Annotated in this window: 48 protein-coding genes and 1 pseudogene (2 of these 49 cut by a window edge); 16 read left to right on the top strand and 33 right to left on the bottom strand. The window is 60.3% G+C overall.

Features of this window, described 5'->3' with window-relative positions; all coding sequences use genetic code 11:
- From ACM6JM_RS13430 to ACM6JM_RS13520, 19 genes and pseudogenes are all read right to left on the bottom strand, one after another.
- Positions 1–1,876: the 5' portion of a multidrug efflux RND transporter permease subunit gene (locus ACM6JM_RS13430; RefSeq protein ID WP_163976330.1), read on the bottom strand. It extends 1,154 nt beyond the left edge of the window; the window shows 1,876 of its 3,030 coding nt (coding positions 1–1,876); its start codon is at positions 1,874–1,876; its stop codon lies beyond the left edge, outside the window.
- Positions 1,877–1,889: 13 nt separating this feature from the next.
- Complete coding sequence (locus ACM6JM_RS13435; RefSeq protein ID WP_103387002.1) at positions 1,890–3,038, bottom strand: efflux RND transporter periplasmic adaptor subunit; 1,149 nt, start codon at positions 3,036–3,038, stop codon at positions 1,890–1,892.
- A 147-nt stretch (positions 3,039–3,185) separates the two neighbouring features.
- On the bottom strand, positions 3,186–4,286 hold the full coding sequence (locus ACM6JM_RS13440; RefSeq protein ID WP_414882045.1) for a DUF1513 domain-containing protein: 1,101 nt from the start codon (positions 4,284–4,286) through the stop codon (positions 3,186–3,188).
- A gap of 14 nt (positions 4,287–4,300) precedes the next feature.
- On the bottom strand, positions 4,301–5,365 hold the full coding sequence (locus ACM6JM_RS13445; RefSeq protein ID WP_414882046.1) for an imelysin family protein: 1,065 nt from the start codon (positions 5,363–5,365) through the stop codon (positions 4,301–4,303).
- A 26-nt stretch (positions 5,366–5,391) separates the two neighbouring features.
- The gene (locus tag ACM6JM_RS13450) at positions 5,392–6,819 is read right to left on the bottom strand and encodes a di-heme oxidoredictase family protein (RefSeq protein WP_414882047.1); all 1,428 of its coding nucleotides are present in this window, start codon (positions 6,817–6,819) and stop codon (positions 5,392–5,394) included.
- Positions 6,820–6,958: 139 nt separating this feature from the next.
- Positions 6,959–7,135: a contractile injection system protein, VgrG/Pvc8 family gene (locus tag ACM6JM_RS13455; RefSeq protein ID WP_414882048.1), complete on the bottom strand. Its 177-nt coding sequence runs from the start codon at positions 7,133–7,135 to the stop codon at positions 6,959–6,961.
- Between the two features lie 110 nt (positions 7,136–7,245).
- Positions 7,246–7,695: a hypothetical protein gene (locus ACM6JM_RS13460; RefSeq protein ID WP_414882049.1), complete on the bottom strand. Its 450-nt coding sequence runs from the start codon at positions 7,693–7,695 to the stop codon at positions 7,246–7,248.
- An 11-nt stretch (positions 7,696–7,706) separates the two neighbouring features.
- The gene (locus ACM6JM_RS13465; RefSeq protein ID WP_414882050.1) at positions 7,707–8,162 is read right to left on the bottom strand and encodes a hypothetical protein; all 456 of its coding nucleotides are present in this window, start codon (positions 8,160–8,162) and stop codon (positions 7,707–7,709) included.
- A gap of 219 nt (positions 8,163–8,381) precedes the next feature.
- A pseudogene (locus ACM6JM_RS13470) lies at positions 8,382–8,698 on the bottom strand (contractile injection system protein, VgrG/Pvc8 family); the annotation flags it as partial.
- 113 nt (positions 8,699–8,811) lie between these two features.
- Positions 8,812–9,477 (bottom strand): T6SS immunity protein Tdi1 domain-containing protein, encoded by a 666-nt coding sequence (locus ACM6JM_RS13475; RefSeq protein WP_414882051.1) that lies wholly within the window; start codon positions 9,475–9,477, stop codon positions 8,812–8,814.
- An 8-nt stretch (positions 9,478–9,485) separates the two neighbouring features.
- Complete coding sequence (locus ACM6JM_RS13480) at positions 9,486–10,706, bottom strand: polymorphic toxin type 15 domain-containing protein (protein WP_414882052.1); 1,221 nt, start codon at positions 10,704–10,706, stop codon at positions 9,486–9,488.
- A gap of 3 nt (positions 10,707–10,709) precedes the next feature.
- On the bottom strand, positions 10,710–11,066 hold the full coding sequence (locus tag ACM6JM_RS13485) for a DUF4150 domain-containing protein (protein WP_414882053.1): 357 nt from the start codon (positions 11,064–11,066) through the stop codon (positions 10,710–10,712).
- Position 11,067: 1 nt separating this feature from the next.
- Positions 11,068–12,417, bottom strand: coding sequence for a DUF2169 family type VI secretion system accessory protein (locus ACM6JM_RS13490; protein WP_414882054.1), 1,350 nt, complete (start codon positions 12,415–12,417; stop codon positions 11,068–11,070).
- 8 nt (positions 12,418–12,425) lie between these two features.
- Positions 12,426–14,438, bottom strand: coding sequence for a type VI secretion system Vgr family protein (locus tag ACM6JM_RS13495; RefSeq protein ID WP_414882055.1), 2,013 nt, complete (start codon positions 14,436–14,438; stop codon positions 12,426–12,428).
- 404 nt (positions 14,439–14,842) lie between these two features.
- The gene (locus ACM6JM_RS13500) at positions 14,843–16,189 is read right to left on the bottom strand and encodes an imelysin family protein (RefSeq protein ID WP_414882056.1); all 1,347 of its coding nucleotides are present in this window, start codon (positions 16,187–16,189) and stop codon (positions 14,843–14,845) included.
- A gap of 195 nt (positions 16,190–16,384) precedes the next feature.
- Positions 16,385–18,436, bottom strand: a complete 2,052-nt coding sequence (locus tag ACM6JM_RS13505) for a putative bifunctional diguanylate cyclase/phosphodiesterase (protein ID WP_039765890.1) — start codon at positions 18,434–18,436, stop codon at positions 16,385–16,387.
- 354 nt (positions 18,437–18,790) lie between these two features.
- Positions 18,791–19,387 carry a superoxide dismutase gene (locus tag ACM6JM_RS13510; RefSeq protein ID WP_003227660.1) on the bottom strand — a complete coding sequence of 199 codons (597 nt, stop codon included), beginning with the start codon at positions 19,385–19,387 and terminating at the stop codon, positions 18,791–18,793.
- Between the two features lie 176 nt (positions 19,388–19,563).
- Entirely contained in the window at positions 19,564–20,166 is a 603-nt protein-coding gene (locus ACM6JM_RS13515; RefSeq protein WP_103387414.1) for a LysE/ArgO family amino acid transporter, read from the bottom strand.
- 5 nt (positions 20,167–20,171) lie between these two features.
- A complete protein-coding gene (locus ACM6JM_RS13520; RefSeq protein ID WP_414882057.1) occupies positions 20,172–20,573 on the bottom strand; it encodes an ACT domain-containing protein in 402 nt (133 codons plus the stop codon).
- Between the two features lie 96 nt (positions 20,574–20,669).
- On the opposite strand from ACM6JM_RS13520, the gene ACM6JM_RS13525 reads away from it, so the two are divergent.
- From ACM6JM_RS13525 to ACM6JM_RS13540, 4 genes are all read left to right on the top strand, one after another.
- Positions 20,670–21,557 carry a LysR family transcriptional regulator ArgP gene (locus tag ACM6JM_RS13525; protein ID WP_414882058.1) on the top strand — a complete coding sequence of 296 codons (888 nt, stop codon included), beginning with the start codon at positions 20,670–20,672 and terminating at the stop codon, positions 21,555–21,557.
- A gap of 108 nt (positions 21,558–21,665) precedes the next feature.
- A complete protein-coding gene (locus tag ACM6JM_RS13530; protein ID WP_039765898.1) occupies positions 21,666–22,658 on the top strand; it encodes an NAD-dependent epimerase/dehydratase family protein in 993 nt (330 codons plus the stop codon).
- 116 nt (positions 22,659–22,774) lie between these two features.
- A complete protein-coding gene (locus tag ACM6JM_RS13535) occupies positions 22,775–23,650 on the top strand; it encodes an ATPase (RefSeq protein WP_414882059.1) in 876 nt (291 codons plus the stop codon).
- Between the two features lie 122 nt (positions 23,651–23,772).
- Complete coding sequence (locus ACM6JM_RS13540) at positions 23,773–24,621, top strand: cache domain-containing protein (protein ID WP_039765901.1); 849 nt, start codon at positions 23,773–23,775, stop codon at positions 24,619–24,621.
- A 44-nt stretch (positions 24,622–24,665) separates the two neighbouring features.
- Here ACM6JM_RS13540 and ACM6JM_RS13545 read toward each other — a convergent pair whose 3' ends face one another.
- Both ACM6JM_RS13545 and pobA read right to left on the bottom strand, forming a co-directional pair.
- The gene (locus tag ACM6JM_RS13545) at positions 24,666–26,183 is read right to left on the bottom strand and encodes an MDR family MFS transporter (RefSeq protein WP_414882060.1); all 1,518 of its coding nucleotides are present in this window, start codon (positions 26,181–26,183) and stop codon (positions 24,666–24,668) included.
- A 79-nt stretch (positions 26,184–26,262) separates the two neighbouring features.
- Positions 26,263–27,447: a 4-hydroxybenzoate 3-monooxygenase gene (gene pobA / locus ACM6JM_RS13550; protein ID WP_371857926.1), complete on the bottom strand. Its 1,185-nt coding sequence runs from the start codon at positions 27,445–27,447 to the stop codon at positions 26,263–26,265.
- Between the two features lie 187 nt (positions 27,448–27,634).
- Between pobA and ACM6JM_RS13555 the strand changes: the two genes are divergently transcribed.
- Positions 27,635–28,531 carry a helix-turn-helix domain-containing protein gene (locus ACM6JM_RS13555; RefSeq protein ID WP_039765907.1) on the top strand — a complete coding sequence of 299 codons (897 nt, stop codon included), beginning with the start codon at positions 27,635–27,637 and terminating at the stop codon, positions 28,529–28,531.
- Positions 28,532–28,539: 8 nt separating this feature from the next.
- Here ACM6JM_RS13555 and ACM6JM_RS13560 read toward each other — a convergent pair whose 3' ends face one another.
- The gene (locus ACM6JM_RS13560) at positions 28,540–28,716 is read right to left on the bottom strand and encodes a hypothetical protein (RefSeq protein ID WP_166225760.1); all 177 of its coding nucleotides are present in this window, start codon (positions 28,714–28,716) and stop codon (positions 28,540–28,542) included.
- Positions 28,717–28,888: 172 nt separating this feature from the next.
- Complete coding sequence (locus tag ACM6JM_RS13565) at positions 28,889–29,791, bottom strand: LysR family transcriptional regulator (protein WP_203546238.1); 903 nt, start codon at positions 29,789–29,791, stop codon at positions 28,889–28,891.
- A gap of 115 nt (positions 29,792–29,906) precedes the next feature.
- Here ACM6JM_RS13565 and ACM6JM_RS13570 point away from each other — a divergent pair, with 115 nt between their 5' ends.
- Together ACM6JM_RS13570 and ACM6JM_RS13575 are read left to right on the top strand one after the other, a co-directional pair.
- Entirely contained in the window at positions 29,907–30,785 is an 879-nt protein-coding gene (locus ACM6JM_RS13570) for an MBL fold metallo-hydrolase (RefSeq protein ID WP_102718057.1), read from the top strand.
- 46 nt (positions 30,786–30,831) lie between these two features.
- Positions 30,832–31,446, top strand: coding sequence for an NAD(P)-dependent oxidoreductase (locus ACM6JM_RS13575; RefSeq protein ID WP_414882061.1), 615 nt, complete (start codon positions 30,832–30,834; stop codon positions 31,444–31,446).
- Between the two features lie 174 nt (positions 31,447–31,620).
- Here ACM6JM_RS13575 and ACM6JM_RS13580 read toward each other — a convergent pair whose 3' ends face one another.
- A complete protein-coding gene (locus ACM6JM_RS13580) occupies positions 31,621–32,499 on the bottom strand; it encodes a LysR substrate-binding domain-containing protein (protein ID WP_074688417.1) in 879 nt (292 codons plus the stop codon).
- 139 nt (positions 32,500–32,638) lie between these two features.
- Between ACM6JM_RS13580 and ACM6JM_RS13585 the strand changes: the two genes are divergently transcribed.
- The 6 genes from ACM6JM_RS13585 (at position 32,639) to ACM6JM_RS13610 (ending at position 39,940) form a co-directional block, all read left to right on the top strand.
- On the top strand, positions 32,639–34,276 hold the full coding sequence (locus tag ACM6JM_RS13585; RefSeq protein WP_039765914.1) for a 5-guanidino-2-oxopentanoate decarboxylase: 1,638 nt from the start codon (positions 32,639–32,641) through the stop codon (positions 34,274–34,276).
- The gene (locus ACM6JM_RS13590) at positions 34,276–35,724 is read left to right on the top strand and encodes an aldehyde dehydrogenase family protein (protein ID WP_414882062.1); all 1,449 of its coding nucleotides are present in this window, start codon (positions 34,276–34,278) and stop codon (positions 35,722–35,724) included. The genes ACM6JM_RS13585 and ACM6JM_RS13590 overlap by 1 nt, the downstream gene beginning before the upstream one ends.
- Before the next feature lie 217 nt (positions 35,725–35,941).
- Entirely contained in the window at positions 35,942–37,045 is a 1,104-nt protein-coding gene (locus tag ACM6JM_RS13595) for an extracellular solute-binding protein (RefSeq protein WP_414882063.1), read from the top strand.
- Between the two features lie 71 nt (positions 37,046–37,116).
- Complete coding sequence (locus tag ACM6JM_RS13600; protein WP_039765919.1) at positions 37,117–38,025, top strand: ABC transporter permease; 909 nt, start codon at positions 37,117–37,119, stop codon at positions 38,023–38,025.
- Entirely contained in the window at positions 38,022–38,870 is an 849-nt protein-coding gene (locus ACM6JM_RS13605; RefSeq protein ID WP_007960165.1) for an ABC transporter permease, read from the top strand. Before ACM6JM_RS13600 ends, ACM6JM_RS13605 begins: the two co-directional genes overlap by 4 nt.
- Positions 38,871–38,884: 14 nt before the next feature.
- Positions 38,885–39,940, top strand: coding sequence for an ABC transporter ATP-binding protein (locus tag ACM6JM_RS13610; protein WP_108563115.1), 1,056 nt, complete (start codon positions 38,885–38,887; stop codon positions 39,938–39,940).
- Positions 39,941–40,156: 216 nt separating this feature from the next.
- Here the strand turns inward: ACM6JM_RS13610 and ACM6JM_RS13615 are convergent, their stop codons facing one another.
- Positions 40,157–41,086, bottom strand: a complete 930-nt coding sequence (locus ACM6JM_RS13615) for an AraC family transcriptional regulator (protein WP_039765922.1) — start codon at positions 41,084–41,086, stop codon at positions 40,157–40,159.
- Positions 41,087–41,422: 336 nt separating this feature from the next.
- On the opposite strand from ACM6JM_RS13615, the gene ACM6JM_RS13620 reads away from it, so the two are divergent.
- Positions 41,423–41,776 carry a putative quinol monooxygenase gene (locus ACM6JM_RS13620; RefSeq protein WP_039765923.1) on the top strand — a complete coding sequence of 118 codons (354 nt, stop codon included), beginning with the start codon at positions 41,423–41,425 and terminating at the stop codon, positions 41,774–41,776.
- A gap of 43 nt (positions 41,777–41,819) precedes the next feature.
- A complete protein-coding gene (locus ACM6JM_RS13625; RefSeq protein ID WP_007960172.1) occupies positions 41,820–42,062 on the top strand; it encodes a hypothetical protein in 243 nt (80 codons plus the stop codon).
- A gap of 4 nt (positions 42,063–42,066) precedes the next feature.
- Here ACM6JM_RS13625 and ACM6JM_RS13630 read toward each other — a convergent pair whose 3' ends face one another.
- Both ACM6JM_RS13630 and ACM6JM_RS13635 read right to left on the bottom strand, forming a co-directional pair.
- Positions 42,067–42,696 (bottom strand): flavin reductase family protein, encoded by a 630-nt coding sequence (locus ACM6JM_RS13630; RefSeq protein WP_414882064.1) that lies wholly within the window; start codon positions 42,694–42,696, stop codon positions 42,067–42,069.
- 128 nt (positions 42,697–42,824) lie between these two features.
- Entirely contained in the window at positions 42,825–43,100 is a 276-nt protein-coding gene (locus tag ACM6JM_RS13635; protein ID WP_074688408.1) for a hypothetical protein, read from the bottom strand.
- A gap of 348 nt (positions 43,101–43,448) precedes the next feature.
- On the opposite strand from ACM6JM_RS13635, the gene ACM6JM_RS13640 reads away from it, so the two are divergent.
- Entirely contained in the window at positions 43,449–44,204 is a 756-nt protein-coding gene (locus ACM6JM_RS13640; RefSeq protein ID WP_039765926.1) for a membrane protein, read from the top strand.
- 129 nt (positions 44,205–44,333) lie between these two features.
- Here the strand turns inward: ACM6JM_RS13640 and ACM6JM_RS13645 are convergent, their stop codons facing one another.
- From ACM6JM_RS13645 to ACM6JM_RS13670, 6 genes are all read right to left on the bottom strand, one after another.
- The gene (locus tag ACM6JM_RS13645; protein WP_039765927.1) at positions 44,334–45,653 is read right to left on the bottom strand and encodes an MFS transporter; all 1,320 of its coding nucleotides are present in this window, start codon (positions 45,651–45,653) and stop codon (positions 44,334–44,336) included.
- Between the two features lie 295 nt (positions 45,654–45,948).
- Positions 45,949–47,277 carry a sigma-54-dependent transcriptional regulator gene (locus tag ACM6JM_RS13650; protein WP_221533569.1) on the bottom strand — a complete coding sequence of 443 codons (1,329 nt, stop codon included), beginning with the start codon at positions 47,275–47,277 and terminating at the stop codon, positions 45,949–45,951.
- Positions 47,277–49,037 carry a sensor histidine kinase gene (locus ACM6JM_RS13655; RefSeq protein WP_039765929.1) on the bottom strand — a complete coding sequence of 587 codons (1,761 nt, stop codon included), beginning with the start codon at positions 49,035–49,037 and terminating at the stop codon, positions 47,277–47,279. The genes ACM6JM_RS13650 and ACM6JM_RS13655 overlap by 1 nt, the downstream gene beginning before the upstream one ends.
- Positions 49,038–49,116: 79 nt before the next feature.
- Complete coding sequence (locus ACM6JM_RS13660) at positions 49,117–51,879, bottom strand: RHS repeat domain-containing protein (protein WP_256587093.1); 2,763 nt, start codon at positions 51,877–51,879, stop codon at positions 49,117–49,119.
- A 55-nt stretch (positions 51,880–51,934) separates the two neighbouring features.
- Positions 51,935–54,718 carry an RHS repeat-associated core domain-containing protein gene (locus ACM6JM_RS13665; protein WP_414882065.1) on the bottom strand — a complete coding sequence of 928 codons (2,784 nt, stop codon included), beginning with the start codon at positions 54,716–54,718 and terminating at the stop codon, positions 51,935–51,937.
- Positions 54,715–57,671 carry the 3' portion of a SpvB/TcaC N-terminal domain-containing protein gene (locus tag ACM6JM_RS13670; protein ID WP_414882067.1) on the bottom strand. Its footprint extends 1,405 nt past the window's final position, so 2,957 of the gene's 4,362 nt are visible here — the last part of the coding sequence; its start codon lies beyond the right edge, outside the window; the stop codon is at positions 54,715–54,717. Before ACM6JM_RS13670 ends, ACM6JM_RS13665 begins: the two co-directional genes overlap by 4 nt.

The raw sequence follows: 57,671 nt of genomic DNA on the forward strand, positions 1-57,671 counted from the left end.
GGAGGATTTCCATTTGCGTGCGGCTGCGCTCGTTCCAGGGCTTGAGCAGGAAGCCGCCGATGCCGCTCTGCACGCCGTTATAGCCGTTGATCTGGAACGATGAGTAGTACTCCGGGAACTCCTTGAAGATCTTGATGAATTCGTCGGTGTAGGTGTTCAGGTAGTCGAGGTTGGTCGGCTGCGGGGCGTTGGCCATCATGAAGATGATGCCCTGATCCTCGTCCGGCGCCAGTTCCGACTTGGTGAACTTGAGCAGCACCGGAATCAGGCACAGCACGATCACCGCAAACACCAGCACCACCGGCCGGGTATTGAGCGTGCCGTGCAGCATGCTTTGATAGCGACGCTTGAGGCTGTCGAAAATCCGGTCGAGGCGGTGGGCCAGGCCCGTGGGGTTTTCGTCGTGGCGCAGCAGCACGGCGCACATCATCGGCGACAGGGTCAGGGCGACGACGCCGGAGATCACCACCGCCCCGGCCAGGGTCAACGCAAACTCCTTGAACAGCGCCCCCGTCAGCCCGGTCAGGAAGCCGATCGGTGCGTAGACCGCCGCCAGGGTGATGGTCATCGACACCACCGGCATGGCGATTTCCCGGGCGCCTTCGAGTGCGGCCTCCAGTGGTGTCTTGCCTTCTTCGATGTGCCGGTGAATGTTTTCCACCACCACAATCGCGTCGTCCACCACCAGCCCGATGGCCAGCACCATCGCCAGCAGGGTCAGCAGGTTGATCGAGTAGCCCATCATCTGCATGAAGAACATCACGCCGATCATCGACAGCGGAATGGTCACCACCGGAATCACTACCGAACGCAGGGCACCGAGGAACAGGAACACCACCACGATCACGATCAGCACCGCCTCGAACAGGGTTTTCACCACTTCGTCGATGGAGGCCTGGATGAACAGCGTGGCGTCGTAGGCGATTTCGCTCTTGAGGTTGGGCGGCAACTGGGCTTCCAGCTCCGGCATGATCTTGCGTACTTCCTTGATCACTTCCAGCGGGTTGGCGCCGGGCGTGGCCTTGATCCCGATATACACCGAGGGCGTGCCGCCGAACGAACTGATCGAGTTGTAGTTTTCCGCGCCCATCTCGACCCGTGCCACATCGCTGAGCAGCACCCGGCTGTCACCGCTGACCTTGAGCGGGATCTTGCCGAAGGCTTCGGCGGACTTCAGTTCGGTGTTGGCGTTGATGCTGGTGACCACGTACTCGCCTTTCACTTCGCCGGCGGCGGAGAGGAAGTTGTACTGGCGCACCGCGTTGGTCACGTCGCTGGCACTGAGGCCGAAACCGGCGAGTTTCACCGGGTCGATCCACAGGCGCATGGCGAACACCTGGTTGCCGAGAATCTCCGCCTCGGCCATGCCCGGCAGGGTCGCCAGTTTCGGCTGGATCACCCGCGACAGGTAGTCGGTGATCTGCGGGTTGTTAAGCTCCTTGCTGAAGAAGCTGATGTACATCAGCGCCGAGGCGTCGGCGGCTTCCTTGCTCAGCACCGGATCTTCGGCGTCCTGAGGCAGCTTGTTCTTCACCTCGTTGGCCTTGGCCAGCAATTCGGTGAACAAACGGTCGCTGTTGGAGCCGATGCGCGCGTAGATCGAAATCACCGAGAAGTTCTGGCGACTGACCGAGGTCATGTAGTCGATGCCCTCGGCGCTGGCCAGGCTCTGTTGCATCGGCTGGGTGATGTAGCCCTGAATGGTTTCGGCGTTGGCCCCGGGGTACGCGGTGGTCACCGTGATCAGGGCGTTTTCCATTTGCGGGTACTGGCGCAGCGGCAGCTTGCTCCAGGCCTGAAAGCCCAGCAGCACAATCAGCAGGCTGACCACGGTGGCGAGCACCGGGCGGCGGATGAACGGATCGGTAAAAGCCATGGGGTTTCCTTGATCAGTCGGCGCGGGGCGGACTGTTCTGCTCGCCGAGGGTCTTGTCGTCGCTGATGGCAATGTGGGCGCCGTTGTCCAGTTTGATCTGGCCGGCCGTCACCACCTGTTCGCCGCTCTGCACGCCCTTGTTGATCATCACCTGGCCATCGCGGCGTTCGCCGGTCTCGACGAACCGACGCTCGGCGATCAGCACCGGTTGGCCCTTGTCGTCTTTCTCGACGGTGCCGTCTTCGGCTTTCTTCTGGGTGACCACGTACGTCGAGTTGCCGTAGAGGGTGTAGGTGATCGCGCTTTCCGGGACCACGATGTGTTTCTGCGGATCCGGCAGCAGCACCTCGATGCTGGTGAACATGCCCGGCAGCAACTTGCCATCGGGGTTGGCCAGGGTGGCGCGCACGAGGATGTTACGGGTGGTGCTTTCGACGATCGGGTTGATGGCGCTGATGGCGCCGGTGAAATGCTGGCCGGGATACGCCGCGACCGTGATCTGTACCGGTTGACCGATAGCCAGTTTCGGCACCGATTGTTCGGGCACGTAGAAGTCGGCGTAGAGACTGCTCAGATCCTGCAGAGTGGCGATCTTGGTGCCGCTGGCGAGGTAGTCGCCGATGTCGACGAGGCGGATGCCGATGGTGCCGCTGAAGGGCGCGACGATGCGTTTTTTGGCCAGTGCCGCATTGAGTTGATTGACCGTGGCCTTGTTCTTTTGCAACTGCGCCGAGAGCCGGTCGAATTCGCCTTTGGAGATGGCGCTGCTGCCGACGAGCTGGCTGCCGCGACCGTAATCCAGCTGCGCGAGGCCGAGATCGGCCTTGGCGGTTTCGAGGAAGGCCGCTTCGACGGCGCTGTCCAGTTGCAGCAAGGGTTGGCCGGCCTTGACCTTCTGCCCCGATTCGAACTTCAGCTCGGTGACGGTGCCGGCGTTCTCCAGGCTCAGGTCGACGCCTTGCAATGCCTTCAGCGTGCCGACGGTGGGCAGACGCATCTGCCACGGGCGCTCGACGGCGGTGGCCACGGCGACGCTGATCGGCGGCTTCGGTTTGGAAAAGCCCTGGATCATCGTATAGATCGAGAAGGCCTTGTAACCGGCGAGAAGCAGAACGATCAGCAGTACAACACCCAACATGATCAGCATGCGGCGACGCAGCATATTTCCAGTTCCTTGGAGAAAATCAGGCGAGACAGGCGGGCACATTACCCCGAGTCCGGCAGGGATTCCAACTGCCAGTTTTTACCGGGTGTAAGGGAAGAAGGTGGAGAAAAGCGGGGCCGCCGACCCAACGGTCGGCGGCGAATTTCAGGCCATCAGATGAAGATGGTTGTCCCAGAGCCCTGCGGGCAAATCCAGCGGTTTGGCCAGCAGATCGTCCTGACGGCAATCGTAGTAGCGGCAACGTCCCTGACCGGAGGTCACGACAAACCCGTCCTTCACCGCACCGACACCGGCGCAGTCGGGTAACGGGGCGTCGAGGCGCACTTCACCGCTGTCCAGATCCCAGATGAAGAAGCGGTTGCCGCGCGGTGCGGTCAATGCCACCAGACGCAGGTCGCTGTGCACGGCGACGCTGGCGGTGTAATGACCCATCGACTGCAACTGATGGTCCGGCACCGGGAACGCTACGAATGGCTGACCGGGACGTTTGATCGCCAGCAGCTCCGAACGCTCGTGGGAAGGCCCCATGAATTGCTGGCCGGCAACGATGGTGCCGTCGCTGGCGATTCCCAGGTGGCGCACGCTGTTCATCTGCTGGGCGAGGGTTTCCTTGCTCAGCAGAGTGCCGTCCCGTTGCATCAGCACCAGACTCGGTTCCATGGCGTCGAGGTTCATGTCGACCCGGCTTTCGGCCTCGGTGCGGATCCCGCCGTTGGCCACCACCAGGGTTTCACCGTCGGGCATCCACGACACCTGATGCGGGCCGAGACCGTGGGTGGAAAGCTCGCCGCTGTGCACCAGCCGTTCGCCTTCGAATTTGTACACTCCGAGCAGGCCACGGCCCGGATCGGTGGTGTCGTTTTCGGTGGCGTACAGGTAATCGCCGCTGTGATGGATCACTGCGTGGCCATAGAAATGCCGGTTCGGCTGCGACGTCACGGTTTGCAGCAATGCACCGTTGCGCAGGTCGATCAGGTAGCTCTCGGTGCCCGGCCGGCGAGCGACGAACAGCGCGATCGGCAGCGTCGGGTGATTGATGATGTCGTGGCAACGCTGGCCGACTTCGGTGGCGAACACCTGGGTGCCGTCCAGCCGATAACCGACGGCGTAGTGCTTGCCGTCGGTGTTGTCCCGTGCCGACAGCAGCAGCGGGCTTTGGTCCTTGCGCTTGAACAGCGTCCAGCCGCCCAGTGTCACTGCTCCCAGCAGCAAACTACCTAAAGTCAGAGCCTGGCGTCGCAGCATGGCACGTGCCCTCATCAGTCACCGTCGTTGGCGTTGAAGCCCAGTTGGATGCCCAGCGCCTTGGCCAGCTCGCCTTCGTGCAGGCGGTGGACGACGTTGAGGCTGTCGTAGATATCGTTGAGCTGCTGGCGACCGGCGTCATCGTTGAGCATTTCGGTCAGCGAGCGCTGAGTGCTGCCGAACAGTTTGAGCGACGCCGCGTAGGCTGCATCGATCTTGTCCGCCAGCGGCTTTTGCTCAGCCGGCAGCAGGCCGCGCAGGCCTTTGTTGTCGACGCCTTCCCAGACGGTTTTGGCTGCCGCGAGGCTGGCTTCCAGCGACTCCATGGACGACTGGCTGCGCCATGCATCAGCCTGGAACGGTTGAGGTACGCCCTTGCTCTGACGACCCATCGGCGTGCCGAGTTTTTTCTTCAGGGTGTCGAGGGCGGTGACCTGTACCCGCAGCAGATCGGCGATGGCTTCGTGGGAGTCGGCGTAGCGCTGGTTCGGGAACTTGCTCATCTGCGCGAGCATGCCGTCGGTATTGTTCCAGCTGCTGAGGATCTCTTCGGCCAGTTGTTTCTGACGCTCGCCGATGGCCACCAGCAGTGGGCAGTATTTGGCTTTCTGCGCGTCGTTGGCGACGTCAGGCTTGGCGTCGAACAGGATGTACTCGTAAGCGGACAGGCCTTGAACCACGACGCTGGACTTGGCCAGTGCGGCGGCATCGATCTGCGGCTGCGCGGTGACCAGTTGCTCGACCTGACGGCCGACCAGGTTTTTCTTGTCCGGCCAGAACTGCACCTGCCAGGAACGGTTGCCCTCGGCCAGCGGGCCGATCAGCAGCGGTTGCAGCTCGGCCCAGGCTTTCTGCGCATGCAGGAAGTCGGCGCGGGCGGTCTCCAGCGACTCTTTGCCCTGGCAGTAGGCGAGGGCACTGACGGCCAGTTGCTTGTCGGCTTCGACCCAGCGGGTGTAGGTCGGCAGGATCACCGATTTGGCGATGGCCGCCGAGGTGACGGCTTGCGGATCCTGCGGCGAGCACGCGCCGAGGGCCAGTGCGGCAAGGCTGGTGAACAACAGCTTGGGACGGAACATGTCGGGCTCCCGATTCGTTCAAGTGTTTAAAGTGAGTTCAAGAACGCCAGCAGCGCGGCACGCTGCTCGGCGTTGAAAGACAAAACCTGTTGCTGCGCCGCTTTCGCTTCGCCGCCGTGCCAGAGCACGGCTTCGAGCAGGTTGCGGGCGCGGCCGTCATGCAGAAACTGAGTGTGGCCGCTGACCGCCTGCGTCAGGCCGATGCCCCACAGCGGCGGGGTGCGCCAGTCGCGGCCGGAGGCCTGGAATTCGGTACGGTTGTCCGCCAGGCCTTCGCCCATGTCATGGAGCAGCAGATCGCTGTACGGACGAATCACTTGATGGGCCAGTTCAGGTTCGGCTGCGTTGGCGGCGGTGGTGTATTTCGGCGTGTGACAGGACTGGCAACCCGCCTGGAAAAACAGATTCTTGCCGGCCAGCACTTGCGCATCGTTGACGCCACGGCGGGCGGGAACGGCGAGGTTGCGGCTGTAGAACAGCACCAGGCGCAGGATGTTGTCGCTGACTTCAGGTTCGCCGTCCGGGCCGTTGCCGTTCGGCGCCTGTTTGCAGGCGGTTTGCGCGTCAGTGCAGTCATCAAACGGTCTCAGGCTGGTCGTGAGGCCCATATCACCAGAAAACGCGTGAACATTTTGTTGATTGAGGTTCGGTTGGCCGGCTTTCCAGCCAAATCGGCCCATGACGGTCTTTTGCTGCTCATCGTCCCAGACCCGGTTTGGCCGGCCGTTGATGCCGTTGTTCTCTTTGGCCTGTGCGGCGGCGTTGGCGAGGATCGCTTCTTCCGGGATCGCTTCGAGCAGGCCGAGACCGATCATCTGCGGCGCAACGCGGGCCGAGAAACGTGTGTCCGGGTGCATCGGGCCGTAGCCGAGCTGGGTGATCTGCAGGACCGGTTTGCGCAACTCGACTTCGGTGCCGTCCTTGAAGCGCACCGGCACCGGCGTGTAATCGACCCGCACCTTGCCTTCCGGTACGACGCCGGGGACGGCCATGTCCTGGAACTGGCCGCCGTAGATCGGCTCGGGCACCACTCCGACCTGCTCGATCAATTTGGCGTACTGGGGCGCATCGGGAATCGACAGACGCACCAGCATCGACACCGCGTTGGCCGCATCCGGCATCGGCGGATGGCCGCGGCCGTCCTTGATGTGGCAGTTCTGGCAGGCGTTGGTGTTGAACAGCGGGCCGAGGCCATCGCGGGCGGTGGTGGTCGACGGCGCGATCACCCACGGGCTGCGAAAGAAGCTGTTGCCGACGCTGAAGTCCACCCGGCGCGATGGCGGCAGATTGGCCGACGGCAGGGAAAACGCGTTCTGATCGCTCTTGCGCACGGTCGCCGCGCCGCCGGAACGGGCTTCACCCGGCTCGGCCTTGGTGAAACGCGGGGCGTCATCGCAGGCACTCAGGCCCAGGGCCAGAAACAGTGCGGACAAGCGAAGAGGCAGCGGGGGCATCAGACTTCCTGCAAGAGGGGCGAATTTAAAGGCGCAAAGTCTAACAGGGCGAGGGGGTTTGAATAAGAGGAATTATCGTTTGCTTGATTTGCGACAGGGTTTTACTGGACCCCCAGCATAAGCAGCTCAGCATCCCGTCTTACATAAAAGGCACGAGGCGACAGCAACGCACGCTGGTGATGATGTCGGGCACGGTCTGGTCCTGGAGGATGCGCCAGTTGGAACGCAGGTCGAAACGCTTCAGGGGTGGTTCGACCACGGCGGTGTAGCGGGTGCGGCGAAAGCCTGTGTCGCCCAGCTGGAACAGGCTGACCAAGCGCTGAGAGTTATTCTCCGCGAGGGCAGTAGCCCTCTGTCTAGCGGAGTGGTTCAGAACTGGGAATAAGATGGTTCAGGGTATTATTTTTCCAAATAAAATCTGAGGGGCTAGGCCTTTGATTGCCACTTTAAGAAGCGATCTTCTAGTACGGTGCTTATTCTTTTGTAGTTAACATCTGTGTCAGTCACACTGTCTAAATCATCATACTCAGGGAAGACTCTTCCAAAGTCGGTTAGATAAAAATATTTCCAGCCTGGACGGTAGTAGTCTTGCGTAAATGCATTGCCTTCGAGGGTGAAGTGAGCTGGAAGTAGCTGAGCTCCAAGTGTTTTTCGAATGTCCTCGAGCTTTAGAGTTAATGTGTTTCTGCTGGCTGTGATTTTCGAGATTTCATCATTGCTCAATAATAAAAATTTGCTAGCTGCCCATCGCAGGTAAAAATATGGCAATATCCCGCTGGTCTCATCTTTTGTGTTTGTCAAAGGAAAAAAGTCAAATGGCTGTACCTCAAGATCTTTTTTTGCTTCAGTAAGAAATTGCTTTAGTATGTCTTCCATTAATATTACGCCTATGCGGAGTGGTAAATGCTTGACCAAGGCTCGTCATTGTTTAAATTCCAATAATTTATTTGATAGTCTACCTCTGCTTTAAGGGCTCCGGAAGGGTCTATCTTTTTCATCATGTCCACTATTTTTCTAATGTGTTGATGCTGCAATTCATAACCTGGATAGTTTAGCAGGCACAGCGCATTATTGGTGTCTTGGTAGAGGAGCTGAGGGAAGATTTTAAAATAGGAATCATAATATTTTTCGATACTAACCCCGCCGAGAATGGTTATGCATACCTGCATTACTGAGGATTCAAATGGCCTTAAAAAACTATTCATTAGTGTGTCAACTATTTCGCTGTCGGCATCTGGTGGTATTTCATATACTAGATTATGAAATTTTTCCTCGGCTTTCCTATTTCTAGGCCCATCTAAGAGATCTGTCATTTCAGTGATCCATTGAACCTTTGTCTTCATTGCTATATGTACTCCTTGCACTTGGCCCATGCGAGCATTTGAGCGATTGCTGCGTCATATTTGTCACCGAATTTTGATCGTATGTCATCAATGTCCATCATCATTGCTGCTCGATAGCCAGCTTTTCCTCCTTGTATGAGTTTTTCTTGTATTTTGCTGTACTGCTTTCCTTTGCTACCCCAACTGGCTGTAGCGTAGTGATCAGCCACATCGAGTTGCGGCGGCGAGGCGGGCGATGAAGTCGAGGTCGGTTTCACCGGCCTGCACGCAATATTCGCGGGATTGGTGGTCGAAGCAGATTTCGCTGCGGATGTCGGTCAGTTTCTGCTCGGCCAGCATGCTGGTGATGATGTCGGGCACGGTCTGGCCCAGTTGGAACGCAGGTCGAAACGCTTCAGGGTCGGCTCGACCACGGCGCTGTAGCGAGTACGGCGAAAGCCTGTGTTGCCCTGGGTGAACAGTCTGACCAGACCGTGGACGTAACGCACCGGAGTCTCGCCACGCCAGATGGTGAACACAGCGGCGAGATCGAGCATGCGGTAGAAGCCGATGGCGGGGTGATGGCTGAATTATTTAGTTAGCTCTTGTTGTCTCTCTTCATAGTAGTTTGTCTGGTCGAGTGAGTCAGTATTTTAATGGGCATATTAAGTCATATGAATGTTTTTATAGTTTCAGTGTTGCCAAGGCTATTTACGTTGACAAGTTCGAACGTAGTCGACTGCGCAACTATTGAAAAGTGCTCGGTGGCTTTAAGGCGCTTTATATTGCTTAGTGTGCGGGAACCGCCGAATGGCAAGATTGGGACAAAGCCGTAGCATTCGCCAATTTCTAAAGAGCCTTCTTTTTTTATTGTTCTTGATAGGAGTTTTCTTCCATTTTCGTCCAAGATGTCGAAGCTGTCATCGCTGAGGTCATATGGTAAAAAGGCAGTTTCATCAATGTTTGCACCATCACTAAACGGTGAAGTGTAGCCAGCACAAAATACCTGTCCGGAGAGGAGGTTTATGTATCCGCAGCCACAGGTTTCATGGAAAAAATAAATTATTCCAAATGCTGAATATACAAATGCGTGGCATTTTTCATGAAAGTCTGCATCCGAAATGAAGATATATTTTAGTACGGGTTGTAGGTCGAGCGGATGACATGTTTGAATTCGTCCGTGTCGTGTAATAAATCGCCCGTATATTCGATAAAGTTCAATAAGATGAGTCGGTAATTTGCCAGGTATTGTAAGAAGTTCCCTTTCTTGGAAAGGGATTGAAGGTTTCGGGTTTCCGTATTCGGTAAATATGTATTGATAAAATTCATCGATCATTTTTAGCCTCAGCATTTTTTGAGTTTTACATTCATTTTATTTTTTCCGTGACCGTTGCTCTTGAGATTTTGTGCGTATTTCTCTAAGGCATCGGCGCGACGGCCACTCCATTGAGGGCCAAGTGATGAATTGATTCTCTTGTCGCCCATTCCAGATATGTCTCGTGGATTCCCGCCAGCAATCATATCAAGCCTATGTGTTGCGACTAATTTTTTTAATTCTTCTTTAATTGCTTCTTTTGCTTTTTGACCTTTTATTCCAATGGCATTTAGTTCTATTTTGCGCATGGCTTCATAATTTAATCTCGCTTCACGTTGCTTTGCCTTTACTTCTTTATTTCGAAGACTTTTTGTGCTTCCGGCATCGTCTATTTTTTGCCTGTTTTCAAGGAGTGTGTCAGCATCCATTCGATTGATAGCATCTTCTTGTTCTTGAAGTTGGCGAAGGAACTCATCTTCGGATACGCCGTCTGGCATATTAAAGCATTCAGCATCAAATCTTCTTGATTGTGCGACACGGCCGCCGTTGCCGTGTTTGCTTGATGTCTGCCCTTGTGTTCGTGCAGCTTCCTCCTTGGTTTTCCTTGCAGCTGCTTCCTTCGCCGTTCTGTCGGCAATTTCCTTGCCCGCTTTACCCGAGGTCTCGGCCATCTTTGCACCGTACCGAGTGGCCTTGCCAGCCGTGCCCGCGTAGCCAACAAACGGAATCGCCGAGAGTAGCGATAGCCCGGCCCCCACATAGTCGCCCCGAGCGGCACTGACTCCCGCATTGGCAAGGTCAGCGATCTCCCCGAAAACCGGAATCAATCCAACGACATCCAAGCCTAGCTGAATGCCATCCAGGATCTGTTCACCAGAGATACCTTCTTCTTCGGTTTCAGCCTCGATTGGTGGATTGGCCTGCGATGCCGGAACTTCCGCCGACGCCGTCTCACCCACAACCCGCCCAACGGTATTACCACTCTTGAACGAGCTGAACGACGGCAGGCTCGCCTGTTCGGAATGCAGGTAGCGCGCCCGCAGGGCCTCGTATTCCTTCTCCTGCATTTCCTTGCTTTCGTGTACCTCATTGCCCATGGCGTCGCGCCAGAAGACGTCGATTTGCACGCCACCATTCTCGCCTTGCTGCAGCAACATTTCGGCAGGGCCGACGATGCTGTTGGGGGGCGGTTGGACGGTGACGCTGACCGCATGCACGTGCAACGGCGGTAGATTGATCGGTTCCGCCATGCGTTAAGCCCCATTCATCCAGAACTTGTCGTCATGGCGCACCACCAGTTTGCCTTCGGCGCGAACGGTGCTGCTCTTCTCCAGCGGGTAGCATTTGCCGCCGACAGTGTTGCTCTTGATGCCTTTGGCGGCACCAGCGCCATCCCCCTTGGTGCTGGGCACCAGGCTCTTGTCGAATACGACCACCGGGTGGCCGTTTGAGCGCACGGACTTGGCCACGCCGGTGGCGGTTTTCAGTTCGGCGGTGACGGGGTAAGGCACCGGTGGGATGGCGCTGCCCATTGGGGTTTTGCACACATCCGGGACGATGCTGACGACCTTCCATTTGCCCTGTTTGCGAGCGATGACGTTATCGGCCATGTCAGACCACCTCCCTGGCTGCGCGCTTGATTAGCGGCGCTGTTGGATCGGTCTCGAAACGCGCTTCAAGGACACGGATGCCCAAGTGATTGGGCAGGCTGATGCGATGAGTCAGCGCCAGAGTCATGGCCTCGGTGTCGATGCGCAGGGTGTCGGGAAGCATGGGCAGCGGCAACATGGCGCCGTTGTGCAGACGCATCAGAACAAAGGCGCGATGGCCGGGCAGTTCGACGCACAACGAGCCGCCGGGTGTGAGGCTGGGCTCGGTCAGGTTGAACAGTTCAAGACGAAACGCCGGTGGCGGAAATTCGATCTGCTGATCGACCGGTGCGCCGTTCCAGTAGGCAAAATCAAAATCCCGTGGCAATCCCGGCCAGCGTTCGCGCTGCCAGGTTTCGTCGTAGCTCCCGGCCAATGGCAGGCGCGGTGCCCAGGCACGTCCCACCACGCCAAATCCCACCGGTTGGTTTTTGTAGCAGGCCGCGACCTGCGCCATGCCGTTGGAATCGAGTTCACACTCAGGATGTTTAACCCGGTCCAGGCGCCACACCGGTTGGTCGATGGGTTCGATCTGCGGTGCGGGGAGTTCGCGCAGCGGTTTGTCCAAGTGATAGCAGAGGTCTTCCTGGCGTTTTTCAATCCAGCCCCGGCCCAGCGGGTTGCTGTAGCACACCTCGTTGAGCAGATAGGGCGGTGAGCTTGCATCAACCGCGTACTCGGGATTGGGCACCACGCTGCTGCCCCCGAAGGCATATTCCCAGCGCAAAGGCACCGAACTGGCCGCTTGCGGTTCGGTCAATTGCCATCCACCAAACAGACTGTGTCTGAACTGCCGAGGGCCGGTGAATTTCAGCTGTTTGTCCAAAAAGTAGTGGCGTGTCGGCGCATTGGCCCGACGCTTAAACGCCTCTTGCCGGGCGGCCTGCCATTCAACCAGTTGATACTCGGTCAGCCGTTCGCCGGGACTTAGTGGTGTTGGTAGTGGCACCTCTATTCTGGGAGGCGGCACCACCGGCGCACTGATGCGCAGTCCAGCCGTCCAGTGTGCGGTCGGCTGGCCCTGTGGCGCATAAGCATTACCCACCACGATCACATCACAGCGCGGTTTGAACGGTGCCAGGTCGCTTTCCTCGCAGACGCTGCTTGTCCCTTCTTCGCCGTAGTAGCGATCAGCGGTGCACAGCGCCAGTGGATCCTCATCCATCACTTCAGCGCGAAACTGCCCCGGCTGCCCGTCAATCGGCAGCAACCGATAACCCACTTTCATGACCAGCACTGGGTACTCTTGATCGTCCATACCCAGCGCGCTGAAACACAGCGCATCGAAGGGCGTCAGATTGCGAAATTCCATGACGCCCCCTAGTTGATATCCACGTCTTTACCGTTGATCTGCACTGCGCCAGTGGCGCTGAAATCGAAGGTGCGGCCATTGATCAACACAGTGCCGTCGGACTTCATCACCAGGCTGGACTTGCCAACCGTAATGCTGAGTTCATCGCCGGCCGTGATCTTGAAACGCTTCCCTACCACCACCGATTTGTGAATACCAACCTGCTCGCTCTGGCTCAGGCCTACGGTGGTATTCATCGCCCCACCAACACTGGTCTGATACGCCGCGCCAATGGTCAGCGCCTTGGCCAGACCAATGGTTTCGGCTTTGGCCAACTTGATCGTCTCGGCCTTGTTACCACCAATGGTCACGCTGCGGTTGGCACCGATGCTGATGGTTTCGTTCTGGCCAACATCCTCGGTGCGGTGGTCGCCGATGGATACGGTTTCGTTGTGCTCGACCCGCTCCTTTCGGTCATTGCCGACGAAGATGCCGTTGTTGTTTTTGATGTGGACGTTCTTGTCTTTTTCGGCATGGATGAAAACTTCCTGCTGCCCCAATTCATCCTCAAAACGCAGCTCATTGAACCCCGAGCCCTTATGAGTGCGGCTTTTGATGGTCATCCGCGTTTTGTGTTTCGGCAGCTCGTACGGCGGCAGATTGGTTTGGCGGTAGGTGCGGCCCGTGGCGATAGGCTGGTCCGGGTCGCCATCCAGAAAGCTGATGATCAGTTCCTGGCCCACACGCGGAATCGCCATCGCGCCCCAGGTCGCGCCCGCCCAACCTTGCGCCACCCGAATCCAGCACGAACTCTGATCGTTGTTTTTATCCGCGCGGTCCCACGGAAACTGCACCTTGACCCGGCCCCATTCATCGCAATAGATCTCCTCACCGGGAGGCCCAACCACCGTGGCGATCTGCGGGCCGTCGATGCAGGGTTTGTCACGCAGCGGTGCTTTCCAGTCCGAGGTCCAGCGGATGGCGCTGGCCTTCATTTCATAGGACGTGCCAAGGCCACTGCCAAATGATTCTTCCTGCAGGCTGGTGTGCTGCTTGCCCTCGTGCTGGATGGCGATGGTGCGCCAGCGGTCGTTGAAATCCTCGCGGGGATGCTCGTTGAGGTCGAAGGCCAATCCCGGTTGCAGGCGGGCATCGTCGCCTTCCACATGGGCCAGCTTGGCGTCATTGCGCAGGGCGGCCAGCCGGGTTTTGGTGAAGGGCTTGCCGGCAACGTCGCGCTTGTAACGGCCGGGGTAGTCGTAGCGTTCGTAGTCCTTGTGCTGGTTGTTCAGGTCCTGGTCGCCAGTCGCCGTGTGCTGCTGGTTGTAGCGCGGGTGGGTGAAGGTGTAGTCGCGCTGCACCTGCACGGCGGTGCGGACCTGTTCGGTATAGTGGAAGCGGTTCAGTGCCGGTTCCGTGGCGTCTCCACCAGCCATCGGCTGATAGATCACCGGGCAATCGGTGTGGGTGCCGATGGTGCCCAGGCCGCCGACGCGGTCGGTGAGGACGAGGGTGTGGCCGTCGGCGCGGTGTTCGAAGGTGTAGAGCAGGCCCTCTTCGGCGGCGAGGCGGGCGATGAAGTCGAGGTCGGTTTCACCGGCCTGTACGCAGTATTCGCGGGGTTGGTGCTCGAAGCAGATTTCGCTGCGGATGTCGGTCAGTTTTTGTTCGGTAAGGACGCGGGTGATGATGTCGGGCACGGTCTGGCCCTGGAAGATGCGCCAGTTGGAACGCAGGTCGAAACGCTTCAGGGTCGGCTCGACCACGGCGGTATAGCGGGTGCGGCGAAAGCCGGTGTCGCCCTGTGTGAACAGGCTGACCAGGCCGTGGACGTAACGCACAGGTGTTTCGCCACGCCAGATCGTGAATAGCCCCGCCAGATCCAGCACCCGATTGAAGTCGATGGCGGCGTTATGGCTGGCCAGTTCCAGTTCAAGCTTGAAGGGTTGGGACAGGCCTTCTTGAAGAGTGAACGAGACCACTTCGAAGGGATCGCCTTTCAGGGGTTCGAAGGTGAAACGCAGGTCGCTTTGGCAGGGCATGAAACCTCCTTGGTTTGCATCTGGGCAGTTGCTTACCAGATGGTGTCGCCGTATCCGGACGCGTTCGTGGTCGATCGTGTTGAAGACCAAGCTAGCTGGCACTCTAGGCAGAGAGAATTTGGCGCTTCAATAGGGCGTGGAGGATCAAGAACCGTCCTACACCTGCTGGTGTGATCGGCTGTCAGTTCTTCCTGTCTTTGGTTTAGGCAAGATGTCTTGTGAGTGAAATGGGCATGTGCCACACGGCGCTGCTTGGTCTCGCCGTTTCACATCAGGAGTTGCCAGCTTTGTTGGGGGGACACAAAAAACAACGCCCCGAACAAGTCGGGGCGTTGGTTAGATATGCCTTTGGCGCGTTTTTACACAGTCTGCGAAGGTCGCCTTTTTTAACGCGGACGCTGTGATCAGAACTCGTGATCAGCGTTGTCCGGGTTCAGGTCGCTGATGCCGAGCTTGCCGGCAGCGGCTTCGATCGAACCGGTCTGCTTGACCAGCGAAGCGATGGCGTCGCGGACGATCTGGTTGCCGGCGGTGTTGCCGGCCGCGATCAACTGGTCGTAGTGCTCACCCTTGTTGGCGTGATCGACCATGACCTGAATCCTGGCTTCGGTGGCGGCCAGATCGGCTTTCAGCGCTGTGTCGGCAGCCGGGTCGACCTTGGCCACCAGCGACGACAGGCTGGCGCCGGTCAGTTTGGTGCCGTCGACGCGGGTGTACTCGCCCAGGTAAACGTTGCGAATGCCCTTGGCATCGTAGAAGTGCGAGTTGTGGGTGTTGTCGCTGAAGCAATCCTGTTCGTCTTCCGGGGAATTCGCTTCCAGGGACACCTTCATGCGCTCGCCGGCCAGTTCGCCCAGGGACAGGCTGCCCATGCCGAACAGCATTTTGCGCAGGCCGCTTTCAGCCGGTTCGGCTTCCAGGGTGGCGCGGTAGTTGTCGGCCACGTTCGGCTTCCAGTTGGCGACCATTTCTTCCAGGTCGCTGACCAGCAGCTGGGTCACGGCTTTCAGGTAGGCACGACGACGGTCGTTGTGACCGCCTGTTGCGCCTTTGCCTTCCAGGTAGTCCGAGGCCGGACGGTTGCCGGCGCCAGGGCCGGTGCCGTTCAGGTCCTGGCCCCAGAGCAGGAATTCGATGGCGTGGTAGCCGGTGGCAACGTTGGCTTCGGAACCGCCCAGCTCGTTCAGGCTGGCGAGTTTTTCCGGGGTGATGTCCTTGACGTCGACCTTGTCTTCGCCGACCTGTACTTCGGTGTTGGCGATGATGTTGGCGGTGGCGCCCGGGTTGCCCAGTGCATGCTCGTAGGATTTGTCGACGTAGTCGATCAGGCCTTCGTCCAGAGGCCAGGCGTTCACCTGACCTTCCCAGTCGTCGATGATGGTGTTGCCGAAGCGGAACACTTCGCTCTGCAGGTAAGGAACGCGGGCGGCGACCCAGGCAGCCTTGGCGGCTTTCAGGGTGTCGGCGTTCGGCTTGGCGAGGAATGCGTCGATGGCGGTTTGCAGGGTTTTCGCGGTGGATTCGGCATCGCTGTAAACGGCGAAGACCATGTCGGCATAGTGCGAGACAACGGCTTTGCCGGCGGCCTCGTCGACTTTACCGGCAGCAGCAGGCGCAGCCGGTGCAGCGGTGCTGGCAGCCGGAGTCGGCGCAGGAGCGGCGGCCTTTTCTTTGTCTTTACCTTCGCCGCAACCGGCGAGGGAAATAGCGATGGCCAGCAGACTGGCGGTAGCCAGAGGCATACGAATCATGGCGAACATCCTGCTTCGGTGATTGAGTGGACAGGCGCGGGGGTGCGCAAAACTGCGACATAATGCAAATCTTTCGCATTATGTGTAAAGGGTTGTAGCTGGAAATATTTCTTATTTGCGCGGGGTCTGCGCTGGATCAACAGCGAGGTTGATGCCCGGCAGAACCCGGGTTGCGTCGGGCCTGGCAGGCACGTTTCAAAGGATGGCCGCGTTGCTGCGCTGGGCCTGCTTGAGATAAATGCCCAACTCGCGCGCCGGCAGCGGTTTGCTGTAGTGGTAGCCCTGACCTTCGTGGCAGCCTTCGGAAATGATGTAGGTTTCCTGTTCGGCGGTTTCCACGCCCTCGGCGATCACCTGCATGCCCAGGCTCTTGCCCAGTTGGATGATGGCGCGAACGATGGTCGCATCATCGTCGTCATCCAGCAGGTCCTGAACGAAGCTCTTGTCAATCTTGATCTTGTCCAGCGGCAGACTCTTGAGATAACTCAGCGAAGAATAGCCGGTGCCGAAATCGTCGATGGCGATCAAGGCGCCGGAGCGGCGCAGGCTCAGCAAATGCTGGGCGGCGGTGCTGATGTCTTCCATCAGGCCGGTTTCGGTGACTTCCAGCTCCAGGCTGCGTGGTGGCAGGCGGTACATCTGCAACAGGTTGTTGACCACCCGTGGCAGCTCGGCGTGGTGCAGTTGCACGGTGGACAGGTTGACTGCCATGCGCAGGTCGACGAAGCCCTGATCGTGCCAGTCGCGCAGTTGCTTGCAGGCCTGATCCAGCACCCATTCGCCGATGGCGATGATGGTGCCGTTCTGTTCCGCCAGCGGGATGAACAGGTCCGGCGGCACCAGACCGTGTTCCGGATGTTGCCAGCGGATCAATGCCTCGACCCCGACCACGCGATGATCGCGGTAGCTGATCTGCGGCTGATAGACGAGGTAGAACTGGTCGCGTAACAGCGCGTCGCGCAGGTCTTTTTCCAGCTCGCGACGGCGGCGCATCTCGCTGTCGACGCTGGCGATATAGAACTGATAGCGATTGCGCGAGCGGGTCTTGGCCAGGGTCATGGTCTGCTCGGCTTTCTGCAGCAGCTTCTCGGTGCTGTCGCCGTCCTCCGGAAACAGGGTGATGCCGATGGTCGCGCGCAGGCGGATTTCCTGATGATCGAGGGCGAACGGCGCTTCCAGGTCATCGAGGATGCTTTGCGCCAGCTCCGCCGCTTCGTAAGGCTGTTCGATATCGGCCTGCACCAGCGCGAACTGGTCGCCACCGAGACGGGCGAGGGCGCCGAGGCGACCGCTGTGGGCGCGAAGCCGGTCGGCGAGGGCCAGCAGCAACTGGTCACCGGTCTGGTAGCTGAATTGTTCGTTGATGCCTTTGAAATCGTCCAGACCTACGCAAAGGACGGCGACCCGCCGTTGCAGCTTGCCGGCATCCACCAGAATCTTGTCCAGCTGCTGCTGCAACTGCTGGCGATTCGGCAGGCCGGTGAGGAAATCGTACTGGGCCATGCGCAGCAGGCTGTTTTCCGCTTCATGGCGCAGGTGGGTATTGCGTTCGATGGATTCGAGCAACTGGTTGGCGGTGTTGATCCAGATACCGAGTTCGTTTTTTTCGTGACCCTTGAGCTGCGGAATCTTGTGTTCGCTGGGGCGGTCCGGGTTGATCTCGGTGAGGTGTTCGATGATCCGCGACAGCGGTTTGGTCAACAGCCAGTGATAGACCAGGTACAGCACCAGACCCATGGCCAAGGCGCGCAACACGCCGGAAATGAAGATGATCACCGAACTGACAATGAAACCCTGACCGTAGGTGGCCGTGTCGAGGGTGATGCTCAGGTCACCGTAATATTCGCTGTATGGCCCGCGTCCCACCAGTTGGGTGGTGAACGTGCGTTCCTGGCCGAGGATCAGGTCGGTCAGCCAGCGGCTGTTGGATTGCTGCAGCTCACGCGACTTTTGCGCGAGCATCGCTTCATTGGGGTGACCGATGGAGGCCTGACGCACGGCGTCGTCCTGGAACAGGCCTTCGATCACCTGCATGCCCATCTCCCGGTCCAGGCTGTAGACCGCCTGGGTGGAGGGGTCGCGGAACATGTCGAGGATGCGTTCGGCGTCGCCGGCGACGGCCTGGCGCGTTTTATAGGCATCGAACACGATCTGCGCGCAGCTCAAGACCACGCCGACGATCAATGCCGACAGGAGCACGACCCGGAGCAACTTCACCGACAAGCTGTTCTTGAGTTCCAGCTTCAAAGGGTTATTCCTTGTTCCGTGCGGGTAGCGTCAAGTTGCCATGAGTATTGGCAATCCCGTGTTGGCAGTCAAAGGGACAATCGAGCCGCGGAAAATTTGTCCGTGGCCTTGGCCGATATGCTGCTGTCTGGAGTATTTGCCCTGGTTGTACTGTGTCGGTAGTTTCGGTCTCCAACTTGAGGGACGTCGGACAATTTTTCCTCTTTTGATGTTAGTTCGCCGTGGCTTGGGAGCAAGGCGAGAAGGGCTGCTTCAGGTGTGGGAAAAAGCCTTGTTTGTGATGCAACGCACTCACGATTATTTCCGCAGGTATAAAAAAACCCGGCAAAGCCGGGTTTTTGTCTGGCGTGCAGCTTAAGCGGTGAAGGTCTTGCCTTCGAACTGCTCGGCCACGAACTTCCAGTTGACCAGGTTCCAGAACGCCTCGACGTACTTAGGACGCAGGTTACGGTAGTCGATGTAGTAAGCGTGTTCCCAGACGTCGCAGGTCAGCAGCGGGGTGTCGCCGCTGGTCAGCGGGTTGCCGGCGCCGATGGTGCTGGCCAGGGCCAGGGAACCGTCAGCCTTTTTCACCAGCCAGCCCCAGCCGGAACCGAAGGTGCCGATCGAGGTTTTGCTGAACTCTTCCTTGAACTTGTCGAACGAACCGAAAGCCGCGTTGATGGCTTCAGCCAGTGCGCCGGTTGGTTGACCGCCGGCGTTTGGCGCCAGGCAGTTCCAGTAGAAGGTGTGGTTCCAGACCTGAGCGGCGTTGTTGAAGATGCCGCCCGAGGAAGTCTTGACGATCTCTTCCAGGGTCTTGCCTTCGAACTCGGTGCCTGGCACCAGGTTGTTCAGGTTCACGACGTAGGTGTTGTGGTGCTTGTCGTGGTGGAATTCCAGGGTTTCCTTGGAAATGTGCGGCTGCAGGGCATCGTGTGCGTAAGGCAGCGGCGGCAATTCGAAAGCCATGATGATTCTCCTAATCAGGTCTGTTGCGGTGAGCGCAAGGCCGATCACGGGCGGCCAGAAATGCACCGGCGAGTTTTTACTCTTTGCGGCGCAGGGTTCGGATCATAGCACCGGGGGTGCGGCTTAACCACGCAACAACTGTGTGGGATAGAGGTTCCAGAGCTGTTTGGAATAAATCATGAAGCCAATATCAATTGCCCCGCCACCGTGAACATCATCATCGCCACCAACAGATCGAGAATCCGCCACGTACTCGGCCGTGCCAGCCACGGTGCCAGCCATGCTGCACCGAGGGCGAGGGTGAAAAACCACAGCAACGAAGCACTCGCCGCGCCCACGACATAGGCGCCGGGCACCGACTGTTGCGCACCGAGAGACCCGATCAGCAGAACGGTGTCCAGATAGACGTGCGGGTTGAGCAAGGTCACCGCCAGTGCGCTGAGCATCACTGCCCGCAGCGAACGTACGGTCTGGTTTTCACCCTGTTGCAGGCTCTGTTTCGAAAACACCCTGCGCAACGCCTGGCTGCCGTACCAGATCAGAAACACCGCGCCGCCCCAGCGGGCAACTGCCAGCAACGTAGGGTTCTGCGCCAGCACCGTGGCCAGACCGAACACACCGGCCGCCACCAGCAACGCATCACAGGCGACGCACAGCGCGGCGACCGGCAGGTGATGTTCACGCCGCAGGCTCTGGGCCAGGACAAAGGCATTTTGCGTGCCGATCGCCATGATCAGCCCGAACGCCACCAGCAAACCGTTGGTATAGCTTTGCCACATGACGATTACTCCGCGTTGGCTGCGAGATCGCGCAGCACTTGCATGGCGCGTTCGGAGTCGGCCTGACCGACGAACAAATGGTCGTGGTAGTAGCCGGCAATCACGTTGCAGCTGATCCCGGCCTTGCCCAATGCGGTGGCGAACGCGGCGGTCAGGCCGACGGCTTCCAGCGCCGAATGCACGTTCAGCGTGATCCACGCCGCGACATAGTCGAAGCTGAACCCGGCGCGCTCGGCGTGGGAGCGTTCGAGAATCACCGTCAGGCCTTCCTGTTCACGGAAACTGCCTACGACTTCCAGGCCGCTCGGCAACTCGCCGTCGGACAAGGTGCAGAACACGAATTCGCCGGCATTGAGCTGCGGGCTCATGCTCCGCAGCAGGGTGGTCAACGAGGTTTCGCCAGCCATGGGGGTGGTCCTTGATAAAGAGTGCTTGCTGGCTATTCTCCCGGTTGACGCTGTATAAGAAAAACCAATAGTGCTGATCGCTCATTAGGAAAACTGATGTTCGACTACAAATTGCTTTCCGCTCTGGCCGCCGTGGTCGAGCAGGCCGGATTCGAACGGGCGGCGCAGGTGCTGGGCCTTTCGCAATCGGCGATTTCCCAGCGGATCAAACTGCTGGAAGCGCGGGTCGGCCAGCCGGTTTTGGTGCGTGGCACACCGCCGTCGCCGACCGAGATCGGTCGGCGCTTGCTCAACCATGTGCAGCAGGTACGTCTGCTTGAGCGAGATTTGCAGACGCTGGTGCCGGCGCTGGACGAAGAGGGCCTGCCGGAGCGCCTGCGTATCGCCCTGAATGCCGACAGTCTCGCCACCTGGTGGGCCGAGGCGGTGGGCGACTTCTGCGCCGAACAACATCTATTGCTCGATCTGATCGTCGAGGACCAGACCGTCGGCCTCAAACGCATGCGCGCCGGTGAAGTGGCCGCTTGCCTGTGCGCCAGTGAGCGGCCGGTGGCGGGGGCACGCAGCGTGTTGCTCGGGGCGATGCGCTATCGAGCGCTGGCCAGCCCGGCGTTCATCGAGCGGCATTTCCCCGACGGCGTACGGGCAGAACAATTACCGCGCACCCCGGCGCTGGTGTTCGGCCCTGACGATTTTCTCCAGCATCGATACCTCGCGTCCCTCGGCGTCGATGGCGGTTTCGAACATCACCTGTGCCCGTCGTCCGAAGGTTTTATCCGTCTGACCGAAGCCGGGCTCGGCTGGGGACTGGTGCCGGAATTACAGGTCCGCGAGCAACTGGAGCGCGGCGTGCTGCGCGAACTGTTGCCAGATAAACCGATCGACGTGCCCTTGTACTGGCATCATTGGCGCAATGGCGGTCAGTTGCTCGGGCTGTTGACCGAACAATTGGTGCGCTCGTCGGCGCAATGGCTGGTGGCCTGAAAGCAGCTGTGAGCGTCAAGCTGCAAGCGGCAAGTAAAGCGCTTGCGTACTGTTTTTACCTTGCAGCTCGAAGCTCGAAGCTTGCAGCTGGTTTTGTTGGAGCTCTACATGAAAATTCTGGTCACCGGCGCAAGCGGCTTCATCGGCGGACGCTTTGCGCGTTTCGCCCTGGAGCAGGGCCTGGACGTGCGGGTCAACGGTCGCCGGGCCGAGGGTGTCGAGCATCTGGTGCGTCGCGGTGCCGAGTTCGTTCAAGGCGATTTGAGTGATCCGGATCTGGTGCGGGAATTGTGCAATGACGTCGAAGCCGTGGTGCATTGCGCCGGTGCGGTCGGCTTGTGGGGCCGGTATCAGGACTTCCATCAGGGCAACGTCCAGGTCACCGAAAACGTGGTCGAGGCCTGCCTGAAACAACGGGTTCGGCGGCTGGTGCATCTGTCGTCGCCCTCGATCTATTTTGACGGTCGCGACCATCTCGGCCTGACCGAAGAGCAAGTGCCCAAGCGCTTCAAGCATCACTACGCCGCGACCAAATACCTGGCCGAGCAAAAGGTCTTCGGCGCCCAGGAATTCGGCCTCGAAACCCTCGCCCTGCGACCGCGTTTCGTCACCGGCGCCGGTGACATGAGCATCTTCCCGCGCTTGCTGAACATGCAGCGCAAGGGCCGTCTGGCAATCATCGGCAATGGTCTGAACAAGGTCGATTTCACCAGCGTGCACAACCTCAACGAAGCGTTGCTCAGCAGCCTGCTGGCCGACGCTTCCGCGCTGGGCAAGGCCTACAACATCAGCAACGGCGCCCCGGTGCCGCTGTGGGATGTGGTCAATTACGTGATGCGCAAGATGGAAGTCCCGCAGGTCACCAAGTACCGTTCCTACGGTCTGGCCTACAGCGTGGCGGCGCTCAACGAAGGCGTGTGCAAGCTCTGGCCCGGGCGTCCCGAGCCGACCCTGTCGCGCCTGGGCATGCAGGTGATGAACAAAAATTTCACCCTCGACATCAGTCGCGCCCGGCATTATCTGGACTACGATCCGAAAGTCAGTCTGTGGACGGCCCTCGATGAGTTCTGTGGCTGGTGGAAGGCTCAGGACATTCGTTGATACGAATCTGCCGGCCGGCACTGAACCGCGTCACGGCTTGAGGGTCAATCCCAGCGGCCGCGGGGTTTATACTTCGCCCCAATCTGCCATCACCGCGTTTCACAAAGGTTGCCTCAATGTCCATGCGTAACGATGCCCACGACGATTTCGACGATGTACCGAGCCTGCGCGCCGATACCCTCGATGACGACGATTTTCCGGCCACCGCCCGCACCTCCGTGCATTCGCGCACGCCACCGGTGGTCAAGGTCAAGGCTGCCAGCACCGGGCCGTTGTGGGCACTGGTCGGCGCATTGTTCTTCGCCTTCATTGGTCTTGCCTGGTGGAGCTTCCAGCAGATTTCGCTGATGGAGCAGCAGTTGGTGGCGACCCAGGAAAGTTTCGCGCGCATCAGTGAGGAAGCGGCGGGGCGTCTGCAGGATATTTCCGGCAAGGTCGTGGCCAGCCAGACCAACGTCACCACCGACAGCGAAGCGTTGAAGTTGCAGATCAAACAGCTGCAAAGCGCCCTTCAGGATCAGAGCAAACAGCAGCAGGGCGTGGCCGGGCAGGCGACGGATCTGGACAAGCGCCTGGCGCAGATGACCGCCCAGACCACCGAACAGCAGAACGCCAACACCCAGTTGCAGGCACAGGTCAAAGCCCTGAGCGCCGAACTGGCCACGCTGAAAAGCACCCCGGCCGACACCAGCAAGCTCGACGCCCAGCTCAAGAACTTCGATGCCCAGGTGAAGGGGTTCGATGCGCAGTTCAAGAGCCTCGGTGCCGACATCACGGCCTTGAAAAAACAAGGCAATCCGAGCGCCGCCATCGACCGTCTGGAGCAGGAAATCGTCATCCTCAAGAGCGAGCAGGACAACCGTCCGGCCGCTGCGCAGGGTGGCACCAACACTGCCGAGTTCGACGCGTTCCGCGCGCAGATGACCCGCAACATCAACACCCTGCAAGCGCAGATCCAGAACCTGCAACAGCAACTCAACGCGCGTCCGTAAGCCTCTTGTGTGGCGAGGGCGCGCGCCCTCGCCACAGCAACATTCAGAAGCTTTCTGAATATCCATACATGCCTTCAGGCCGTCTACGCTCTTGAAACACCAACAAGAACGAGGGATGCGTCATGGGGTTTGTGCACAAGCTGGCCTGGCTCGGCGCGGTGCTGCTGTTGAGTTTCGGTCAGGCCAATGCGGCCACCACGGAAAAAGACGACAGCAAGGCCGCCATCGCCTTGCTGGAAAAGGCTCTGGCCTATTACCACGACAACGGCGACAAGGCGTTTGCGGCGTTCAGCCGTCAGGGCGAATTCGTCGACAAGGATCGCTATGTGTTCGTGGTCGATACCAAGGGCGTGATGCTCGCCAGCGGTGGGCCGTCATCGGCGTTGATCGGGCGCGACGTCAGCGAAGTGCTCGGGCCGGACTTGCAGAAGTCCTTCAAGGACGCCTTGAAAGTGCCGGAAGGCAACGGCATCCAGCAGGCCGAATACCGCTGGCAGAACTGGTCCGACGGCAAGGTCGAGCGCAAGCACGTTTACTATCAACGCGTCGGTCAGCGGATTCTGGCGGTGGGTTATTACCTGCCGCGCGCGTCGGCGGAACAGGCAAAAGCGTTGCTCGACAAGGCTGCTACCGATTTGACCAAGGATGAGAAGGGCACGCTGTCCGCGATCAACTCGCTCAAGGGCGGTTACCTCCAGGACGACCTGTATGTGTTCGTGGTCAATCTCGACAACCACCGCTACGTCGCCCACGGCACCAATCTGCGGTTGATCAACACCGATTTCGCCAAGGTCGACGATCCCGAAGGCAAACCGGTGGGCGAACCGATTCTGGCGCTGATCGGCAAACAGGATGAGGGCGAGTACGAGTACCGCTGGAAAAACCCGGTGACCGGCAAGGTCGAGAACAAACATGCCTACCTGAAGAAGGTCGGGAACATGCTGGTGGCGGTCGGTTATTACAGTGCTTGATTGCTGAAAGCTCCCACGCGGCGCGTGGGAGCGATCGGCATCAATCAGCGGGCGCCGTGCTCACGGCCCCGCAGCAACCGGTTCGGCATCGCAATCGCCGCCGCCAGCCCGAGCAGCGAGACCGCCGCGCTGACCATCAGCAAATGCCGGAACGTCACCAGCAATTCGGCACGCAAGGCGTTCTGCGCATCGCCGGGCGCCGCGTTCAGGCCATCGAGCAGCACGTTGCCGGAATGCCCTTCGCTCATCAGCGAGCTGCCGGCCAGGTGGGCGAAACTGGAGTCCTGCAACAACGCCAGCAACAGCGCCGACATCAATGCCACGCCCACCGCTCCGCCCAGGGAGCGGAACAGGTTGGTGGTGCTGGTGGCGACGCCAATGTCCTTTTGCTCGACCGAGTTCTGCGTACCCACCAGCGAAGTCGGGAACTGCATGCCACCGGCGATCCCGCTGAGCAGCATGAACAGGCTGCTGAGCAGCGTGGCATCGGGCGGGCTGAAGGCCATGCCGAGGATCGAGATCGGCATCAGCAGCGCGCCGGTCAGAATCTGCGGTTTGTAGCGACCGGTGATCGAGGTGCGGCGTCCGGCGAAATACGCGCCGATCGGCAATCCCATCGCCAGCGGCAGCAAGTGCAACGCAGCGCTGTCCGCCCCTGCGCCGGTCACGCTCTGGAAGCGCAGCGGCATCAGAACGATCAGGGAAATCGCCTGGAAGCTGCAAAAGAAAATCGTGCACCAGCACAGCAGAGCGCTGCGGTTGGTGAACAGGTGCATCGGCAGCAACGGCTCCCGGGCGCGCCGCTCATGCCAGACGAACACCGCCAAAACCGCCACCGCGCAAGCGAACAGCCCGAGCACTTCGCTGCTGCGCCACGCATGGCCCTGGCCGACCTGAGTGATCGCCAGCAACAGAGCGGTCAGGCCGATGATCATCAACAGGGTGCCGAGATAATCGATGACCGGTTTGCGGTGGGGAATCGGCAGGCCGATCAGGTTGCGTCGCGCCACCCAGTACGCGCCGAGGCCCAGCGGCAGGTTGATCAGGAACACCCAGCGCCACGACAGGTACTCGGTCATGTAGCCGCCGAGCACCGGGCCGGCAACGCTGGCCACCGCGTACATGCTGGAGAAATAGCCCTGATAACGCCCGCGTTCGCGGGGCGGCACGATGTCGCCGATGATCGCCTGACTCACCGAAATCATCCCGCCAGCGCCGATGCCCTGGAAAATCCGCGCCAGCACCAGTTGCTCCATGCTCTGGGCCATGCCGCAGAACAGCGAGGCGAGGGTGAACAGGCCCATGCCGAACAGCATCAGTTTGCGCCGCCCGTACAGATCGCCGAGCTTGCCGTAGATCGGCACCGCCACGGTCATCGCCACCATGTAGCCGGAAATCACCCAGGCCAGCAGGCTGACGTCCTTGAACTGTGCGGAAATGGCCGGCATGGAAACGGCGACGATGGTCTGGTCGAGCGCGCCGAGAAAGATCGCCATCATCAGCGCGACCAGTACGCTGCGAATGGCCGGTTTGGGCGTTTCGGGATGGTTGAGATTGGTCACGGGCAAAACCTGCGGGCAGTGAGGGTCCCGCAGATCGCCAGGCGAGCGGGGATGCTCGCCAGTGTAAGTCGGTAGGAAGCTATTCGATAGCCTCATAAGGAAGCCCGACGTAATTTTCTGCAATGGTTTTTTGACCGGCCTCCGAGCTGACAAAGTAGTCCAGTTCCGAAGCACAGATCCGCTGACTGAAATCATCGTGCTCGTCGAAGCGGTGCAGCATCGAAGTCATCCACCAGGAAAACCGCTCGGCTTTCCACACCCGGCGCAGGCAGATTTCCGAGTATTTCTCCAGCAAGTCAGTGCGACCTTCGCGGTAAACCTTCAGCAAAATCCTGAACAGCGTGCTGACATCGCTGGCCGCCAGATTCAGCCCCTTGGCGCCGGTCGGCGGAACGATGTGCGCCGCGTCCCCAACGAGAAACATCCGCCCGTATTGCATCGGCTCGACCACAAAGCTGCGCAGCGGCGCGATGCTCTTTTCAATCGACGGGCCGGTCACCAGCTTCTGCGCCAGATCCTCCGGCAGACGCTTGCGCAGTTCATCCCAGAAACGCTGATCCGACCAGTCGTCGACGTTTTCCTCGGCCGGCACTTGCAGGTAATAACGGGTGCGGGTCGCCGAGCGCATGCTGCACAGGGCGAAGCCGCGCTCGTGGCGGGCGTAGACCAGTTCCTCGTGAATCGGTGGCGTGTCGGCGAGAATCCCCAGCCAGCCAAACGGATAAACCCGTTCGAAGACTTTCAGGCAATCCTCGGGAATCGACTGCCGGGCCACGCCGTGGAAACCGTCGCAACCGGCGATGTAGTCGCAATCGACGCGCCAGGTTTCGCCGTCCTTTTCGAAGGTGACATAAGCTTCGTCGCTTTTCATGTCACAGGGAACGACATGGCTGGCTTCGTAAATTGTCTGCCCACCGGTCTCCCGACGAGCGGCCATCAGGTCGCGAGTGACCTCGGTCTGGCCATAGACCATCACGGTTTTTCCACCGGTCAGGGCTTGCAGGTCGATGTGGATCCGGCGCCCGTCGAGGGCCAGTTCGAAACCACCGTGCACCAGCCCTTCGGCGTCCATCCGCTGACCCACGCCAGCCTCGCGCAACAGCTCTACCATGCCTTGTTCAAGCACGCCGGCGCGGATTCGGCCGAGCACGTAGTCAGGTGTCTGGCGCTCCAGAATCAGGGTGTCGATGCCGGCGTTGTGCAGCAGTTGGCCGAGCAATAATCCGGACGGACCGGCGCCGATGATGGCGACTTGGGTTTTCAGCGTTTTCATTGTTTTTATGACTCGCAAGCTTCACGCGACAACGGCCGGTGAATGAGTTTCAGGATTCGAGTGCTTGCATTTTTCCCTTGCGGGTCTGTCAATTGAAGGTGAAAACTGAGCCGATACCTGTACATTCTGCCAATCGGTGCGATTATCGCCCGCAAACCTCGAGGCCTGGATTGAAGTGATGAACAAGCCTGACCTGCCTTCGATTCCGGTGTTCAAGCTCTACGGTGAAAGCCTGGACTGGCCGACCCCTGACTTGCTGCACTGTGAAACCATTTCCAAACGCAGCCGCGAACACCAATGGGAAATCAAACCCCACCGCCACGCCGATTTGTGCCAGTTGCTCTTCGTATTCAAAGGTCAGGCAGAGCTTGAAATCGAAGGCCAACGCACGCAACTGAACGAAGCCGCGATCCAGATCCTGCCGCCGTTATCGGTGCATGGATTCCGTTTTTCCGAGGACGTCGAAGGATTCGTCGTCACCCTCGCCACACCGTTGATCAACCATTTGCAGGCGCAACTGGGCAGTTCGGTGCAGGCCCTGGCCCAGGCCGAAAGCTATCCGGCGGGCAAGGACGCGGAGTACCTCAACAGTCTGTTTGCCGCGTTGCAGGCCGAGTACAACGGCCATCAACCGGCGCGGGAAATGCTCATGCATTCGCTGGTCAGCGTGATCATGGTCTGGGTCAGCCGCCAGGCGATCCACCGTCACAACGCCACGCAACGCCCGCAGCGTCAGCGCGAATACCTCAACGGGTTCATTCAGCTGGTGGAAGAAACCTACCGCCAGCACGTCAAGGTCGAAGACCTGGCCCATCGGCTGGGGATTTCCGTCTCGCACCTCAACGGCACCTGCCGCGAACTGGCTGGGCAACCTGCGTTGCAGATCATGCATGAACGTCAGCTACTGGAAGCCAAGCGCCTGCTGACTTATACCAGCATGACCATTTACGAGATGTCCGAGGTGTTGGGGTTTTCCGATCCGACCAACTTCACGCGCCTGTTCCGGCGCCGGGTGGGGATCTCGCCAAAGGCGTTCCGCGACCGCTTGAAGGCCGAGCAGAACGACGACGCCTGAACCTGGTATCAGCGCAGGGCGTTGAGGGTGGCGTTGTGAGGGATGCAGCGCTCGAAGTTGCAGCTCGCGTACTCACGGGGCAGTTGTCGCAACTGCTCCACGCGCCATGCCGCGGTGCCGTACAGCGCCAGCGTGGCCGCACAGGTGATGAAAATCGCGAAGTATCTTCTTGTTCTGGTGTTCATGGCGTTGACCTCTGAACGAATACCCTTGGGTACTACTTTCAGCATAGGCCACGGCAGAGCAGCTGCAAGCTTTGAGCTTTGAGCTTCAAGAATGAAGCAGACTCTCCGCTTGCAGCTTGCAGCTTGCAGCTTGCAGCTTGCAGCTTGCAGCTTGCAGCTTGCAGCTTGCAGCTTAAAGCTGATCCCATTGCGGGTTTTCGGGAAAACGCTGCACCAGAAAGTCCAGCATGCAGCGCAACGCTGCCGGCATGTGCTTGCGTGAGGCATAGACGGCGTAGATGTTCATCTGCCGGGGCTCGGCGTGGGGCAGCAGGCGAACCAGTTCGCCGCTGTGCACATGCACCCCGGCCTGATAGGTCGGCAGCATCGCCACGCCAGCGCCGGCCAGGGTCGCGCGCAGCAGGGTGCTGGCCTCGTTGGCGCTGATGTTGCCCTGCACCGGCACCGAAACCGGTTCGCCATCTTCCTCGAAATGCCACAGGCTCTTGCCGAAATAGGAATGGGTCAGGCAGTTGTGCCGGCTCAGATCTTCAACCCGCTGCGGCTGCGGATGTTCCTGCAGATAAGCGGGCGCGGCACAGACCACCGAGCGGCAGACCGTCAGACGCCGGGCGATCAGGTTGGGGTCGAGGTCGTTGCTGGTGCGGATCGCCAAGTCGATGCGCTCGTCCACCAGGTTCACGGTGCGATCGAGCATTTGCAGGTCGATGCTCACCCCCGGATACGCTTTGACGAACGCCGCCATGGCATCGGCCAGTTGCGCCTGACCGAACGAGGTGCTGACGCTGATCCGCAGCAACCCCCGTGGCGCATCGGCGGGTTCGCTGACGGCGGCCTGCATATCACCGGACAGCTCCAGCATCTGCCGGCAGCGCGGCAGGATTTCGTTGCCGGCGGCGGTCAGGCTCAACTTGCGCGTGGTGCGGTGCATCAGGCGCGCGCCGACCCAGTCTTCCAGTTCCGCCAGATAGCGCGACACCACCGGCCGCGACAGGTCCAGGTGATCGGCCGCTGCCGACTGACTGCCCAGATCCACCACCGTGACAAACACCCGCATTGCTTGGAGACGATCCATGATTTGCCCGCTTTCAGAAACAAACTATGTTCAAGCATCGCATTTTTTGTAACGAGTCTGGCAACTAAGCTCTGTCCCCATCGCCAAGCACGGCATTCGAACAGCGGAGCAACCCATGATCGGCTTCACCACCCTCAAGCGCGTTTTACTGGCCACCGCCACCCTCGGCTTTGCTGCCCACGCAGCGGCCGCGAATCTGACCCTCGATGTCTACAACCCGGGCACCCACGCGATCTTCCCGGTGACTTCGGTACTGGTCAGCGGCGAGAAGGACGCGATTCTGGTGGACGCGCAGTTCGGCAAATCCCAGGCCGAGCAAGTGGTGGAAAAGATCCGCGCCAGCGGCAAGCAACTGACCACCATCTACATCAGCCACGGTGACCCGGATTACTACTTCGGTCTCGACACCCTGACCAAGGCATTCCCGGATGCCAAAGTGCTGGCCTCGCAACCGACCGTTGATCACATCAAAAAGACCGTCGACGGCAAACTCGCCTTCTGGGGCCCGAAAATGGGCGCCGACGTGCCGGCCAAAACCATCGTGCCTGGCGTACTCAAGGGCGACAGCCTGATGCTCGAAGGGCAGAAGTTGCAGGTGGTCGGCCTGGACGGCAAGCAACCGGATCGCAGCTTCGTGTGGATCCCGTCGCTGAAAGCCGTGGTCGGTGGTGTGGTCGTCGCCGAGAACATCCACGTGTGGATGGCCGACACCCAGACCGCGCAATCCCATGCCGACTGGCTGCAAACCCTGCACTCGATCGAAACCCTGAAACCGAAAACCGTGGTGCCGGGTCACTACCTGGGTGACAGCGCCCGTTCGCTGGCAGCGGTGAAATTCACCGCCGACTACATCAAGGCGTTCGACGCAGAAACTGCCAAGGCCAAAGACTCTGCCGCGCTGATCGCCGCGATGAAAAAACGCTACCCGACACTGGGCGAAGAAAGCTCGCTGGAGCTGAGCGCCAAAGTCGCCAAGGGCGAAATGCAGTGGTAACCCGATTCTGAAAAACGCAGCACTCTCAAGCCAACTGGAGAATGTCATGAGCAAGATCGCAATCATTGGTGCCACCGGGCGTGCCGGCAGCCAACTGCTGGAAGAAGCCCTGCGTCGCGGCCACAGCGTCACCGCTATCGCCCGGGATACCTCGAAGATCGGCGCTCGTGCCGGTGTGGTCAGCAAGAATGTCGACGTGCTGGACGCCGCCGCGTTGCAGGACGCCGTCGCCGGTCACGATGTGGTCATCAGCGCCGCGCATTTCGCCACGGTGCCGGCCAGCGCGCTGATCGGTCCGGTGAAACAGGCTGGGGTGAAACGTCTGCTGGTGGTCGGCGGTGCCGGCTCGCTGTTGCTGCCGGACGGCACCCGCGTGATCGACAGCGCCGGTTTCCCGGCCGAGTACAAGGCTGAGGCCAGCGCCGGTGCGGCGTTCCTTGAGGCCTTGCGTCAGGAAAAGGAACTGGACTGGACGTTCCTCTCGCCGTCGGCGCTGTTCTTCGAAGGCGAGCGCACCGGTAAATTCCGCGTCGGCAAGGATGACTTGCTGGTGAGTGCTGACGGTCAGAGCTCGATCACCTTTGCCGATTACGCGATTGCGCTGATCGACGAAGTGGAAACGCCGAAGCACTCGCGTCAGCGGTTTACGGTCGGTTACTGACCGTATGATCGTTCCCACGTCGAGGCGTCGAACCGTCCGCGTGGGAATGCCTCACTGGACGCTCCGCGTCCGCTTCGGCATGGGACGCGGAGCGTCCCGGGCTGCATTCCCACGCGGAGCGTGGGAACGATCAAAGAAGGGGTGCGTGGAAACGATCATCAAGTGAGGGCGGGCTCAGCGGGTATGAGCCTGCTCAACCAACCACCCCATCAATTCCTGCAACTTCGCCGACGGCTCCGACGCCGGCGCGACGATGTAATAGCCCAATCCCGTCTTCACCTTCAGATCGAACGGCATCACCAGTCGCCCGGCGTTCAAGTCGTCGCCGATCAATGACCAGTCGCCGATCGCCACCCCCGTCCCGTGGGACGCCATCGACATCGCCTGATCCAGCGTCTCGAAATGCTGACCGCTGGCGATATTGCTCAAGTGCAGTTCGGCGGCTTCGAGCCACAGCGTCCAGTCGTCATCCGTGTGAGTCGGGTGCAGCAGCAGATGCTGTTGCAGATCTGCCGGTGTGTGCAGGGCCGGCCCGCCGTTGAGCAGCGTCGGTGAGCAGACTGGCGTCAGTTGTTCATCGAACAGATGCAGGGTCGCGGGTGAGTCGTGTGGCGCGGTGCCGTAGATCACCGCCGCATCGAACTGCTCGCGATGAAAATCCACCCCGTGCTGCAACGAGGCCGTGAGCTTCACCGGCACGTCCGGACGCTCGCGCTGCCATTGCAGCAGGCGCGGCAACAACCAGCGCATCACGCAGCTCGGCGCCTTGAGTTGCAGGGTTTCGCGTTTGGCGCCGATCTGCTCCACCGAATCGCCGATCAGGCTGAACACTTGCTGCACCCGTGGCAGCCATTCGCGACCTTCGGCCGTCAGCTCCAGGCCCCGGGCCAGGCGAATGAACAGCTCATAACCCAGATGTTCCTCCAGCCCGGCGATCTGCCGGCTCACCGCACCCTGGGTGATGTGCAACTGCTCGGCGGCCCGGGTGAAGTTGCAGCACTGCGCGGTAATCAGAAACGTGTGCAGGGCGGGCAGGGGAGGCAGTCGTTTCATGTGGATCCAAGGTATGACGTGAGGACATGGCTAGTATGAGCTTTTATCGATTGTTGCGGCTACGGGTCGCCCGTTTCAATGAGGCCAATCACCGGTTCCTTTAAAGCCCGGTGCCTCAACGAACAAGAAGGGCAAAGACATGGCGACGTGTGGCGAAGTACTGGTCAAGTTACTCGAGGATTATGGGGTCGAGCAGGTGTTCGGCATTCCTGGGGTGCATACCGTGGAGCTGTATCGCGGGCTGGCCCGTTCGAGCATCAACCACGTCACCCCGCGCCATGAACAGGGCGCCGGCTTCATGGCGGACGGCTACGCCCGCACCAGCGGCAAACCGGGTGTGTGTTTCATCATCACAGGTCCAGGCATGACCAACATCACCACCGCGATGGGCCAGGCTTACGCCGATTCGATCCCGATGCTGGTGATCTCCAGCGTGCAGTCGCGCAGTCAACTGGGCGGCGGACGCGGCAAGCTGCACGAACTGCCGAACCAGAGCGCACTGGTCGGCGGCGTGGCGGCGTTCTCCCACACGCTGATGTCGGCGTCCGAATTGCCGGGCGTACTGGCCCGTGCTTTCGCGCTGTTCCAGGCCGGGCGTCCGCGTCCGGTGCACATCGAAATTCCGCTGGATGTGCTGGTCGAAGAAGCCGACGAACTGCTGACCAGCGTGCCGGTCAACATCGACCGCGCCGGTGCTGCGCCGGCCGCCGTGAGCCGCATGACTGAACTGCTGGCCGGCGCCCAGCGTCCGCTGATCCTCGCCGGTGGCGGCGCCATCGACGCGACTGCCGAACTCACTGAACTGGCCGAGCTGCTCGATGCACCGGTGGCCCTTACCATCAACGCCAAAGGTATGTTGCCGTCCAGCCATCCGCTGTTGATCGGTTCGACCCAGAGCCTGGTGGCGACCCGCGCCCTGGTGGCCGATGCCGACGTGGTCCTGGCGATCGGCACTGAACTGGCCGAAACCGACTACGACGTCACCTTCGCCGGCGGCTTCGAAATCCCCGGCAAGCTGCTGCGCGTCGACATCGATCCGGATCAGACCGTACGCAATTACCCGCCTCACGTGGCGCTGGTCGCCGACTCACGCAACGCCGCACAGGCGCTGCTCAGTTCGCTGTCGCACAAACCGCTGGCCGAGCGCCGCAACGACTGGGGCCAGGTGCGCGCCGCGCGTCTGCGTGAAGACTTGGCCGCGACCTGGGACGCGCCGACTTTGGCCCAGACCCGTTTCCTCGAAACCGTGCTGCACGAATTGCCGAACGCGGTGTTCGTCGGCGACTCCACGCAACCGGTGTACACCGGCAACCTGACCTTCAACCCGGAGCGTCCGCGCCGCTGGTTCAACTCGTCCACCGGTTACGGCACCCTCGGTTACGCCTTGCCGGCGGCGATTGGCGCATGGCTCGGCGGCTCTCTGGAACATGGCGCGCGTCCGCCGGTGGTGTGCCTGATCGGCGATGGCGGTCTGCAATTCACCCTGCCGGAACTGGCCAGCGCCGTGGAAGCGCGCACTCCGGTGATCATCCTGCTGTGGAATAACCAGGGTTACGAAGAGATCAAGAAGTACATGGTCAACCGTGCCATCGAGCCGGTAGGTGTTGACATCTACACCCCGGACTTCATCGGTGTGGCCAAGGCCCTGGGTTGCGCGGCGGAGGCGATCAGCTCCGCCGAACACCTGCGCAGTGCATTGCGCGCCGCCACCGATCGTCAGGGCCCGACCCTGATCGAGATCGACCAGACCCAATGGATGAAGGCGGTGGCCCAATGATGAATTTCCCGACCACACTCGACGGCCTGTACATCAACGGCCAATGGTCCGCCGGGCGCGAACACCTGCGCGTGATCAACCCGGCCACCGAAGCGCTGCTGACCACGGTCAACGGCGGTGACGAACGCGCCGTCAATCAAGCGGTAACGGCGGCGACCGAAGCCTTCAAGGGCTGGTCGAAAACCACCGGTGCCGAGCGCGGCGCGATCCTGCGCAACATCGCCAATGGCGTGCGCAACGGTCGCGAACATCTGATGAAGTTGCAGTCGAGCAACAACGGCAAACCGCAGTTCGAAGCGGGCATCGATGTCGATGACGTGATCGCCACCTTCGAGTACTACGCCGAACTCGCCGAAGGCCTCGATGCGAAACTGGACAGCAACGTGCCGCTACCCAGCGATGACTTCAGCGCACGTCTGCGCCGCGAGCCGTGCGGTGTGGTCGGGCTGATCGTGCCTTGGAATTTTCCGATGGTCACCACCGCGTGGAAACTCGCGCCGGCCCTGGCCGCCGGTTGCTGCGTGGTGCTCAAACCGTCTGAAGTCACACCGCTGCCGGAGCTGGAGCTGGCGACCATCATCGCCGAATCCGGTCTGCCCAAAGGCGTGTTCAACCTGGTGTGCGGCACCGGTCTGGCGGTCGGTGCGCCGCTGTCGGCGGACCCGCGCATCGCCAAGGTTTCCTTCACCGGCAGCAACGCCGTGGGTGTGCAAGTGATGCAGCGCGCCGCTGAAACCGTGAAGGGCGTGAGCCTGGAACTGGGCGGCAAGTCCTCGCTGCTGATTCTGGAAGATGCCGACCTGGATCTGGCGGTGGAGCTGGCTTGCGGTGGCGGCTTCTTCAATGCCGGGCAGATGTGCTCGGCCACCAGCCGGGTGCTGGTCGCCGATGAACTGGCCGATGAGTTCCTGATTCGTCTGAAGGCCCGCGCGGAAAAAATCCGTGTCGCCGATCCGTTCGATCCTGACGTCGAGATGGGCGCACTGGTCAATCAGGCGCAGTACCAGCGTGTGCTCGGTCATATTGACCGTGGCCTCAGCGCCGGGGCCAAGCTGATCTGTGGCGGCAATCGTCCCGCCGATCTGCCGCGCGGCTATTTCTTGCAGCCGACGATCTTCACCGAAGTGCCCCTCGACAGTGCGCTGTGGTGTGAAGAGATTTTCGGCCCGGTGATCTGCGTGCGCAGTTTCGCTTCGGAAGCAGAAGCGATTGCGCTGGCCAACGACAGCCAGTTCGGTCTGGTGGCCAGCGTGGTCACGCGCAATGCCGAGACCGCGGATCGGGTCGCCAATGCCTTGCAGGCGGGGCTGGTGTGGCTCAACGCGCCGCAGGTGATCTTCCCGCAGACGGCGTGGGGTGGCTACAAACAGAGCAGCATCGGCCGCGAGTTGGGGCCGTGGGGCCTGGCGGCATTTCAGGAAATCAAGCACGTGATCCGCGCGCTCTGAATGCCCGAAAAAGGTCAGCGCATGCCTCGCAACGAGGCATGCGCCGGCGTCATGGCTCCAATGAGTTTTTATCGATAGTCAGGTGTTTTGCACGACCTCAGGATGAACCCGCAGACCACGCTCAAGCCCTTTGAAACCGGGCGCTTGAGCAATATCGGTCAAGCAGATGCAAGGGTTGCGATCAATCTCATACTTACAAGAATAATGGGAGTCCCAAATGGGCGAGCACGATCTGAACAGGCGTCAATTCATCAAAACCGTCGGCGTGGCTTCGGTGGCTGCGGCGGCCATGAGCATGCCCTTCATCCGGGCCAGTGCCAGCGACACCCGCTTTGCCGGCAAGACCCTGCGCCTGTTGACCTGGTCCGATGACACGGGCCTGGCTGCACTGCGCAACATCGCTGCAACGTTCGAAGCCAAGACCGGCGCCAAAGTGATTGCCGACCGCACCGGCAGCACCTCGGAAATGGTCGCCAAACTCAAGGCCGGCGGTGACCGTCCGCAGTACGACATCATCACTCTGGCTGGCGTTGGCGCCGAAGGTCTGGCCGCTGCCGGACTGCTGGAAAAACCCGATCTCAACCGCATTCCCAACCTGGTCGACGTCCCGGAAAAATACCGCACCGGCGCCAACGGTCACGGCATCGGCTACCTGCTGTGGTGCAACAGTCTGGTCTACAGCACTCGTACCCAGGGCACCGCGCCGGACAGCTACGCCGCGCTGTGGGACGCCGATCTGGCGCCGAACATTTTCCTGCCGCCGCCGAACTGGACCGAAGCGATGGACCTGATCATCATCGCCGCGAAACTGGCCGGTGGTGACGAGCACAACATCGAACCGGGCTTCAAGAAACTCGCGGAGCTGAAAGACCGCGTGGTGACCCTGGGCGAAAACCCCAACCAGATCGCCGAGCTGTTCCGCACCGGCTCCCTGGACATGGGCGGCCTCTACGCCCCGGCGTTTTTCCCCAAGCAGATCCGCGATCCGAACTACGGCCTGGGCGCCACGTTCGGCATGAAGGAAGGTTTCTACACCGACCTGATGCTCTCGGTGATGCCGAAGAACCGTCCGGGCGAAACCGACCTGGCCTACGCCTTCATCGATCACTCCCTCGACCCGCTGGTGCAGGGCAAGATGGCCGAAGACATCTTCAACGGCCCGGTCAACGCCAAGGCGATCATCTCCGCCGAAGCGCGCAAGAGCCCGTTCATCCTCACGCCGGAGCAGATCGCGCAGAAGGCGATCATGCACGACAACGCCTTCCTGGCGACCGTGCATGACCAGTGGATTCGTCGCTACACGGAAATCTTTTCTTCCTGACGCCGACCTTCCGGGGCCCCGCATGATCGGGGTGCCCGGGAGATTCGTTTTCCATTGACGAGATCATTGCTATGGAACATCAATCCCTGACCCAACCGGTCGGCACGGGTGACGTGCGCCCGGCGCGCGGTGTTTCGCCGACGGCGCGGGCGTGGTTTTTCCTCACGCCGTCGATGCTGTTTCTCGGCGTGCTGATTGCCGCCAGCCTGCTGGTGCTGCGCATGAGCGTCGGCACCAAGGGCGCGGAGTGGTCGGGCTTCAGCCTGGCCAGTTACGCGCAGTTGCTCGAACCCTACTACCTCAAATCGTTGCTGCTGACCTTGCGTCTGGCGCTGATCAGCGCGGTGATCGCCGTGGTGCTGGCGATCCCGGTGGCGTACACCATGTCGCGCCTGACCTCGCCATTCGTGCGACGGATTTTTCTGGCGGCGGTGCTGTTGCCGCTGCTGGTCAACCTGTTGCTGCAAAGCTACGGCTGGCTGGTGATCCTCGGCCCCGGCGGCATGCTCAACCAGACCCTGATGGGCCTCGGTCTGATCAAGCGCCCGATCATGTTGCTGTACAACCAGAACGGCGTGCTGATGGGCCTGGTGCAGACCGCGTTTCCGCTGGCCGTGCTGCCGATTGCCAGCGCCATGCGCGGCGTCGCCCGCAGCTACGAAGAGGCTGCCGCGACGCTGGGCGCCAGTCGTTTTCAGGTATTCCGTCAGGTGGTGCTGCCGATGAGCCTGCCGGGGATCATCACTGGCGCGACCCTGGTGTTCGCCTACAACGCCAGCAGCTTCGTGGTGCCGCTGTTGCTCGGTGGCCGACGCGTGCCGATGCTCGCGGTGATGGTGCATGACCAGATCGCACCACTGATGAACTGGCCCGCCGCATCCGCCGCCGGGGTGGTGCTGATCGTCACCACGCTCGCCATCATGACCTTGTCCGAATACATCACCGGCCGCCGTCGCCGTCTGCTGGAGGCTTCGCAATGAGTGCCCTGATCAAGAAGCGTCAGTCGCTGTTGCCGGGCGACACCGGCAAGTTCGCCGGCATTCTGTCCGGGATCATTTTGTTCCTGGCCGTGTTGCCGATTCTGACCATGATCGTGATGTCGTTCAGCGGTGCGTCGAACCTCGATTTCCCGCCGAGCAGCTACAGCCTGCAGTGGTACAAGGCGGCGTGGCACACCTTCGTCTCGCCGGACGCCAGCGATGTGTTGAGCCTCGGCCAGGCCATGGGCACCAGCTTGCTGGTGTCGTGCCTGACGATGATTTTCGCCACGCTGATCGCGGTGCCGGCGGCGTACGCGCTGACCCGCTGCGAGTTCCGTGGCAAGGGCGTGGCGCTGCAACTGATGTCGCTGCCGCTGGTGTTCCCGATGGTGGTGCTGGGGCTGGCCTTGCTGCTGGTGTTCGACAGCCTGCCGTTCCACATGACCACCTCGCGGCTGGTGATCGCCCACGTGATTCTGGCGCTGCCGTTCGTGGTGAAGAACTGCACGGCTGCGATGCTTTCCATCGGCAGCGAAGTCGAAGAGGCCGCGCAGATGCTCGGCGCTTCGCCACTGCGCGCCATCGTCGATGTGGTGGTGCCGTTGATGAAGTCGGGGATTCTGGCGGGGATGCTGCTGGCGTTCATCGTCTCGTTCAACGAATTCACCGTGACCTATTTCCTCTACACCATCGACGTCATGACCGTGCCGATCTGGATGTACAGCCGCACCGTGTCATCGCTCGACCCTACCGTGTTCTCGTTTGCCGTGCTGATCGTGCTGATCGACTTCGTCCTGATCTGGGCGCTGGAGAAGCTGGTCGGTGAGGGCGGCGTTTCCTTTTGATTGTGAGGTGCAATATGACTGGACTGATTCTGGAAAACGTCGAGAAACACTACGGCTCGGCCTGCGCGGTAAAAGACGTCAACCTGCATTTGCCCGAGGGCAAACTGGTGTGCTTCCTCGGCCCGTCGGGCTGCGGCAAGACCACGTTGCTGCGGATGATCGCGGGGCTGGAAACCCTCACCGGCGGCGAGATTCGCCTGGACGGCGAGGACATCGGCCACACCCCGGCGCACCTGCGCAACTTCGGCATGGTGTTCCAGTCGCTGGCGCTGTTTCCGCACATGACCGTGGGCGAAAACATCGCCTATCCGCTGAAACTGCGCGGTGTGAGCAAGGCCGATCAACAGGCGCGGGTGGTGGAGTTGCTGGAACTGATCCAGCTGCAGCCGATGATCGATCGCCCGGTGGCCAAGCTCTCCGGTGGTCAGCGTCAGCGAGTGGCGATTGCCCGGGCGATTGCCTCGCACCCGAAAATCCTGTTGCTCGACGAACCGCTGTCGGCGCTGGATGCCAAGTTGCGTGAGTCGATGCAGGTGGAAATCCGTCAGCTGCAACAACGCCTGAACATCACCACAATCATGGTTACCCACGATCAACGCGAGGCCATGACCATGGCCGATATCGTGGTGGTGTTGGGTGAACATCGGGTGCAGCAGGTGGGTACGCCGATTGAAATCTATCGGCACCCGGCCAACGAATTCGTCGCGGACTTTATCGGCTCCGGCAATATCTTCCCGGCCACCGCGCTGGGCGATGGCAAGGTCGTGCTGCCGGGGGGCGATGCGCTGCAAGTGCCGATCTGCAGCAGCATCGTGGTCGGGCAGAAGGTGAAAATGCTGATTCGTCCCGAAGATCTGCAACTGTCGGCGCCCCAGGCTACGGCGGGCAATCGTCTGCTGGGCAAGGTGACGTTTGTGCGGGATATCGGCGCGACCATCGAGACTACGGTGGAGTGTTCAGGGGTGACGTTCACGGCGCTGAGTACGCCGTGTCAGGGGATTGGGTTGGGGATCGGGCATCCTGTTTCGGTGACGTTGCCGAGTGAGGCGTGTCGGGTGCTCGGCGCTTGATACGGACTTGCCCCCTCACCCCAGCCCTCTCCCCGAGGGAGAGGGAGCCGACCGAGGTGTCTGGCGCTGTCCGTCGACCTGAGAGATCGAGTCGATTATGGATTCGGTAAAGTAATTTCAGGTCGGTGTATTTCGTGAATATCCCCCAATCGGTTCCCTCTCCCTCCGGGCGGTCCGACGTTTCGGGAGGGCTAGGGTGAGGGGGAGCTTTTGAGTTCACACCGAAAGCCGCAACCGCGCCAGATCCCTCAACGGCGGCGCCCCAAATAACCGGCTGTACTCACGACTAAACTGCGACGGACTTTCATACCCCACCCGATACCCCGCCGCCGACGCTTCCAGCCCCTCAGCCAACATCAAACGCCGCGCCTCTTGCAGGCGCAGCTGCTTCTGATACTGCAACGGGCTCATCGCCGTCATCGCCTTGAAGCGGTGATGCAAGGTCGAGACGCTGAGGTTCACTTCCTTCGCCAGGTCATCAATGCGCAGCGGCTGTTCGAAGTTGCCGTTGAGCCATTTGATCGCCTGGCTGATGCGGTGGCTCTGGCTGTTGGCGATGGCGATTTCGTATAGCCGATGGCCCTGCGGACTGCGCAACAGGCGATAGAGAATCTCCCGGCGGATCAGCGGCGCGAGCATGGCGATGTCTTTCGGTGCGTCGAGCAGGCGGGCCAGACGCAGCACCGCATCGAGCATGGCGCTGTCGATCTTTTCCACATACAAACCGCGCCCGGTCGGCCGGGTCGGCACGCCCATCGGGCCGGCATCGGCGATCAGCGCAGTGATCTCCGCCGGATCGATGTCCAGGCGCACGGCGAGGATCGGTTCCTCCGGCGAGACATTCACCACCCGACCGCTCAACGGCATCGAGACCGACACCACCAGATAATTGAGCGGGTCGTAATTGAAGAACTCATCCGCCAGCCGTACCTCTTTGCGCCCCTGGGCCATGATGCACAGCGCCGGTTGCGCAAGCACCGGGGCGAAGTCATGGGACTGGGTGTGGCGCGACATGAACAGCGAACCGACGGCAGTGGCATAACTGCCATCTTCGGACGTGTTGCGGCGGATGATCGCCGCCAGTTCCGCGCGCTGCTTTTCCATGTCGGCATCGGGTGGCGCTTGAAAACGATCGAATGACGTCACGTGCGGCATCCTCGGCAAAGTCGGTGGAATGGAGCAGAGCATAAGTTTGTGCAAGTCAGGGCGGTAGACACATCCTGCGAAATGCTTGCCTGATCCTGCATTGGGTTGTTGGCCCATCCAGCCATAGCAGGACGCAGGTGGTCAGAGTTGCCCGAAACCGGTGTGACAGGACGGTGACAGGAATTTACGACTTGTTACAGGTCTGCAAGACAGTCTCGCAGGATTGTGCAACTCGACGGCAGGAATCGACTAACGGCGAACGGGGGGCGGCCCTTAACCTTGAATCCTGTCGCAGCCCGTCCCCGGCTGCCACGCGACTCCCTGGGAGGGTTGAACATGTCCAAGCAGATTCCCGTCAGTCATATGGCCTTCGTTCGAGCGCGTGCCGGACGTTCGGCGGAACTCGGCATGCGCCTGAGCGCCCTGATCGAACCGTCCCGCGCCGCCCCCGGTTGCCTGAGCTTTGCCTTGCAGCATTCGCAGTGCGATCCGGATTTGTGGCTGGTCTCCGGTTTCTGGAGCAACCAGCAGTCGATGACCGCGTACTTCAGCAGCCCGTCGATGGAAGTCTTTGCCGAGCTGGTGCAGGACCTGGTGGTCAACAGCCTGGATTTCCACACGTTCAAGGAAGTCTCGGCCGCACAGGCCGTAGGGCAATGCACCGCGCCGATACACAAACTCGCCGGTTGAATGTTTAATGTCCGGCTTATCCGACTGAGCCAGGACCTGCGATATGGCACGTAAAGAGTTCGAACACTTCGAAGCGGTTTCCGCTGTCGTCCCCGTCGAGTTGGGCGGCAACAAGGGTTATCACGCGGCGATCGCCGTCAAGGCCCTGGTCGACGGCGGCGCGCCGCGCTTTCACAAGCTGCTGAATGATCAGGTTTTCCCCGGCGCCATCGCGGCCGATGAAGCCGCGATCAACGAACTGGACAAGCTCAAGGGCGTCACCGACGACGCCGAGCTGATCTGGTAAGCGCTTACTTCGTTGCCCCCGGTCGCCACATCTTGAACAACGCCTCCGGCCCCAGCTGGAAATAGTCCGCCGGCCCGCCGCCCCGCAGTATCGGTTCGGCGGCGGCGGTGTCGTAGATCCCGTCCTTCAACAGCCATTTGGCAATGTGCACGGCGACCACTTCGCCGAGCACCAGCCAGCTCGGCACGGTCTCGCCGTCGGCGCGCTGCAGCTGAATGATCTGGGTGACCTTGCACTCGAAGGACACCGGGCTTTCGGCTACGCGCGGCACGGCAATCACCTTCGACGCCACCGGCGTCAGCCCCGCCAGTTCGAATTCGTTGACCTCGGGCCCGACCATCGCGCAGCTCTGATTCATCTGCTCGGCCAGCGGGCGGGTGGCGAGGTTCCAGACGAATTCACCGGTCTGCTCGATGTTGTTCAGGCTGTCTTTGCGACCGACGCTGGAGAACCCGATGATCGGCGGAATGTAGTTGAACGCGTTGAAAAAACTGTAGGGCGCCAGGTTCAACCGGCCCTCGGCATCCTGCGACGAAATCCAGCCGATGGGACGCGGGCCGACGATGGCGTTGAACGGGTCGTGGGGCAGGCCGTGGCCGTTGCCCGGTTCGTAGAAATGGATGTCATCGGGCATGGCGGGGGGATCCTGAAGGCTTCTATAAGCGACCAATAGTGCAAGTCCGATCCGCGAAGATCAAATGCCGACCTTGGGAAATGAACAAGCCCGGCAATGGCCGGGCTTTGGTGTCTGCATTCTGGTAATCAGCTGATGGCAGCGGCGGTACCGGTTTTATCGAAACCGTCTGCAGCGATGGCGTTGGCAGTGCCGGTCTTGTCGAAACCATCAGCAGCAACGGCTTTGCCGACGTTGGTCTTGTCGAAGCCGTCGGCAGCGTAGGTGCCGGTGTGGCTGGTTTCGATGGCGGCGCTGGCGCCGGAAATGAAGTCGGCGGATTTGGTTTTGTCCGAACCGTCGGCGGCGAAGGTGTTGGCGGCCAGTACGGACAGGGTCAGGGCGAGGATCAGTTTGGTTTTCATGGTCGTTCTCCAGATTCGAAATTCGTTGGCGATGTGTTTCGCATGGGGTTCATGCTACGCCAACTAAATTGATTAAAAAGCGCAAAATAATGCTAAAAACAATCGATTAAATTGATATTAAGGGCGGCGCATTCAATTCGCTTCCGTCGTCGGAGCGAGCGTCGCGCAGTTAATCGATCAGGTAGGGGAAGGATGCGGCAGGGGCATTAACCGGTGATTAATCGCCGTTTTTGGCTTGTGTGACAGATTTTTCATACATTCCCGACCGGTTTTTCACCCGCGCAACGCCAGTCTGCCCACGGCCATAAAGCCAAAAACCGGCCGTCACACACTGGAGCGTTGCCTGCGATGAACAAACTGCCTCAAATCACCCTGGCCTTCTGGGTCATGAAAATCTGCGCGACGACCCTGGGGGAAACCGCGGGGGATTTGTTGTCGATGACCCTTAACGTCGGCTATGCCATCAGCTCGCTGATTCTGATCAGCGTGTTTGTCCTGACGCTGATCGCGCAGCTGATGTCCAAGACCTACAGGCCGCTGCTGTACTGGATCGTGATTCTGTCGACCAGCACCGCCGGCACCACCATGTCGGACTTCATGGACCGCACGCTGGAACTGGGTTACGCCACCGGTTCCATGATCCTGATCGCGATCCTGCTGGCGATCTTCGCGGCATGGCGCCTGAGCGGCGACTCGCTCAACGTCACCAAGGTGCAGAGTTTTCGCGGCGAGATGTTCTACTGGATGGCGATTTTGTTCTCCAACACCCTGGGCACCGCGCTCGGCGATTACCTGGCGGACGACTCGGGCCTGGGCTTTGCCGGTGGCGCGCTGTTGATCGGCTCGGCGATTGGCGTAGTCGTGCTGCTCAAGTACTTCACGAAGATTTCGACGGTGGCGCTGTTCTGGGTGGCGTTCGTGCTGACCCGGCCCTTCGGCGCGACCTTGGGCGACTTGATGACCAAGTCCCATGAGAAGGGTGGGCTGGACTTTGGCACCATCGGTTCGTCGGCGGTGCTGGCGGGGATTCTGCTGGTGATGATCGTCGGGGCGTCGTATGCGCAGAAGCGTTATGGCAAGCCGCAGGTTGCCGAGTCGGCATGAGACCGAGTTGACGTCAATCGCGAGCAGGCTCGCTCCCACATTGGATCGGCGTAAATCTGATCCTGTGGGAGCGAGCCTGCTCGCGATGGGGCCAGAACAGCCACCAGTGCAGTGGCTGAATAAACCCGGTCAGTCAGTGACGATCCGCGAATGTTTCTGCGTGTCTTTCATGGTGATGTACACCAGCAGGGACACCGCGATGCACGCGGTCACGTACCAGTAGTAACCGGTTTCCATGCCGATGCTCTTGAACCACAGCGCGATGTATTCGGCGGTGCCGCCGAAGATCGACACGGTCAGTGCGTACGGCAGGCCGACGCCCAGGGCGCGGATTTCGGTCGGGAACAGTTCGGCCTTCACCACCGCGTTGATCGAGGTGTAGCCGCTGACGATGATCAGCGCCGCCATGATCAGGAAGAACGCGCCCCACCAGGTCTGGATGGTGTGCAGGGTCATCAGGATCGGCACGGTGAAGATCGTCCCGAGCACGCCGAAGGCGATCAGGATCGGCCGACGACCGATTTTATCGGACAGGCCGCCGATGATCGGTTGCAGGCACATGAACAGGAACAGCGTGGCGGCGGAAATGGTGGTGGAGTCGGAGATGCTCATGCCGACGGTGTTCACCAGGTATTTCTGCATGTAGGTGGTGTAGGTGTAGAACGCCAGCGTCCCGCCCATGGTCAGGCCGACCACGGTCAGCAGTTCCTTCGGATGGCGCAGCAAGGTGCGCATCGCGCTTTCCCTGGACTTTTCCTTCTTGGTGAACGACTCGGTTTCTTCCATGCCACGACGCAGGTACAGCGCGACGATTGCACACAGCGCGCCGATGGCGAACGGAATACGCCAGCCCCACGCGTACAGCTCTTCGGTGGTCAGGAACTGTTGCAGCACGATCAGCACGCCCAGCGCGATGAGCTGGCCGGAAATCAAAGTCACGTACTGGAAGCTGGAGAAGAAGCCGCGACGATCCCTGGTCGCCATCTCCGACAGGTAGGTCGCCGAGGTGCCGTATTCGCCACCGACCGACAGGCCTTGCAGCAGACGGGCGAACACCAGCAGGATCGGCGCGCCGACACCGATGGTTTCATAGCCCGGGCTCAGGGCGATGATCAGCGAGCCGAAGCACATCAGGTAAACCGAGGCCATCAGGGCTTTTTTGCGTCCGACCTTGTCGGCGTACAGGCCCATCAGCCAGCCACCGATCGGGCGCATCAGGAAGCCCACGGCGAAGATCGCGGCGGTGTTGAGCAGTTGGGCGGTGGTGTCGCCTTTGGGGAAGAAGGCTTTGGCGAAGTACAGCGAGAAGGCGGCATAGACGTACCAGTCGTACCACTCGACCATGTTGCCGACGGAACCGCTGAAGATCGACTTGATGCGACTGGCGGTGGTTCGTTCTTTGGCCGGCGCGGCAGCCGACCCAAGGGGCAGGGCGTTGGAGTTATCCATTGAAGGATCCTTCGTTTAATTGTTTTTGTGGAGCGCGTTGGAACGCAGCCTGCGAGGGCTATAGCAGGAGCTGTGCCAACGGGGGGAGGGCCGGTTTAGAGGGGTTGGGGAGATGGGTTGAGCGGGATTTTGCCGATGATCCGGAATGAATGAGCGGATTTCCGCTCATTCAGCGTGATCGTTCCCACGCTCTGCGTGGGAATGCAGCCGGGGACGCTCTGCGTCCCAAAGCGGACGCAGAGCGTCCATTGAGGCATTCCCACGCGGAGCGTGGGAACGATCAGTCATCAAACGATCAGTCGGGTACGAACATTTCCCGGGTCAGTCCATGGCGCTGCATCTTTTCATTGAACGTGCGGCGCGGCAGTTGCAGCTCTTCCAGCACGGCTTTCACATCCCCCTTGTGCCGGGTCAAAGCTGCCCGCAGACACTGCGCCTCAAACGCCTCCTGCTGCGCCGCCAGCGACTGGCCCGGATCAATCCCCTGCACCGGTTCATCCAGCCCCAGCACCTGCCGCTCGGCCACGTTCGCCAACTCGCGCACATTACCCGGCCAGTCATGACTCAGCAGGTGACTCAACTGCGCACCACTGAGCGGCGGGAACGTCCGGCCCAACCGCTGGGCGGCGCTCTGGGCGAAGGACTCGAACAACAACGGAATGTCTTCGCGACGATCACGCAGCGGCGGCAGGCGCAATTCGGCGACGTTCAGCCGATACGCCAGGTCTTCACGAAAACGCCCGGCCCGCGCTTCATCCAGCAAATCGGGTTTGGTCGCCGCGACGATCCGCAGGTCCACCCGAATGCTCTGGTTCGACCCCAGCCGCTCCAGTTTCTGTTCCTGCAACACCCGCAGCAGTTTCACCTGCTGGGCCAGCGGCATGCTTTCGATTTCATCGAGAAACAGCGTGCCGCCGTCGGCGTATTCCAGCTTGCCGATGCGCTTGCCCGAGGCCCCGGTGAACGCGCCGCTCTCGTGCCCGAACAACTCGGCTTCGAACAGTTGCTCGGGGATCGCCGCGCAGTTCAGCGCCACGAACGGCTTGTCGGCGCGCGGGCCGAAGTCGTGCAGGCAGCGGGCGACCAGTTCCTTGCCGCTGCCGGTCTCGCCACGGATCAGCACGTTGACCGGCAGCGTCGCCAGGTCCAGCACCTGCCGGCGCAAGGTCTGCAAACCACGGGATACACCGAGCAACGTCGCATCCAGCCTGGCGCGGTTGTCGGCCTGTTCGTGCAGTGCGCGGTTTTCCAGCACCAGCCGACGCTTGTCCAGCGCCCGGCGCAGGCTGCCGAGCAGGGTCTCGGGGCTGAAGGGTTTTTCCAGAAAATCGTAAGCGCCGTCGCGCATCGCTTCGACCGCCATCGGCACATCGCCGTGGCCGGTCAGCAGAATCACCGGCAAATCGGCATCCCGGCGCTGCACCTCGGCCAGCAGCTCAAGACCGCTGAGGCCCGGCATGCGCACATCGCTGACAATCACTCCGGCAAAATGCGCGGGCAGCGCCGCCAGGCATTCCTCGGCGCGGCTGAACAGCTGCACCTCGAACCCGGACAGGCTCAGCCATTGTTCGACGGCACTGCGAATGCTGCTTTCGTCATCGACCACCATCACCGCGTTGAGCATCAGATGTGCGCCTCCAGATCGATCGGCAAGGTCAGGCTGAACACCGCGCCGTTATCGCCATTCTCGGCGCACAGGCGCCCGCCGGATTCATGGACGATGGCAAAGGAAACCGCCAGCCCCAGACCCAACCCGTCACCCACAGGTTTGGTGGTGAAGAACGGATCGAACACCTGGCCCAGATGTTCTTCGGCGATGCCGCCGCCGTTGTCGATGACGTTCAGGCGCCACAGTTGCTCGTCGGCTTCCAGACGGATTTCCAGACGTTTGCACGGTTTGCCCTGCATCGCATCGAGGGCATTGCGCAGCAGATTGATCAACACCTGCTCCAGACGGATCGCATCGCCGCGCACCCATGCCGGACGGGTCAGGTGCAGCACCAGACTGACCTGTTCATCGCGCAGACGCGCATCGAGCAATTGCAGGGCCTGATCGACCACTGTCGCCAGGTCCAGCCGTTCGCGCAAGCCGCTGGGGCTCTTGCGGGCGAAGGTTTTCAGGTGGCCGGTGAGGGCGGCCATGCGCGTGAGCATTTCATCCACCGGTTTGAGCGCCTTGTAGGCGTCATCAACCCGGCCATGATCGAGCAGCAGACGCAGGGTCGCCAGTTGCATGCGCTGGGCGGTCAACGGCTGATTGATTTCGTGGGCCAGCGCGGCGGACATCTGCCCCAGTGCCGCCAGTTTCGCTGATTGCACCAGACCGTCCTGCGCCGTGCGCAAATCCCGGGTGCGTTCCTCGACCAGTTGCTCAAGCTCTTCGCGGCTGCGCTGGCGCATCTTCGCCAGACGCCAGCGCTGGTTGAGGAACAGCAACAGGAACACCAGCGCCAGCCACACTCCGGCGGCGGCGAGCCCGGCATTGCGCTGGTCTTCAAAGGACAGTTGCGGGCGGCGCAGCAGATGCAGGGTCCAGCCTTCGGCGGTCAGCGGGAGCGATTCCCACAGGTAATCCGCCGTGCCTTGCGGGCCTTCGACGCGGCGCAGATCACTGTTGTTATCGAAGCTGCGCAGCGCCAGATGTGTCAGCGGCACCAGCGACTGTTTGTCGTATTGGCGGGTAGTCTTGATCTCGCGGTAATCGGCCGGGCTCAGCGGGTGCAGCAGGCGATAGCGCCAGCCGGGCTGGTTGGCGATGAAGATGATGCCACGCGCATCGCTGACCAGCAGGGTGTCACTGCCCTGGCTCCATTCGCGTTCGAGTTCGGGGAATTCGAGCTTGACCACCATCGCCCCGAGGAACTCGCCGTTGTCGCCGAGCACCGCGCTGGACAGGAAATAACCGGGAATCCCGCTGGTCACGCCGACCGCGTAGAAACGCCCGGTGCCCTGGGTGCGGGTCTGACTGAAATAGGGGCGAAAGCCGTAGTTGTGACCGACGTAACTGCTGGGCAGACGCCAGTTGCTGGCGGCCACCGCGAGGCCGGTGCGGTCGAGCAGTTCAAGGGTCGAGGATTGGGCGGCGCCGTTGATCTTTTCCAGCTTCAGGTTGAGCGCTGCCTGCTGTTCGGCGCTCACGGGACCGGCCAGCGCCGCACGCAGCTGCGGGTCCAGTGCAAGCACGGCGGGCAGGGCGCGATAGCGGTCGATCAGGGTGTGCAGCGAGTTGGCATACAGCGCCAATTGCTGATTGGCCCGAGCCGCGTCTTCTTCCAGCGCCTGGCGCTCGGCGTGGCGGATCGCGAGCGTCGCGGCGAGCGCGGCGCCGGCGATGATCAGCAGGGTGTACAGCATCAGACGCAATGGGCGGGAAGTCGTGAGCATAGGGGTATCAGGCGCTGGACGGGCGAGCACGATAGCACGCACATGTACTGCTTGAGGTGCCGGGCGTGGCGACACGCGATCATGCAGCCCTGATCAGGTTCTGAGTCCGTCTCAGTTGCGCGATAGTGTGTCCCGTGGCGTCCGCCAGACTGGCCATCGAGTCTCCGGGAGCGCTGCCGAACACCTTATTCAGCGGTCGGTAAGTATGGATCGACTCGCGATTGGCGTTTGCGAAATGGTTCTGAAGCTCGCCGAGCGAGGCATTCAACACATTGACCATTCCGTCGATGTTAGCGTCCGCGTTGGCTTTTTTCTCCGGACTCAGTGGCTCTCCCGCCCCGGCGACTTCATGGAGTATCTCGAAAGTGCCCGCGATCGTGCTTAGAGCGGCACTGATCTCACTGGCAAAAGGTGTTTTGGTAATTTTCATGACAACGCTGGCAACGACAGGCCCCACTTCCTTGCCGCCCCGGAGCCAGCCTTTTCTGTTCATGGCAATCATGCCCTGGACGATGGCTCGGAACTTGTTCAGGACGTAAGAACCGTAGTTCATGGTCTTGTACTCGCCTTTTTTCACGATCCGGGCCGAGCTCAGCTTGCTCGACTTGAATTTGACCGAGGCGCTCAGGCCCATCCTTTCCGAGACAAAGTCCAATCCCATGCTTACCGATTTTTTGACGACGAATCCCAGGAAAATGCCCAGCGCTACGCCGACCGGTCCGGCGACACTGCCCATTACCGCGCCGACAGCACCCAGGCCGATACCCGCCCCATAGCTGAGTGTCTGATTACCGAGATGCGTGGCTGTACGAATGGCGGCAGACTTGCCATGCGCTTGCGCAGACTGGTGGTTGAGAATCTGTTGTTCGGCTTCCTGAGCCCTGCGTGTCGTGAGCTCGAGGATCTTTTTATGTCGGTCGACCGCCCGTGACAACGTCATATTGGCTTGATATTGGGCCTGTTTCGCCGCACTCGCAGCCTTTCTGGTATCGCGTTGTTCAGACGTTTCGATAGCCGGGAAGCTGAGCCAGGTCTGTCCGTCGGCATCGACACGGGCTATGGGGTTGTTACCTACGAACGCATACATATTCAATCCATCCACCGCATAGGCCGGATCGGCGCTGATCCAGCGTCCCAGCCACGGTGCGTAGTAGCGGGCGCCGTAGTAGTACAGGCTGGTGGCATCCATTTCCTTGCCTGAATAACGTACGGTTTTGTAACCGACCTCGATGGCGGAACGCTTGGTATAGAACGCTGTTACTCCGAACGGCCGATAGCCTTCCTCGCTGATCAACTGCGCCTGAGCATCCAGCTCCTTGACCGCCGACCCCAAGTGATCGGCCAAGGTGAATCGCAGCTGATCAGCGCCGATGTTCGCCGGATCTTTCTCCCAGTGCAGGCAGCGTGCGCCGCCGGGGCCGATGTCGAGGGTGATGACGTGCAGTTCTTCGCCATTGTCTTTGGTGCGGATTTCCAGTTCCGGCAGATAGCGCACTTCGTGGAAGTGGCTGACTTTCGTAGTGTGGGTCTCGTGGCGTTTGTAGATCCGTTTGCCCAGGCTGTAACCGTAACACTCTTCGTCGTTGGCGCTGCTGCCGTTGCGGTCGACCAGGGTGACTTTTTCCAGTTCACCGTGAAGGTTCCACTGCATGGGCTGGCCGGGTTGCAGGGCCAGCAGATTGCCGGCCGGGTCGAACAGCTTGGCGAATTCAGGTGGTGGATCACCGGGTTTCCAGCGCACGCCATGGTTGCTGGCGGGATCGATGCTCGTCTCGAAGGTATGGTTGGCACCGTCGCGCACATGGGTGGTCTTGACGAGATTGTCGCCAGGACCGTAATCGTAGGTTTCGATGAAATTGCGCCGGTCGTTGGGATCAGTCGGTTGTGGCCGGCCGGGGTTGTCCTTCGGTGGAGCATCGCTGTAACCGGTGGCGCGGATCAGTCGGTACAGCGAGTCGTAGCTGAATTCACGATGGCCATCGACCAACTGGTTGCGAAAAAACGTCGGGATGTAGGCGTGATCGAGAATGCGGGTGATGTTGCCCACCGCGTCGTATTCGTACTCGTAATCCTGAAGTTTTTCCCCAGACGACTTTTTCGCGTAATGGCGATGCAGGCGGCCATCGGCGGCGCGGTAGTTCCAGCGGCTGATGACGCTATTGCCGGCGTGTTGCTCGGTGATCTGTCCGTCGGCGTTGTATTGAGCACTGTTCAACACGGTGTGCCAGTTGAGCTGGCCGTTGGTCTGGAGCCGGGTGTGTATGAGCTGCCCGGCAACGTCATAAGTCGGTTGCTGCTTGTGGCCAGCGGCGTCGATCGTCTCCAGTACCGTGTTCAGCGGGCTGAAAGTGCGTCGGCTGACAAAGGCTTTGTCATCGTGAAAGGTGCGGGTTTCTCGCAGTGCCGGGCCGGTCAGTGCGTAGCTGTGAAACTTCAGCGAGCCCGACGCGTCTTCCAGCTCGATCATCTGTCCGCGCAGGTTGTGACCGGCATCCTCGGTGGCATCGGCGTAAGTCATCTTTTCTACGCCGGCCATCGCGTTTACATCGCGCCTCACCGCCCGCAATTGATCATCGTATGTTGTACGCCAGTGATTGCCTCGCGCATCCCAGCGCTGCTGTTCCTCTCCGGCAAGCCCTGGCAAGATCACACCAAGACCGGCATCGACGCTGTCGATCTTGAGAGGCTGATCACTCAAGCCGAATACATTCACGAGGTTGGGCACGGACAGCCGCGGGTCCTGCTGTTCGACCAGTCGCCCGGCGATGTCGTGGCGCAGGCGGGTGACGAGCGCTTCCACGGGGACGTCGGCGACCGTGCGCAGATAGGCGACCTGGCGCACGGGCAGGCCTCGTCCGTCATTCACGGTGAGCGAAGGGGTGTTTCGGTGGATTGAGCTATCTGCCGCCATTGTTCCACCAGTGGACTACTTTGTTGCTTGGAGCGCGATGGGATAAATTTATGCTCGCATACTGGCGGTACCGTTTGACGGTAGTGCGGGTTTCGTGAAGGCTGTTCAGTGCCTTTTCCCGATATTTTTTTATATCGGATCGACTGACCGCTCTGCTATCGGTTGCCCCCACTTTGCTGAGACCGATATCAATCAAGTAATCCAGATCGTTCGCATAAAATTGCCCGACGCCCATTTCGTTAAATATGGCCTCGGCGATGTCTGCCGCTTGAACAATCGATTTTTCGAGGTTGTCGAGTAACGAGTCATAGGCATCCAACTCTATCGCGGTCAATTGCTGTTCGGCCTTGGTTGCGTCCTTGGCTACGCGCATGAGTTCGAAAATTTCTGATACCCCAGGCAATATCGCACCGCCTCCGGAGTCTCGAACGATGCTGAACAAAGTCCTGATATTCTCCGACCGTTCTTCCCACGTTCCCGGATTGACTGTGAATCTATCAAGTGGTCCGGGAGACGTTCCGCTGCTTTGATCCCGGATAGAGCCAGGTTCCAGATTCGCATGCCTTGGCAAAATCGGTGCGTTCATCTTGAGTGGGGCCATTATTTTTTCGTAAGCCCCAACGGCGCTGTCAGCCGTGAAGTTTCCCAATGACAGCCCTTGCAGTTCGCCAGGAATTGTACTTTCTTTGAACGCATGACCGGTTACTGCCCAGGCAGAGAAGAAACCAACGGTAGCCCGGCCAGCGAGAGAAATGAAGTTTTTGAGTACCTTCAATCGAAACTTTGCCGGCGAAGTCAGATCGCCAAACTGTTGGTTTACCTCGTCCAGGTTCTGTTGCGCAGTGGATAAATAAGCTACTTGGTCATTGATCATCTGACGTTGCTCTGAGGGTTTTCTTTGGGTGCCACCGTTATCGAAATAAGTGATCGGATTGTTCCCGACAAACGCATACCGGTTCAGCCCGTCGTTATCTCCCGCAGGATCGCTGCTGATCCAGCGACACAACCACGGCGCGTAATACCGTGCTCCATAGTCGTACAGACCGGCGATATTCATTTCCTTGCCCGAGTAGCGGATGAACTTGTAATCCACCTCAATCTGCGAACGTGCCGCCAGCGTAGCCATAGCACCGTAGGGGGTGTAGGTCTCCTTGCTGATCATCTGCGCTGAATCATCCAGCTCCATCACAGACGAGCTCAATGAGTCTGTCAGGGAGTAGCGCAGCTGATTGTTGGTGATGCCCACCGGCTGTTTGTCCACCCAGTGCAGACACGTAACGTGTCCGACGCCGGTCGCAACGGTGATGAGATGCAGGAGTTCGCCGTTTTCCTTGCTGCGGACCTGCAGGTTCTGCAAGTAGCGAACGTCCACGAAGTGGCTGACTGTGCCGCTGTAGGTTTCCAGCCGTTTGTGCACGCACACGCCCTGGCTGTATCGATATTGCTCGGTGTCTGGCGGTCCGCTGGCGTGTTCGACCAGGGTTACCGATTGCACCTGATTGCGGCTGTTCCACTGGATTGGCTGGCCCCGCTGCAGGGCTTTCAGGTTGCCGGCGGAATCGAACTCGACGTCGAAGTCCGGAATCCGATCGCCTTCTTCCCATCGCACCGCGCGATTGCTGCCAGGGTCGACGAACATCTGGCGATGGTAGGTGTTGCCGTCGCGGACATGGGTCACGCAGGTCAGGTTTCCGCCTTTGTCCACGTCATAGGTCTGGACATAATTGCGCCGGTCATTGGGATCTGTTGGCTGCGGCAGGCCCGGATTGTCCCTGGGCGGCGCATCGTCATGGCCGGTGGCACGGATCAGACGTGACAGGGAGTCATAATCGAACTCGCTAACGCCGTCGACCCGCTGGTTGCGGAAGTAGGTCGGTGTGTAGGTGTGGTCACGAATGACGGTGATGTTGCCAATCCGGTCGTGACGGTACTCGTCATCCTTGAGAGTCTGCCCCGAAGCTTTTTGCGCGTAGTGCCGACATAGCCGTCCGTTGGCATCGTTGTAAATCCAGTGGCTGGTGACGCCGTTTGCGCTTTGTTGCTCGATGACCTTGCCTTCGGCGTTGTATTGCATGTCATTCAATATGGGCTGCCAGGCTTGCCCGCTGATTTGCAGTTTCACTTTGGTGAGCTGTCCGGCCGCATCGTATGTCGATTGTTGCCGGTGACCACCTGCATCGATGCTCTCGAGCAATGCACCGAGCGGGCTGAACAGCAGCCCGCTGGTGAACGTCCGGGCATCCTCGAAGGTGCGGGTTTCGCTCAATAGCTGGCCGGTCAGTGCGTAGCTTCTGAATTCGACCGTGCCGGCCGGATCTTTCTGCTCGATCAAGTTTCCGCGCAGGTTGTATCGGGGATCGGCAGTCGCGGCGGCATAGCTGTTTTTTTCGATATCCGCTGCGCCATTCTCTTCAAGACTGACCAGACGCAGCTGTGGATCATGACTCATGCGTCGATGATTGCCACGGGCGTCCCAGGTCTGCCGGGGTTCCCCGGCCAGTCCCGGCAGCGTGATGTTCACACCGGCATCGACGTTGATCGTGTTCAACGCCTGCCCGTTCAGTGCAAACACGGTCCGGGTATTGGGCGTGGGCAGGCGCGGGTCGCGTTGCGCCACCGCGCGGCCGGCCACGTCATGCTGTTGGCGGGTGACAAGCGCCTGAACGGGGCCGTCCGCGACCTTGCGCAGGTATTCGACCTGTCTGATGACCTCGCCGCGCGGGCCGATGACAGCCACCGACGGTGTGTTCCGGTGCACGCTGGCGTTCATGGCTTGACCTTCTTCGCCGGTTTGGCAGGCTTCGCAGGCTTGGCCGGTGGCGGTTCTTCCGTGTCGTTGAAGTCATAGCTGAGCGTGAACCACGGGTGCAGGATGTCGAACGCCAGATGGCCCAGCGCATTGATCGTCTGGATCGGCCGGCCCAAGGCGTCGTAGAACATCCGGTCGTGGTAACCGTGCTCGCGCATTGAGCTGTCATTGATGTAGCTATGGGTATCGAGGAAATAGGCGCGATAGACGCGGATGGTTTCGCCTTTGTGGTTGTATTCCACCCGCCCGCTGACTCGCCAGCGCGGATCGGCCGGTGCCGTGCGCGGCTGGCCACGGTCCAGCGCAAGGCTCTTTCCGGGCGTGGCCACAAACGCATCGCCCGGCGGGACGAGTTGTTTGCTTTGCAGCGGGCGGCCGAAGCCGTCGATGTAAGCGATGACCATCTGAATCAATTGCAGCAGATCGGTGTGGTAACGGTCGGCAACCAGGCTGAGGCTGTGTACCGGCTGCCGTGGGCCCGTGCGGATGATTCCGAGCAGGGTCTGTTCGCTGGCCGTGCGTTGTTTTCGCTGGTTCAGCCAGCGCAGGGCCGAGGCGCGGATATGTCCATCGGGCAGAATCAGCCCCTTGGCGATCCATTCCTTTCTTTTGCGCGGCAGCGTTCCGGGCGGCAGCACTGGCATCCAGCTGAACAGGTCGGTGCGCACCACGCTAGCAGCGCACTTCAGCACTTCCTCAGGGTTGGCAAGCGCATATTCGACACTCAGATTCTTCTGTTCGGGGTACTCGGCCAGTGGCTTGAAGCCGGCCGGTTTGCCGTCTTCGGTGCCATGAAAACTGTGCACCATGGGCTGGCCACCCGGCTCATAAAGCACTTCCTGGATGTTGTCGTTGGCGTCCGTGATGCTCAGGGGCTGGAGCGTGTGAGGGTCATGAACGATCGTCGTCGTGCAGCCATCCGGGAGGGTAATGGCAATGGTGAAGAGGTGATAGTCGTCCCAGGTGATGTGCGTCTCGCCATGGCTGGCGGTTTGTTGCACAGCGGTGACGTGGTGGAAACCCGTGGCATCGGTGTAAGTGAAGAATCCGCTTTCGGCCGACCACAGGTTTTTCAGTTTGTCCTCTTCCGAATCTTCTGGGAAAAACAGATTCATCGGCTCATAGCCGATCTTGCGCAGCTCATCCCGAATGACAATCGGGGTATCGGCGTAGGCCTCCAGCGCCTTCTTGTCGAACACGGCCTGTTTCGTCGGTCCTGCCAACGGTGGGTAAAGCATCTCGCCGGCGGCCTTCAGATAGGAATGTTGCGACAGCGAGGTCAGTTCGCGTTCGGCTTTCCACTTGGCGCTGTCTTTATGCCGATCGAAATTTTCGAAACTGATGTCCGCTGCGCGCAAACCGTCCGGCAGATCGCCTTTGGGCAGCTTCATCGCATTACCGCGCTGGCGGCTGGGCAAGCCGAGCAGCCAGTGGCCGTCAGTGATCAGGTTGATGTATTCGGCAAGTGTCTCTCTCAGATAAAAAAATTCCTGTTGCTCATCATGGCTGTCCATCCAGGCGAGCTGTTGATCCTCCTGCTCGAAGGGCGGAGGGTCATTTTTCGTGCGGCGGCGTGCACAGGCCACTGTGAAACCGTGAGTCAGTCGACCGTACTTGTCCCATGCCATGTTGACCACGTGCTGGCAGGTCGGGTCGTTCATGACGCGTTCGTATTGATGGCTGCGGGTTTCCTGCTCGAGCACCTGCAGGCAGGCCGGTTTGCCCACGATTTGCCGAACCCGGTAGCGACACTCGGTCAGGGAAAACAATCGGACGGGCGGGGAGTCATCAGCCTGGGACACTTCGCTGCGCAGCAGTTGTCCGCTGAGGGCACGAGCGATTTCATTTTCTTCGACGGGGTAGGGCTTGCGAATTACGTCAGTGCCTTTTACCGCGTTTAAACGCGAATACACGGTGGCACCCAAGGGGGTGGCCTCTGTATCCAGCTCACAGATGTTCCTGAGTATCGGGTTGATGCATTGGCCGGTATGAAACCAGTGCGTCACGCGCGTCGGCGCCGTATGGCCACTTTCGGCCTTGCCCGGTTCGAGTTCGCTGTCGATCTGACAGACCCGGCCGAAGCCGCGAAACTCGCGTTCGATACCGTCGTAGTAACCCTCGAAGTATTCAAAAAACTGGCTCAGTAGATTGCCGGTGATTTCATCCAGTTGTTGCAGGCACTGGAGCACCATCTGCGGAAACGGCAGCCGACACACCGGTTTTCTGCATGCCTCCAGCTCCGACTGTTTTTCATCCAGCCAGAATTGCGCACTGCTGCGGTGTTTGAGCGTGGCGCTGTAGCCCATGTTGTTGTTGCAGCCGGTAAGCAGGTACGGCCGTTCGCTGGTGAAGTGATACACAAAGTGCTGCGGTTTCATGTGCGGCACGGTCAACAGCAGGCTGGCGCAGCCAATGCCTTGCAGGTCGGCGAAAGTCACCTGGCAGTGGTTGTCGTAGCGCACGCCTCGGGGCCATGGAACGCACACTGACGTCGAAGCCAGACCATTGCCGCCATGGTTGAACCAGATTTCGAAGTGGTCCGAGCACAGGTAAATGAGGGCCGGGGCACCGGAACCGTCCAGATCGGCGATGCGAACCCGGTCGGCATTGAATTCGCCGTAGTCGAACTTCAAACCGCTCAGCTTGAACCCCTCTGCAAACCGACCATGACCCAGGCTGATCCAGCAACGGATTTCATCATGGCGGATCCGGCACAGTTCCATGCCGCTGGCGCCCATCCCGCTGAACGACACCAATTCGTTACGGGCGTCGCTGAACAGCGGCAATCTGTCCGGGGTATGGGGCATATTCTGGCCGTGTGCAAAGCCTTTTTCCCGCAGGTTGGCATAAACCCGGACGCTGTTCGGGCCTATCAGTGCGAGGTCGTCCAGACCGGCGCCGCTCAAGTCGCCCA

This window comes from Pseudomonas sp. IT-P2 (genome assembly GCF_949767575.1).
In the GTDB taxonomy this organism is placed as follows: domain Bacteria; phylum Pseudomonadota; class Gammaproteobacteria; order Pseudomonadales; family Pseudomonadaceae; genus Aquipseudomonas; species Aquipseudomonas pharyngis.

Excerpts from the sequence above, each read along its gene's own strand:
- ACM6JM_RS13555 (WP_039765907.1), top strand. The coding sequence starts at position 27,635 with ATGAACAAGCCTGACCTGCCTTCGATTCCGGTGTTCAAGCTCTACGGT.
- ACM6JM_RS13445 (WP_414882046.1), bottom strand. The coding sequence starts at position 5,365 with ATGTTCCGTCCCAAGCTGTTGTTCACCAGCCTTGCCGCACTGGCCCTC.
- ACM6JM_RS13560 (WP_166225760.1), bottom strand. The coding sequence starts at position 28,716 with ATGAACACCAGAACAAGAAGATACTTCGCGATTTTCATCACCTGTGCG.
- ACM6JM_RS13570 (WP_102718057.1), top strand. The coding sequence starts at position 29,907 with ATGATCGGCTTCACCACCCTCAAGCGCGTTTTACTGGCCACCGCCACC.
- ACM6JM_RS13620 (WP_039765923.1), top strand. The coding sequence starts at position 41,423 with ATGTCCAAGCAGATTCCCGTCAGTCATATGGCCTTCGTTCGAGCGCGT.
- ACM6JM_RS13605 (WP_007960165.1), top strand. The coding sequence starts at position 38,022 with ATGAGTGCCCTGATCAAGAAGCGTCAGTCGCTGTTGCCGGGCGACACC.
- ACM6JM_RS13575 (WP_414882061.1), top strand. The coding sequence starts at position 30,832 with ATGAGCAAGATCGCAATCATTGGTGCCACCGGGCGTGCCGGCAGCCAA.
- ACM6JM_RS13485 (WP_414882053.1), bottom strand. The coding sequence starts at position 11,066 with ATGGCCGATAACGTCATCGCTCGCAAACAGGGCAAATGGAAGGTCGTC.
- ACM6JM_RS13645 (WP_039765927.1), bottom strand. The coding sequence starts at position 45,653 with ATGGATAACTCCAACGCCCTGCCCCTTGGGTCGGCTGCCGCGCCGGCC.
- ACM6JM_RS13460 (WP_414882049.1), bottom strand. The coding sequence starts at position 7,695 with ATGGAAGACATACTAAAGCAATTTCTTACTGAAGCAAAAAAAGATCTT.
- ACM6JM_RS13535 (WP_414882059.1), top strand. The coding sequence starts at position 22,775 with ATGTCCATGCGTAACGATGCCCACGACGATTTCGACGATGTACCGAGC.
- ACM6JM_RS13565 (WP_203546238.1), bottom strand. The coding sequence starts at position 29,791 with ATGGATCGTCTCCAAGCAATGCGGGTGTTTGTCACGGTGGTGGATCTG.
- ACM6JM_RS13595 (WP_414882063.1), top strand. The coding sequence starts at position 35,942 with ATGGGCGAGCACGATCTGAACAGGCGTCAATTCATCAAAACCGTCGGC.
- ACM6JM_RS13590 (WP_414882062.1), top strand. The coding sequence starts at position 34,276 with ATGAATTTCCCGACCACACTCGACGGCCTGTACATCAACGGCCAATGG.
- ACM6JM_RS13610 (WP_108563115.1), top strand. The coding sequence starts at position 38,885 with ATGACTGGACTGATTCTGGAAAACGTCGAGAAACACTACGGCTCGGCC.
- ACM6JM_RS13490 (WP_414882054.1), bottom strand. The coding sequence starts at position 12,417 with ATGGAATTTCGCAATCTGACGCCCTTCGATGCGCTGTGTTTCAGCGCG.
- ACM6JM_RS13585 (WP_039765914.1), top strand. The coding sequence starts at position 32,639 with ATGGCGACGTGTGGCGAAGTACTGGTCAAGTTACTCGAGGATTATGGG.
- ACM6JM_RS13635 (WP_074688408.1), bottom strand. The coding sequence starts at position 43,100 with ATGAAAACCAAACTGATCCTCGCCCTGACCCTGTCCGTACTGGCCGCC.
- ACM6JM_RS13640 (WP_039765926.1), top strand. The coding sequence starts at position 43,449 with ATGAACAAACTGCCTCAAATCACCCTGGCCTTCTGGGTCATGAAAATC.
- ACM6JM_RS13525 (WP_414882058.1), top strand. The coding sequence starts at position 20,670 with ATGTTCGACTACAAATTGCTTTCCGCTCTGGCCGCCGTGGTCGAGCAG.
- ACM6JM_RS13500 (WP_414882056.1), bottom strand. The coding sequence starts at position 16,189 with ATGATTCGTATGCCTCTGGCTACCGCCAGTCTGCTGGCCATCGCTATT.
- ACM6JM_RS13480 (WP_414882052.1), bottom strand. The coding sequence starts at position 10,706 with ATGGCGGAACCGATCAATCTACCGCCGTTGCACGTGCATGCGGTCAGC.
- ACM6JM_RS13450 (WP_414882047.1), bottom strand. The coding sequence starts at position 6,819 with ATGCCCCCGCTGCCTCTTCGCTTGTCCGCACTGTTTCTGGCCCTGGGC.
- ACM6JM_RS13435 (WP_103387002.1), bottom strand. The coding sequence starts at position 3,038 with ATGCTGCGTCGCCGCATGCTGATCATGTTGGGTGTTGTACTGCTGATC.
- ACM6JM_RS13475 (WP_414882051.1), bottom strand. The coding sequence starts at position 9,477 with ATGATCGATGAATTTTATCAATACATATTTACCGAATACGGAAACCCG.
- ACM6JM_RS13600 (WP_039765919.1), top strand. The coding sequence starts at position 37,117 with ATGGAACATCAATCCCTGACCCAACCGGTCGGCACGGGTGACGTGCGC.
- ACM6JM_RS13495 (WP_414882055.1), bottom strand. The coding sequence starts at position 14,438 with ATGCCCTGCCAAAGCGACCTGCGTTTCACCTTCGAACCCCTGAAAGGC.
- ACM6JM_RS13625 (WP_007960172.1), top strand. The coding sequence starts at position 41,820 with ATGGCACGTAAAGAGTTCGAACACTTCGAAGCGGTTTCCGCTGTCGTC.
- ACM6JM_RS13515 (WP_103387414.1), bottom strand. The coding sequence starts at position 20,166 with ATGTGGCAAAGCTATACCAACGGTTTGCTGGTGGCGTTCGGGCTGATC.
- ACM6JM_RS13540 (WP_039765901.1), top strand. The coding sequence starts at position 23,773 with ATGGGGTTTGTGCACAAGCTGGCCTGGCTCGGCGCGGTGCTGCTGTTG.
- ACM6JM_RS13655 (WP_039765929.1), bottom strand. The coding sequence starts at position 49,037 with ATGCTCACGACTTCCCGCCCATTGCGTCTGATGCTGTACACCCTGCTG.
- ACM6JM_RS13520 (WP_414882057.1), bottom strand. The coding sequence starts at position 20,573 with ATGGCTGGCGAAACCTCGTTGACCACCCTGCTGCGGAGCATGAGCCCG.
- ACM6JM_RS13630 (WP_414882064.1), bottom strand. The coding sequence starts at position 42,696 with ATGCCCGATGACATCCATTTCTACGAACCGGGCAACGGCCACGGCCTG.
- ACM6JM_RS13580 (WP_074688417.1), bottom strand. The coding sequence starts at position 32,499 with ATGAAACGACTGCCTCCCCTGCCCGCCCTGCACACGTTTCTGATTACC.
- ACM6JM_RS13665 (WP_414882065.1), bottom strand. The coding sequence starts at position 54,718 with ATGAACGCCAGCGTGCACCGGAACACACCGTCGGTGGCTGTCATCGGC.
- ACM6JM_RS13510 (WP_003227660.1), bottom strand. The coding sequence starts at position 19,387 with ATGGCTTTCGAATTGCCGCCGCTGCCTTACGCACACGATGCCCTGCAG.
- ACM6JM_RS13465 (WP_414882050.1), bottom strand. The coding sequence starts at position 8,162 with ATGAAGACAAAGGTTCAATGGATCACTGAAATGACAGATCTCTTAGAT.
- ACM6JM_RS13650 (WP_221533569.1), bottom strand. The coding sequence starts at position 47,277 with ATGCTCAACGCGGTGATGGTGGTCGATGACGAAAGCAGCATTCGCAGT.
- ACM6JM_RS13530 (WP_039765898.1), top strand. The coding sequence starts at position 21,666 with ATGAAAATTCTGGTCACCGGCGCAAGCGGCTTCATCGGCGGACGCTTT.
- ACM6JM_RS13440 (WP_414882045.1), bottom strand. The coding sequence starts at position 4,286 with ATGCTGCGACGCCAGGCTCTGACTTTAGGTAGTTTGCTGCTGGGAGCA.